This is a genomic window from Azospirillum sp. TSO35-2, assembly GCF_003116095.1.
GTDB lineage: Bacteria > Pseudomonadota > Alphaproteobacteria > Azospirillales > Azospirillaceae > Azospirillum.
On the sequence record NZ_LGRA01000021.1, the window covers coordinates 2,035,832 to 2,086,028 of the forward strand.

Here is a 50,197-nt window from a genome sequence, read left to right on the forward strand (position 1 = left end):
CACAGTCGGGTCCGGCATTGACCTATACGGCATATGGCAGACATGACGGACACGCCCGACCTGACCAACCCCGCCAGCTTCCGCTTCTGGTGGGAGGAGCGCGTGCGCTTCGCCGACCTCGACGCGCTGGGCCACGTCAACAACAACGCCATCGGCGTCTATTTCGAGCAGACGCGCGTCGCCCTGCTGCACGACGCCGGCGGCTTCCGCGACGACTCGCCCTGGACCGTGGTGGTCGCCCGCACCGTCGTCGATTACAAGGCGGAGCTGCTCTATCCCAACACCGTGCGGGTCGGCGCGCGATTGCTGCGCCTGGGCAACACCTCGCTGACGCTGGGTTGCGGCATCTTCCTGGGCGACCGCTGCATCGCCACGCAGGAGGTGGTGGCGGTCATCGTCGACAAGGCCGCCCATCGGCCGACTCCGATTCCGGAAACGTTGCGCGCCAAGCTGCTGGAGGCGTAAAGGGGGCGCGTCGCCCGCCACCTCCGCATTGGACGCCCGCCATGACGCGACCCGCCCCGCGATCCACCAAGCGCTCCGCCCCGAAACGGCGCCCGCCGGCCGAGGCCAAGGCGGCACCGCGCCTGCTCGACGTCACCATCACCGACGTCGGCGCCCGCGGCGACGGGCTTGCCCACGAAGAGGGCCTGCGCCTGTTCGTGCCCTTCACCGTCACCGGCGACCGCGTGCGTGTACGTGTTGGCGACGCGGCGGACAAGGGCGAGGGCGTACGGGCGGAACTGCTTGAGATCCTTGAGCCCGGTCCCGGCCGGGGCACCGCGCCCTGCCGCCATTTCGGGCGCTGCGGCGGTTGTACGCTTCAGCACATGACCGACGAGGCGTACGCCGCCTGGACCGTCGGGATGGTGCGGGGGGCGCTGGACCGTGTCGGGCTGGGCGACACGCCGCTGGAACCGCTGTCGCGCACGCCGCCGGCCGCCCGTCGCCGCGCCCGCTTCGCGGCGCTGAAGCGTGGCAAGCGCGTCTGGTTCGGCTTCAACGAGCGGCAGAGCCACCGGCTGGTCGATCTCGAGGAATGCCCGGTGCTGACCCCCCGCCTGTTTGCGCTGGTGGAGCCGTTGCGCCGCCTGCTGGTGGGGCTGCTGCCGGAGGGTGGCGACGCCGACGTCGTGCTGACCGACCTGGAGGGCGGCGCCGACCTGCTGCTGGTCGGCCCGCGCAGCCTCGACCGTGCCGCGCGTGAAACGCTGGTCGGTTTCGAGCCGGAGCGGGTCGCCCGCATCGCTTGGCAGGCCACCGACCGCAGCGCGCCCGAACCGGTGGCCAACCGCCGCCCGGCCCTGGTTCGTTTCGGAGACGTTCTGATCCAGCCGCCGCCCGGCGCCTTCCTGCAGGCCAGCGCGGCGGGCGAGGCGGCGCTGGTCGCCGCCGTTGGCGAGGCGGTGGGGGAGGCGGCGCGCGTCGCCGACCTGTTCGCCGGCATCGGCACCTTTTCCATTCCGCTGGCGCAACGATCGGCGGTCCATGCGGTGGAGGGTGACGAGGCGGCGGTGGCGGCGGTGGGGCGGGTGGTGCAGGGCCTGCGCCTGACGGTGGAGCGGCGCGACCTGTTCGAGAACCCGCTGACCGCCAAGGAGCTGAACCGCTACGACGCCGTCGTCTTCGACCCGCCGCGCGCCGGTGCGGCGGCCCAGGCGGCGGCGCTGGCGATGTCCAAGGTGCCGCGGGTGGTCGGCGTGTCCTGCAACCCCACCAGCTTCGCCCGCGACGCGCGGCTGCTGGTCGACGGCGGCTACCGCTTGGTGCGGCTGTGGCCGGTCGACCAGTTCCTGTGGTCCGCCCACGTCGAACTGGTCGGCCTGTTCGAACGGGAGTGATGCCGGCGAACGCTTGAACTGACCTTATCAAGCGTTCGCCGGCCGCCGCGACGGCGGCGGCGCGCTCCCATGAGCGCGGATAAGCCTGCGTGGCGTTTGAACGCAATACGGCAGGTCAATTCATTGGCCTGCCGGTATTGAATGGGGCGCTCAGTCCAACTGCAGGACGATGGCCTTGAGGTAGGCCGACTCCGGCAGGTTGGGGTGGACCGGATGGTCGGGGCCGGCGCCGGCGCTGCGCAGGATGCGGCCGGTGCGGCCGGCGTCGGTCAGGCCGCGGGCGACCTGCTCGGCGAAGGTCGGCGGGTCGACGTTGTGGCTGCACGAGCCGCAGAGCAGGAAGCCGCCGGGTGCGGTGATCTTCGCGGCTAGACGCGCCATCTTGCGGTAGGCGCGGCAGCCGACCGCCAGATCCTTCTTCGCCTTCACGAAGGCCGGCGGGTCGGCGACCACCACCTGGAAGGTCTCGCCGGCGGCGTTCAGCCGTTCCATCTCCTGGAAGGCGTCGGCGCGGCGCGCCTCGAAGCGGTCGGCGACGCCGTTGGCCTCGGCGGCGCGGGTCGCGTTCTCCAGCGCCAGCGCCGAGCGGTCGACCGCCACGACGGAGGTGGCGCCGGCCACCGCGCACTGCACGCCGAAACCGCCGTTGTAGCTGTAGAAGTCGATGGCCCGCCCGCCCGTCGCCAGCGCGGCGATGAAGGCGCGGTTGTCGCGCTGGTCGTAGAACCAGCCGGTCTTCTGGCCGTCCAGCGGGTTGGCGAAGAAGGTCACGCCGTTCTCCTCCAGCCGGATCGGGCCGTCGATCTCACCCTTGGCCAGCGCGGTTTCCTCCGACAGACCTTCCAGCGCGCGCTGGGTGCCGTCGTTGCGCAGGATGACGGCGCGCGGCGCCAGAACCTCGTCGATGGCGGCCAGGATGGCGTCGGTCCGCCGGTCCATGAACACCGAGTTGGCCTGCACCGTCACCACGTCGCCGAAGCGGTCGACGATCAGGCCGGGCAGCCCGTCGGCCTCGGCGTGGACGACGCGGTAGAAGGGGCGGTCGAACAGGCGGTCGCGCAGGGCCACCGCGCGGCGCAGCCGGGCCGTGATGAATTCGTGATCCACCACCGTCGCCGGGTCGGTCGACAGCAGCCGGGCGGCGATCAGCGTGTGCGGGTTGAAGGTGAAGATGCCCAACGGCGTGCCGCCGGCGTCGACCAGCCGCACCGGGCTGCCCGCCGGCACCGCCTTGGCGGTGGCGTCCATCTGGACTTCGTTGGAATACACCCAGGGGTGGCCGTGCAGGACGCGCCGCTGGCGGCCGGCCTGCATGTGGATCGTCGGGTATTTGACGGGTTTGGTGGCGTTGTCGCTCATGGGCCCGCATCCTAGCCGCAATTCGCCGCCGCGCAACCGGGTCTGGCCGCCGGGTCCGGCAACGGCGCTACTCCGCCTCCCGCCGTCCGTTCGGCGCCGCCGGGTCGGCGTTGTCGTTGACGACCGCCAGATCCTTGCAGAAGCGGATGGTTTCCCGCCTGTGCCCTTCGGTCTGGAAACAGTCCGGGATCGGATTGTTCGGCGAGGTGGCGGCGAGGTGGCGCTCCGGCAGGATGGTGTGGATGGCGGCGCAGCCCAGGCGGCGGGCCAGCCCGTCCATCGCGCGCAGCAGGGCCCCGGCGACGCCGACGGTGTCGAACAGGTCGAGCACGACAAAGTTGTCCACGTTCATGACACGGCCATGGCGCAGGTCCGGTTCGATCGCGTAAGAGAACAACCCGTGGAGGTACCCCTGCGCGTTCTGGATCGTCATGATCCCGGCGCGCGCCGCCGGGGCGCCGCCGTCATCCAGCACCGCTGCGGCAAATGCGCGCCATTGCTCCACCGTCAGGCCGGGAGCGATCGCACGGACCAGCGGGTAAGCCTGATCGATCTGACGCCGACCAAGGGGTTTCGCGATGAAGCTGTCGTCCATTTCCGTCCGGCCGATTGCAAGGACACTGAACGATGGCAGCCCCGGCCCACAAGGGTCGTTGACGTAGATCAATGTTGCTGCGGCCCCCCATCCACATAGTGGGGCCCATTGGAGACAGGCGCGTCCGGCGTCCTTTTCGGCGTTGCCGGATGCTACCTGTCCCGCTCCTTAACAGTACGTACCCAGTGGTGGTGCAACCCAGAAGGCGCGGCCGGTGGCCGCCCCGGGGCAAACGGGAGAGAATGTATGACATCAGCGACTCTGACTTCAGGGGCCACCCTGGGCAGCCAGCGGGTGTCGGAAGAAGTGCGTTACCATGAAGACGCCATCCGACTCTTCGTTATCGCTGCAGTGTTCTGGGGCGTGGTCGGCTTCCTGGCCGGCACCTTCATCGCCCTGGAACTCGCGTTTCCGGCGCTGAACCTCGGCCTTGAATGGACGAGTTTCGGCCGCCTGCGGCCGGTCCACACCTCGGCCGTGATCTTTGCGTTCGGCGGCAACGTCCTGCTCGCCACCTCGCTCTACTCCGTCCAGCGGACGAGCCGTCAGTTCCTCTTCGGGGGCGAAGGGCTGGCCAAGTTCATCTTCTGGAACTACAACATCTTCATCGTGCTCGCGGCGCTGAGCTACGTCCTGGGCTACACCCAGGGCAAGGAATACGCCGAGCCGGAGTGGATCCTCGACCTGTACCTGACGGTTGTCTGGGTGCTCTACGCCATCCAGTTCATCGGCACGGTGATGACGCGGCGCGAGTCGCACATCTACGTGGCGAACTGGTTCTTCATGGCGTTCATCCTGACCGTCGCCATCCTGCATCTTGGCAACAACGTCAACGTGCCCGTCTCGCTGACCGGCATGAAGTCGTACCCGTTCGTCTCGGGCGTGCAGAGCGCGATGGTGCAGTGGTGGTACGGCCACAACGCGGTCGGCTTCTTCCTGACCGCCGGCTTCCTGGGCATCATGTACTACTTCGTGCCCAAGCGCGCCGAGCGGCCGGTCTATTCCTACCGTCTGTCCATCGTGCACTTCTGGACCCTGATCTTCCTCTACATCTGGGCCGGCCCGCACCACCTGCACTACACCTCGCTGCCGGATTGGGCGCAGACGCTGGGCATGACCTTCTCGGTCATGCTGTGGATGCCGTCCTGGGGCGGCATGATCAACGGCATCATGACCCTGTCGGGCGCCTGGGATAAGCTGCGCACCGACCCGGTCCTGCGTTTCCTGGTCACCTCGGTCGCCTTCTACGGCATGTCGACCTTCGAAGGTCCGCTGATGTCGGTGAAGCCGGTCAACGCGCTGTCGCACTACACCGACTGGACGGTCGGCCACGTGCACTCCGGTGCGCTCGGCTGGGTCGCCTTCATCTCGTTCGGCGCGATCTACTTCCTGGTTCCGGTCCTGTGGAAGCGCTCGCAGCTCTACAGCCTGCGCCTGGTCAGCTACCACTTCTGGACCGCCACGATCGGCATCGTGCTCTACATCACCGCCATGTGGGTGTCGGGCATCATGCAGGGCCTGATGTGGCGCGCCTACGACAACCTGGGCTTCCTCCAGTACTCCTTCGTGGAAACCGTCGCGGCGATGCACCCGTTCTACGTCATCCGCGCGATGGGCGGCGTCCTGTTCGTCGCCGGTGCCCTGATCATGGTCTACAACCTGTGGCGCACCGCGAAGGGCGATGTCCGCATCGAGAAGCCCTACGTCACCACCCCGCACAAGGCGGCGGTCGGCGCGGCCTAAAGCCCAGGAAGGATGCGAGAAATGGCTCAGGAAAAGAAGGGCTTCAGTCACGACCTGATCGAGCGGAACACGCTTCTGCTGATCGTGCTCGTGCTGATCACCGTGTCGATCGGCGGTCTGGTGCAGATCGTCCCGCTGTTCACCATCGAGTCGACCATCGAGAAGGTGGAGGGGGTCCGTCCCTACTCCCCGCTCGAGCTGGCCGGCCAGAACATCTATTTCCGCGAAGGTTGCTACAACTGCCACAGCCAGCAGATCCGTCCGTTCCGTGACGAGGTCGAGCGCTATGGCCACTACTCGCTGGCGGCGGAGTCGATGTACGACCACCCGTTCCAGTGGGGCTCCAAGCGCACCGGTCCCGATCTGGCCCGCGTCGGCGGCAAATACTCCAACGACTGGCAGGTCGCCCATCTGGTGAACCCGCGCGCGGTCGTGCCGGAGTCGATCATGCCGACCTACGGCTGGATGAAGGACCGTCCGCTGAGCTACGGCGACATCGCCGACCATCTGAAGACGCTGCGGATCGTTGGCGTTCCGTACACGGACGAGCAGATCGCCAACGCCAAGGCCGACCTGGAAGCGCAGAAGAACCCGGAGGGCGACACCGCCGCTCTGGCCAAGCGCTACCCGAAGGCCGTGGTCGCGAACTTCACCGGCAACAAGACCGTCACCGAAATGGACGCTCTCGTGGCCTACCTGCAGGTGCTGGGCACCATGGTGGATTTCACCAAGTACCAGTCGCCGAAGCAGCTCCAGCAGTAATCGGGGGAGGAATCCATGGACTTGGATTCGATCACGGTGATGCTTCGGTCGTTCTGGACGGTGTGGTTGATGCTGCTGCTGACGGGGATCCTGGTTTACGCCATGTGGCCCGGCAACCGCCGCACCTTCGACGACGCCGCCCAGATCCCGCTCAAGGATGATGGTCAGGAGCTTTAGACCATGGCACAGAATTACAAGGACGAGCTGTCCGGCGTCGAGACCACCGGCCACGAGTGGGATGGACTGCGCGAACTGAACAACCCGCTGCCCAAGTGGTGGCTGTACCTGTTCTACGTCTGCATCGCCTGGGCGATGGTGTACTACGTGTTCTACCCGGCCTGGCCGCTGGGCAAGACCTACACGAAGGGCATCCTCGGCTATTCCCAGCGCGAGGAACTCGACGTCAGCCTGGCCAGCGCGAAGGCCGGCCAGGCCAAGTACCTGACCGCGATCGCGGCCAAGTCGGTCGACGAGATCCAGAAGGACAAGGACCTGCTGGGTTTCGCCATGGCTGGCGGCCGGTCCTACTTCAACGAGAACTGCGCGGCCTGCCACGGCGCCGGCGGCCAGGGGGCCAAGGGCTTCCCGACGCTGGCCGACGACGTGTGGCTGTGGGGCGGCACCACCGCCGACATCTACAAGACCATCCAGCACGGCATCCGGTCGGACGACGGCGACACCCGCGGGACGCCCGGCTCCGGCATGACGGCCTTCGGCAAGGACGGCATCCTCAACCGCGACCAGATCGATCAGGTGACGGACTATGTGCTGTCGCTGAACGCCAAGCCGGCCGACGCCGGCAAGGTCGCCAAGGGCAAGGCCGTCTATGACGAGAACTGCGCCGCCTGCCACGGCGACCAGGCCCAGGGTGCGTTGGCCGCCGGCATCGACGGCGTCGGCGCTCCGCCGCTGAAGCAGGCCAACTGGCTGTACGGCAACGAGAAGGCCGTGCTGGTCGAGACGGTGACCAACGGCCGCGCCGGCGTCATGCCGGCCTGGTCGAAGCGCCTCGACGACGCGACGATCAAGTCGCTGGCCGTCTACGTCCACAACCTGGGCGGCGGCAAGTAAGCCTCCCGGTCGGGCCGGCGGTGCCGGCCCGGAACGGCGGAGGAATTGCGCACGGGAAACGGTGCGCAAGGGACCTGCAAGGGCGCCGGGGAGTCCGCTCTCCGGCGCCCTTTCCTTGTCTGGAATCGGGCCTTGGCCGTCGGACGGCGCTGGCCGTTCCGTGAACTTTCTGTCATTTGATCCAGCGCAATGAGCGCTGCGGCAATCGGTCGCCATAGTGGCCGCGCCTTCTTCGCCGCAACCGCCTGCCTTCACCCCGATTCCGGCCAGGGGAACGCGACCGACCCGACGGTCGTCCCGAGCCGGCCAGCCAAAGGGCCGCCGTCGACCATGACCAGCAGCACGATCACCGGAAACCGCCCCGCAGCGCCGAACCACGCTCCCAACCGCGCCTCTGGGCGCGTCAAGGCTCCCCGCCAGAAGGGATGGTACATCCCGTGGATCTTCGTCGGCGCCTTCATGGTCGTGCTGGCGGTGAACGTGCTGATGGTTCATTTCGCCATGTCGAGCTGGACTGGGGTGGAGACCGAGAACCATTTCCTGAAGGGCATCAGCTACAACCGCGATCTGGCCGGCGCCCGCGCCCAGGCCGAACGCGGCTGGACGGTCAACACCGAGTTCACCAGCACCGAACCGCGCAAGGCGATGGTGGCGATCACCGCCCGCGACAAGGCCGGCAACATCCTGAAGGACGCCACCGTCACCGTGACGCTGATCCGCCCGACCAGCGAGGGGCATGACAAGACGCTGTCGCTGCCCTATCTGGGGGAGGGCCGCTACGCCGCCCCGGTGGAGCTGGACCTGGAAGGCCAGTGGGACCTGCGGCTGGTCATCGCCCACGCCGCCGGCGACTACCAGGACCAGAAGCGCGTCTGGGTGCAGTGAGCCGTCTTTCCGTCTTCCGGGTGATGTGACATGACCGTCTGCCTCCATTGCGGGCAAGAGCTGGGCGAGGGTGTCGGCGCGGGGGCTGCGGCCCCGGCGTCCGGCGCGTCCGCGACCACCGCCTCCGATGGGGCGGGCCCCTTCTGCTGCACCGGTTGCGCCGCCGCCTACGACCTCGTCCGCGGGCTTGGGCTGGAGCGCTATTACGAGCGCCGCAGCGTCGACCCCACCGCCCGCCCGCTGCGTCCCGACGACGCCCCGGCGGTCGATTACGAGCCGCACGCGCGCGACGAGGCCGACGGCTCGCGCTGCCTGCACCTGATGGTCGACGGCATGCAGTGCGCCGCCTGTGTCTGGCTGATCGAATCGGCGCTGAACCGCCGCGCCGGCGTGGCGCAGGCACGGATGAACATGACCACGCGCCGGCTGACCGTGCGCTGGGACCCCAAGGCGACCGACGCCAACGAGCTGGTCGGCACCGTCGCGCAGCTCGGCTATCGCGCCGTGCCCTTCGACCCCGACCGGCTGGGCGGCGCCCAGGCCAAGGGCGAGAAGGAGCTGCTGCGGGCGATGGCGGTCGCCGGCTTCGCCATGGGCAACGTCATGCTGCTGTCGGTGTCGGTGTGGGCCGGCCACAGCCAGGGCATGGGCACCGCCACCCGCGACCTGATGCACTGGGTGTCGGCGCTGATCTGCATGCCGGCCATCGCCTACGCGCTGCGTCCGTTCGCGCGCTCGGCCTTCGGCGCGCTGCGGCACGGCCGCACCAACATGGACGTGCCGATCACCATCGGCGTCCTGCTCGCCACCGGCATGAGCCTGTTCGAGACGATCCACAGCGGCGAACACGCCTATTTCGACGGCGCGGTGATGCTGCTGTTCTTCCTGCTGATCGGGCGCTACCTCGACCAGCGGGCGCGCGGCCGGGCGCGCTCGGCGGCGGAGCAGCTTCTGGGCCTGCGCGCCAACGCGGTCACCATCCTGCGCGAGGACGGCACCAGCGCCGTGGTCGCGCCGGAGCAGGTCACCCCCGGCAGCACCGTCCTGGTGGCGGCCGGCGAGCGCATCCCGATCGACGGCCGGGTGGCCGACGGCGTCTCCGACCTCGACACCGCGCTGATCACCGGCGAGACGGTGCCGGGCGCCGCACGCCCGGGCGACCAGGTCTTCGCCGGCACCCTCAACCTGACGGCGCCGCTGCGCCTGACCGTCACCGCGGTGGGCGAGGGGACGCTGCTGGCCGAGATCGTGCGATTGATGGAGGTGGCCGAACAGGGCCGCGCCAAATACGTCGCCATCGCCGACCGGGTGTCGCGGCTCTACGCCCCGGTCGTGCATCTGACCGCGCTGACCACCTTCGCCGCCTGGATGTTGCTGGGCGCGGCGGTGTGGCAGGACGCGCTGATGAACGCCATCGCCGTTCTGATCATCACCTGCCCGTGCGCGCTGGCGCTGGCGGTGCCGGTGGTGCAGGTGATCGCCAGCGGCCGGCTGATGCGCCAGGGCACCCTGCTGAAGAGCCCGACCGCGCTGGAGCGGCTGGCCGCCATCGACACGGTGGTGTTCGACAAGACCGGCACCCTGACCGAAGGGCGGCCGGTGCCGCAGCTCGACGGCATCGGCGACGAGGAGCTGGCGCTGGCGGCCTCGCTGGCCGGGGCCAGCCGCCACCCGCTGGCCCGCGCGCTGGCCGCCGCCCTGCCGGGCGTGCCGGTGGCGTCGGGCGTGCGCGAGATCGCCGGCGCCGGTCTGGCGCTCGACACCCCCGCCGGCGAGGTCCGGCTGGGCAGCCGCCGCTTCACCGGCGCGCCGCTCGAGGCGGAAGACGCCGCCGGGCCCGAGCTGTGGCTGGCCCGCCCGGGCGTGGCGCCGCTGCGGATCACCTTCCTCGACGCGCCGCGTCCGGACGCGGCGGCGGTGGTCGCGGCGCTGACGGCGCGCGGCCTGCAGGTGCGGCTGCTGTCCGGCGACCGCCGCGGCGCCGTGGCGGCGGTGGCGGAGCGGCTGGGCATCGCCGACTGGAGGGCCGAGCAGACCCCGGCGGACAAGACCGCGGCGCTGGCCGAACTGGCGGCGCAGGGCCGCACCGTGCTGATGGTCGGCGACGGGCTGAACGACGCGCCGGCGCTGGCCGCCGCCGCGGTGTCGATGTCGCCGTCGACCGCGGTCGACGTCAGCCAGACCGCCGCCGACGTGCTGTTCCAGGGTCGCCTGCTGCGCCCGATCGTCGAGGCGGTGGAGGTTGCCCGCCGCTCCGGCCGTCTGGTCCGGCAGAATTTCGGCATCGCGCTGGTCTACAACCTGTGCGCCGTGCCGCTTGCGATGGGCGGGATGCTGACGCCGCTGCTGGCCGCGCTGGCCATGTCGTCGTCGTCGCTGATCGTCATTCTGAACGCGCTGCGGCTGGCCCGCGGCGTGGTGGTGAAGGACCTGCCGCTTAAGGATTTGGCTGATGGACGAGCTTCTGTATCTGATCGCGATCGCGCTCAGCCTGGGCGGGCTGGGGCTGGCGGCCTTTCTGTGGGCGCTGAAGTCCGGCCAGTTTGACGATCTCGACGGCGCGGCGCACCGCGTGCTGTTCGACGACGACCTGCCGCCGCCGCCGCGCGCCGAGGCCCGGCCGGCGACGGGGCCGCAGCCCGCGCCGCGGCAATAGTCCCAAACGCGGTATGGGCAAAGAAAAGGTTGTATGCGTGCGAGGTTGCGATTCTCCGCGATTGCCACCAATATGGGCCCATGCAGCATGAGAGGCTGGGTTCGTCCATGCCACCTTTCGATATGGCCCGCGCTCGGGAAAAGAGCGGTTCGACGGATATGAATCCCTGCGGGGCCTGTCCCGTGCGCAGCCTGACGGTCTGCGCCGCCTTGGACCAGGAAGAGGTGCGCCGTCTCGCCGACATTCTGCAGAACGTCCGCGTCGACGCCGGCCACACCCTGTTCGCCGAGGGGGACAGCGCCGACGCGCTCTACAACGTCACCTCCGGCACGGTAAAGCTGTACAAGCTGCTGCCCGACGGCCGGCGCCAGATCACCGGCTTCCTGGTGACCGGCGATTTCCTCGGCCTGTCGGTCAACGAAAGCTACGCCTACACCGCCGAGACGGTGACCAGCGCCTCGCTCTGCCGCTTCCCGCGCAAGAAGATCGACGCGCTGCTGGAGGAATTCCCCAAGATGCAGCGGCGCCTGTTCTCGATGGCGTCGAACGAGCTGGCGGCGGCGCAGGACCAGATGCTGCTGCTGGGCCGCAAGACGGCGAAGGAGAAGATCTGCTCCTTCCTGCTGATGCTGTCGCAGCGCGCCGCCCGGCGCGGGCATAAGGAAAACCCCGTCTTCGTGCCGATGAGCCGCGCCGACATCGCCGATTACCTGGGCCTGACCACCGAAACCGTCAGCCGCACCTTCACGCAGTTGAAGACGGTCGGGGTGATCTCGTTGCAGGAAGGCAACAAGGTCCTGATCGCCGACCTCGACGCGATGTACGACCTCGCCGAAGGGGCGTGAGCGTCGTCGCGCTTTGGCGAAGTGCGGCCGTGTTCGGCAAGATCGACACGGATGTCACGGATTAAAACACGGATTTCACGGATGTTTTCCCAGCACAGTGTTGGCCTCAAGCCAAGCAAGCACTGAGCGAAGGCAATAAAAAACCGTGGAATCCGTGTCTAAATCCGTGACATCCGTGTCAATATTGCCCGACGACGCGAGTCGTCTTCAAGACTCCGTCACCCCCGCACCACCGGCCGCAGCTCGAACAGCAGCCAGACCAGCATCGACACCACCAGGATGGCGCCGGCCTGATGGGCGGCGGCAACCGGAATCCACACCACCGTCAGCAGCGTGGTGATGCCCAGCGCGATCTGCACCAGAACCATCGCGCCGGTCGCCATTGCGGCGCGGCTGGCGCGTCCGGGCAGGCGGGCGAGCAGGACGCGGGCCGACAGCGCCAGCACCACCAGACCGCTCAGCAGCGCCAGCACGCGGTGGATCAGCTGGATCGCCGCGGTGTTCTCGACCGGGTTGATCCACCAGGGGGTCAGCGTGTCGACCTCCGGCGGGATCCAGTGGCCGGCCATCAGCGGGAAGGTGTTGTAGGCGAAACCGGCGTCCGACCCGGCGACGAAGGCGCCCCAGACGATGGTGACGCCGACCAGCGCCAGCGCCCAGCGGGCGTGACGGCGCAGGGTCGCCGATTCCGGCCGCCAGCCGGCCAGCGGCAGCGGGTCGAGCAGCCCCAGCGCGGTGCGCAGCAGCAACCCGTAGATCAGGATCGCCATGCTGAGATGCAGCGCCAGCCGGTAATGGCTGACGTTGGGCTGGTCGACCAGACCACTCTTCACCATGAACCAGCCGATGCCGCCCTGCAGCCCGCCCAGCAGGAACAGGCCGGCCAGCTTCGGCCACAGGTCGGGGGCGATGCGGCCCTGGAACCAGAAACGCAGGAACGGGATCAGGAACACGACGCCGATCAGCTGGCCCCACAGCCGGTGGAACCACTCCCACCAGAAGATCGACTGGAAGCCGGCCAGATCCATGTGGCTGTTGTAAATGCGGAACTCCGGCGTGCCCTTGTAGAGGTCGAAGACGCGGTGCCACTCCGCCTCCGACAAGGGCGGCAGGATGCCGATCAACGGCTTCCATTCCACCATCGACAGGCCCGATTCGGTCAGTCGGGTGATGGCGCCGATCACCGCCATGGCCAGCACCATTGCGGCGCAGACCAGCAGCCAGAGGGCGAGCGGCCGGTTCGGGGTGACGGACGAGGGGGCGGCGAGGCTGTCGGTTGCGTAGGCGGTCAAGGCGGCATTCCGGAGCGCTGCGGTGGGATGTTCGCCAATGTGGGGCGAACATCCCGTCGCGTCAAACGCCCCGTGCCGTCCATACGGCGTCGGGGGTCAGGCGTCCACGCCTTCGGTGCCGACGCTGCCCTGCGCCTGGGCGGTCTGGCCCTGGAACAGCGCCGACTCGGCGGCGCGGCGGGCGACCAGCCCCGGAAGCTGCGTCTTCACCCCGTTGACGGTGGCGTAGACCCAGCGCCCGAACTGGCCGGCGGCCCCGGCATAGTCGCCGGCGTTCAGCATCTTCAACAAGGTGGAGGATTGCAGGCTGCCGGCGCCCAGATTGAACACGAAGGAGGCGAGCGCGCCGCGCTGGTCGTCGTTCAGCGCCACCGTGACGAGCGCGTCGACATGGCCGGCCGCCGCGGTCAGGTCGCTGGCCAGGAAGGCGTTGGCTTGGTCGGCGGTGATGGTCTGGCCCATCGACACCCCCGCGGTGTGGCCGTAGCCGATGGTCGGCACGCCCGCCGGGCAGAGATAGGCCTTGAGGTACAGGCCCTCGAAATGCTTCACGAGATCGACCGCCGCTTGGCAAACCGGCTTGGTGGTCATGACTGGGGACTCCCGAATGGCGCGTCGGGCGGTCTTGTCCCGCCCGCATCGGGGGCGATGGTAGGGCAAACACTCGTCATGCGGGAAGAGGCGATTGCAAACCGTCGCAATTGGTCATAACCGCCGTCGTGCGGCGACGCGCCCGGACCGGTCAGGGTGACAGGTTCTGCGCCGCGCCGAACAGGACGAACAGGGCGAACAACAGCGCGAACAGGCCGGCGATGGTGGTGAACTCCAGCAGTGCCTCGGTCAGTCGGCACACGCGCTCCTGCCGGCGTTGCCGCCTCGCAGGTTCGTGATCGGTCCAGGACTTCACCTCATGCTCGGCCATCATGGCGCCCTCCTGCGATCCGGTGATTTCGCTAAAATTTTATCTATTGCGGAGTGGCAGCGCTGTGACGGCAATCACAGGCACGCAAGCACGAGCGCCGTCAGTCACCGGGAGACCGCCGGACGTGTGACCCTTTCAAGAAATCTCGCGTTCGGCCCAGCGGGGCCGTGGCAGAGAAGATCAATGAAAATCAGTGGCTTGCTCATCGGGTCGCTCAACTGCCCTCGACATTCGCGACAAATTCCGGAACGAGCCCCTTGAATCCAAAATCGCCTTCCATTAGCTGTCTGGCACTCACCGGGGGTGAGTGCTAACAGCCGCCGCCCCTGGAAAATCATCTGTCAGAACCAAGCCTTTCCAAGGAGGCCTCGCCATGAAGTTCCGTCCGCTGCACGACCGCGTCGTCGTCAAGCGTCTGGAGTCCGACACCAAGACCAAGGGCGGGATCATCATCCCCGACACCGCGAAGGAAAAGCCGCAGGAAGGCGAGATCATCGCCGTCGGTCCGGGCGCTCGCGACGAGTCGGGCAAGATCGTTGCGCTGGACGTCAAGGCCGGTGATCGCATCCTGTTCGGCAAGTGGTCGGGGACCGAAGTGAAGATCGAAGGCCAGGATTTCCTGATCATGAAGGAATCCGACATCATGGGCATCATCGAGGCCTAAGTCCTCGGCTCATACATCCTTCGACATTTCGACATTCAGAGGAATCGAGACATGGCTGCCAAAGAAGTTAAGTTCGGCCCCTCCGCGCGCGAAAAGCTGCTGCGTGGCGTCGACATTCTGGCCGATGCGGTTAAGGTCACGCTGGGTCCGAAGGGCCGCAACGTCGTGATCGAGAAGTCCTTCGGCGCCCCGCGCATCACCAAGGACGGTGTGACGGTCGCCAAGGAAATCGAACTGGCCGACAAGTTCGAGAACATGGGCGCCCAGATGGTCCGCGAGGTCGCCTCGAAGACCAACGACCTGGCCGGCGACGGCACCACCACCGCCACCGTCCTGGCCCAGGCGATCGTCCGCGAAGGCGTGACCAAGGTCGCCGCCGGCCTGAACCCGATGGACCTGAAGCGCGGCATCGACCTCGCCGTCGAGACCGTCGTCACCGACATCAAGGCCCGCGCCAAGAAGGTCACGACCAACGACGAGATCGCCCAGGTCGGCACCATCTCCGCCAACGGCGAAGCCGAGATCGGCAAGATGATCGCCCAGGCGATGGAGCGCGTTGGCAACGAGGGCGTCATCACGGTGGAAGAGGCCAAGAGCCTGGACACCGAGCTGGACGTCGTCGAGGGCATGCAGTTCGACCGCGGCTACCTGTCGCCGTACTTCATCACCAACGCCGACAAGATGATCGCGGATCTCGAGAATCCGTACATCCTGCTGCACGAGAAGAAGCTGTCGGGCCTGCAGCCGCTGCTGCCGGTTCTGGAAGCCGTCGTTCAGTCGTCGCGTCCGCTGCTGATCGTCGCCGAGGACATCGAGGGCGAGGCGCTGGCCACCCTGGTCGTCAACAAGCTGCGTGGCGGCCTGAAGATCGCCGCCGTGAAGGCCCCGGGCTTCGGTGATCGTCGCAAGGCGATGCTGGAAGACATGGCCATCCTCACCGGCGGTCAGGTCATCTCGGAAGACCTCGGCATCAAGCTCGAGAACGTCACCGTCGACATGCTGGGCACCGCCAAGAAGGTCGTGATCTCCAAGGAGACCACCACGATCGTCGACGGCGCCGGCGACAAGGCCGACATCGAGGCCCGTTGCGGCCAGATCCGCGCCCAGGCCGACGAGACCACCTCGGACTACGACCGCGAGAAGCTCCAGGAGCGTCTGGCGAAGCTGGCCGGCGGTGTTGCCGTCATCCGCGTCGGCGGTGCGACCGAGGTCGAGGTGAAGGAGCGCAAGGATCGCGTTGACGACGCGATGCACGCCACCCGCGCCGCGGTCGAGGAAGGTGTGGTCGCCGGCGGCGGCACCGCCCTGCTGTACGCCACCAAGGCGCTCGACAAGCTGGTCCCGGTCAACGACGAGCAGCGCGTCGGCATCGACATCATCCGCCGCGCCCTCCAGGCGCCGGTCCGTCAGATCGCCTACAACGCGGGCACCGACGGCTCGATCGTGGTCGGCAAGCTGCTCGACCAGAACGACACCAACTTCGGCTACGACGCCCAGAAGGGTGAGTTCACCGATCTGGTCACCGCCGGCATCATCGACCCGGTGAAGGTGGTTCGCACCGCCCTGCAGGACGCGGCCTCGATCGCCGGCCTGCTGATCACCACCGAGGCGATGATCGCCGAGAAGCCGGAGAAGAAGGCTGCTCCGGGCGGCATGCCGGGTGGCATGGGCGGCATGGACGACATGGGCTTCTAATCAGCCCGGTCATCGATCCGTTCTTTGGTTCGGAAAGGGGCGCCTCCGCAAGGGGGCGCCTTTTTTCGTCGGGAGCGCCTGTTCGGACGGCGCTGCGCCGCCACGCGGCTGTCGCCAACCCTTTACGCCGCCGAAATGTCAAGCCGAACTCCGCCTTGCTTTGGGGCGGGCGCCTCCCAATAATCCGCCCTCCCGCCGAGGCCCCCGACCGGGGCCGCCGGCCGCATTCTCCAGTATTTTGAACGAGGGCCTGTTCCATGCGCTCCTTCGAGGGCCAGCATTCCGACAACGTCGCCATCAAGCGCAGCCGCGAGGAGAAGCAGCGTCAGCTGGTTCAGCTCAAGGAGCAGCTGGCGACGCTGAAAGCCCACGCGGCCCCCGCCATCCGTGAAGCGCTGGTCAAGCGCATCACCGAACTCGACGCCGAACTGCGCCAGCCCGCCAAGCCGCCCCGCGAGGGCCGTGACGGCCGCGACGGCGGCCGCGAGGATGGTCCCCGCCACCAGCGCCGCGAATCCCGGCCCAGCGTCTTCCGCGCCGAGGATGGCGCCGCCGAGCGTGCGTCCAGCGCCGCCAGCGCGGCGTCGGCCGTGTTCGCCTCGCCGCGCCGGCGCAGCTGAGGACGCACGCGCCATGGCCGCCGACCGCGTCGCCTCCGCCAAAGGACACCGCCTCGCCGATCAGGCCTGGCTGTTGATGACGTTGCCGCCCCTGTTCTGGGCCGGCAACGCGGTTTTGGGGCGCGCGGTCGCCGGATCGGTGCCGCCGATCGGGCTGGCCTTCTGGCGCTGGTGCCTGGGCATGCTGATCGTGCTGCCCTTCGCCTGGCCGCACCTGCGCCACGACCTGACGCCGCTGCTGGTGCGCTGGAAGAGCGTGCTGCTGCTCGGAACCCTCGGCATCGGCGTCTACAACACCTTCCAGTACATCGCGCTGAACACGACGACCGCGCTGAACTGCGTGATGCTGCAGTCGTCGATGCCGGTGATGATCGTCCTGATGAGCGTCATCCTGTTCCGCGACCGGGTCGGGGCGATGCAGGGGCTGGGCATCGCCGTGTCGCTGGTCGGGGCGGCGACGCTGATCTCCCACGGCGATCCGCAGACCCTGCTGGGGCTGGAACTGAACGCCGGCGACGTCTGGATGCTGTCGGCGGTGGTGGTCTACGCCGCCTACACCACGCTGCTGCGCCGCAGGCCGGCGATCCACGGGCTGAGCTTCGTCGTCGTCACCTTCGCCATCGGCGCGGTGGAACTGCTGCCCTTCTATCTGTGGGAAACCGCCGCCGGCCATCCGGTCCAGGCCAGCGCGATCACCGCCCTGGCGGTCGGTTACACCGTGCTGTTCCCGTCGATCGCCGCCTACCTGTGCTTCAACCGGGCGGTGGAACTGCTCGGCCCCAACACCGCCGGGCTCGCCATCCATCTGGTGCCGGTCTTCGGCAGCCTGCTGGCCATCCTGTTCCTGGGCGAGCAGCCGCACCTGTACCACGGCTTCGGCATCGCCCTGATCGCCGCCGGCATCGTGCTGGCCACCCGCCGGCGGACCTGACCGCCGGACGCGGGCTGCCCGGTGGGTGCGGACACAAAATGTCCATAGCTCTGTATTTTAATGTCCCATGCTTGGAATGAAAAGAAGGAACGGCCATGTCTTTCGTTGACAGGCCACCACTCGGGTAATGGTTCAGCTTGGGCGTGGCAGGTATTCCCGATTTTATAGAATTACTTGGCAAAAGCCCCCGGGTAGTTTTGAAGGGATCCAAGGGATAGCGCATAAATTGGGTTTCTGTGTTGGGTGTTCGCGCGGATATTATCCCCGATATCCCTTTAGACACACCCGCTATCCCTCGCGCTTAAAGAAGTCCATAAGGGAAGACCGCTAAAATGGGTGTCATGGCGGCGGTTCGTTCCCGAACGGACCAGCCGCCATACCGAGCCCGGCGCTGTTCGCCGGTCCGCTGTGTGGTGGAGGTCCCCCAGATGCCCATGCAAACCGCCTGTCTCGTTCACGTCGTCGACGGTGATCTTCTGTCTCGCAGCACGCTGGCGCGGGCATTGGGCGCGGTCGGCATCGCCTGCCGGGTCCACAGCTCGGGCGCCGACGCGCTCGCCGTGCTCGGTTCGGGGTCCTCCTGCATCGTCCTGCGCAGCGACCTGCCGGACATGACCGCCGGCGAGTTCATCGCCGAAGCCGCGCTGCACGGGCACGACCTGCCGGTGCTGGTCATCACCGACCACGGCGACGTCGACGCCGCGGTGGCCGCGATGAAGGCCGGCGCCGCCGACTGCATCGCCCACCCCTTCGCCATCCCCGCCTTCCTGGACCGCCTGCGCGCCTGCATGTCGTCCGGCAGCCCTTTTGCTGAACAGCGCGACCGTGGTCGCGACGCCGTCCGCCGCCTCGCCCTGCTGAGCCGCCGCGAGTCGGAGGTGCTGGAACTGATCGTCGAGGGCAAGCAGAGCAAGACCATCGCCTGGGAACTGGGCATCAGCATCAAGACGGTGGAAGTCCACCGCGCCCGCATCATGGAAAAGACCGGCTGCCGCTCGATCGTCGGGCTTGGCCGCCTGTGGGAAGCGGCGGAGATGCTGCGCGCCCGCGACCTGCCGCGGACGGTGGCGATGCCGGTCGCGATGCCGCTGCCGGTGCGCCACCCGGCCCTGCTGGAAGCCGTCGCCACCTGAGCCCATCCCGCCCCGGGGCTGTGCTTCGCGCGCCGCCGCCCCCGGATTACGGCCGGGGCCGGGATGTTGTCATGCGAGATCACTCGCCGAAAAAGTGAATGAACACCAGTGCTTTGGCTGGGTTTGGACGGTCGGAGATTGTACAGTCGCCCGGACTGGCAACCAGCGCGCTGACAGGAGCGGTCCGATGTTTCCCGACCATGGTCACCGTCGCATTGCCGTGGCATCGGATTCGGACATCGCCACGGCGCGGCGGATCGCGGCGGAGCGGGCCGGCGGCGTGCTGGGGGTGGCCGAGACCGCGCGGCTGGACGAGCTGGTCGCCGCGCTTGGCGGGCACGCGATGAACCAGCCGGGTGGCGGGACGCTGCTGATCGGCCGGGTGCGCGGCGGCGCCGGTGTCGAATGCCTTGCCTACGACCGCAGCCCGGCCACCGGTTCCACGCCGGCCGACGACGCTCTTCCGCTTGCCCTGTCGGCGGCACGGGGGCTGGCCGACCGCTTCCTCATCCACGCCACGCCGGGCATCGGCACCGCCTTGCTCGCCCGCGTCCTGCGGCCGGGTGCTTCGGACCTGCCGCCGGAGGGTGCGGTGGCGCAGGTCGGGGCGGTGATGGTCGCGCGGGATGATGGCGCGGCTCCGGATGATCCGGCGTCGGCCCGGATCGACAGCTGGTTCGTGCGCTGCGACGCTGCCCGTGGACCGGAAGGGCCCTGTGGGATCGCGCTGCTGATCGACGGCGATGTCGGGAACGAGGACAACAGCGGGATCGATGGCGGCGACGCCGAAGGCATCCTGCCGCCGTCGGCGGTGACCCCGGCGGTGATCCGGCAGGTGGAGGCGGTGGTCGCGGCGACGGTGCCGGGCCTGCCGGCGCCGATGGTGGTGAACGCCATCCGGCGCGATCTGCTCGGACGGCCCGAACTGGGCCTTGCCCCCGATCGGGAGGTTGCCGGTCTCGGCCGCAGCGCCATCGCCGTGCTGCGCTTCGACGGGGCGGCGGTGGACTACACCGCGCTCGGCACCGTCGCCGGCGCCGTGGTGCGCCGGCAGGAGATCCTGTCGCTCGGCGCCCGCTGGGCGATGGTCGGCTTCAACCCGCTGGCGCCGGCGGCGGTGCATCTGCTGTGGGGCCCCGGCGACCATGTGGTCCTCTACAGCGGCGGCTGTTCACGCCTGCCGGCCCTGTTCATCAACCGTGGCTTGCGCGATCTCGACCCGACGCTGGCCGCGCTGGTCCTGTTGCGCGACGGTGTGGTCCGCGACGACGACCACACCATCCTGGTGCTGCGCAACCGGTCGAACCCCGCGGCCTGATCGGCGGGCTCAACCCGCCGGGGGAGCGCGCCTTAGCGCCAGCCGCGCCCGCCATGGTGATGGTCGTGATGGCCGTGCCAGCCGCGGTCGCCGTGCCAGCCGCCATCGCCCCGCCACGGCCGGCGGTAGTAGTAGCCGTAGCCATAGCCGGGCTGCACCACCACCGGCGGTGCGGCGTAGACGGTCGGCGGCGGCACCACCACGGACTCGCCGTAGGCCGGGTAGTAGGGATCGTAGGCGACGCAGCCCGACACCGCGATGCCGGTCGCGGCCAGGAGCAGGGCGGTCAGGATCGCGTTGCGGGGAGTGCTCATGGCCTTGGTCCTTGTCGGCGGTCGGCGGGCGACGGAAATGGTCATCGGTATGAACAGCGCCGCCCGGCCGGCTATTCCATACCCCTTTGGCGTCACCTCGCGCGCCCGCTCATCCATCGCGTTTCACCATGGGTGAAACAAGAACTATGAATTTCCGAAATCCGGTGGACGCCTCCATCCTGGGAACCGAAGCACCTCCCACCGCGAAGGCGACCTCATCATGAAAGCCATCGGATACCGCCAGTCCCTGCCGATCACCGACGCCGCATCGCTGATCGACGTCGAGATCGACCGCCCCAACCCGACCGGCCGCGACCTGCTGGTCCGGGTCGAGGCGGTGTCGGTCAACCCGGTCGACGTGAAGCTGCGCCGGAACGCCGCCCCGGCCGACGGCGCGTTGCGCGTGCTGGGCTTCGACGCCGCCGGCGTGGTCGAGGCGGTCGGGCCGGACGTCACCCTGTTCCGCCCCGGCGACGCCGTCTTCTACGCCGGCTCCATCGACCGGCCGGGCACCAACGCCGAGTTCCATCTGGTCGACGAGCGCATCGTCGGCCCGCGCCCGGCCAGCCTGAGCGTCGCCGAGGCCGCCGCCCTGCCGCTGACCGCCATCACCGCGTGGGAGATGCTGTTCCACCGGCTCGGCCTGCCGCGCGTTGGCGGGGAAGGCGATGGCGGGCAGGACCGGTCGCTGCTGATCGTCGGCGGGGCCGGCGGCGTCGGTTCCATCGCCATCCAGCTGGCGCGCCGGCTGACCAAGGTCCGCGTGCTGGCCACCGCCTCGCGGCCGGAAACCGCCGACTGGGTGCGCGAGCTGGGCGCCCACGATGTCATCGACCACAGCCGCCCGATGGCGGAGCAGGTGACGGCGCTGGGGCTGTCCGGCGTCGATTTCATCTTCTCCACCAACGCGACCGACCGCCATTTCCCGGATTTGGTCACGCTGGTGGCGCCGCAGGGCCGCATTGGCCTGATCGACGACCCGGAGCCGATCGACGTCCGCCTGCTGAAGCGCAAGAGCGTCTCGCTGCATTGGGAGCTGATGTTCACCCGTCCGCTGTTCCAGACCGCCGACATGATCGCCCAGCACGAGCTGCTGGCGGAGGTGTCGCGGCTGGTCGATTCCGGCACGCTGCGGACAACGCTGACCGAGACGCTGGGCCGCATCGACGCCGCGACCCTGCGCCAAGCCCACGCGCTGATCGAGACGGGCAAGGCACGGGGCAAGATCGTGCTGGAAGGCTTCTGAGTCTTTCCGAACGTTCCGCCCAACGGTCGGAACGTTCTTATCCCTCAGGCGCCGGGCGGTCCGCGTCCGCGGACCTTGGCTTCGCGGGCATGTGCCCGCGCGGCCGCCGTCGCGGCCCCCCAACGGCACCGGTCATTGACCGGTGCCGTTGGCATCAGGCCGCGTCCCGGCTCGCCAGCGCCAGGGGCGGGCGGGCCGGGCGCATCGCCGCCAAGCTGTCCAGGATGAAGCCCACCAGTGGTTCGGCGAGGCGGCGGTTGCGCGTCGTTTCGCCGAAGATCGCCATCTCCACGGTGCCCAACTCCGGCAAGCCGTCCTCCGGCCCCAGCCGCCGGGCGCCGTCGGGCACCGAGGATTCGCTCAGCACCGCCACGCCCAGCCCGGCGCGCACGGCGGCCTGCACCCCCATCACGCTGGCGCTGGTGTAGACCACCCGCCAGGGCCGCCCGGCCTCGCCCAGCGCCGCCAGACCGCGGTTGCGGAAGACGCAGGGCGCCGGCAGCGCGCAGAAGGGCAGCGGGCCGTCGGTGGGGATCTCCAGCGTCGGCGCGGCGACCCAGCGCAACGGTTCGGTCCAGATTGCCCGCCCCCGCGTCTCCCCGGCGTCGCGGCGGGAAATGACGAGGTCGAGGTCCCCCGCCTCCAGCCCGTCGACCAATTCGGCGCACAGCCCGACCCGCACGTCGATGTGCAGGCGCGGGTGCAGCTTGGCGAAGCGGCCCAGCACCTGGGGCAGATGGTCGGACAGGAAATACTCGGCAACGCCCAGCCGCAACTCGCCCTCCGCCGCCGGCTCGGTGAAGCGGCGCACCGTCTCGTCGTTCAGATCCAGCATGCGGCGGGCGTAGCCCAACAGCAGTTCCCCGTCATGGGTCAGCGCCAGCGAGCGGCTGGTCCGCTCGAACACCCGGCGACCCAGCGTCTCCTCCAGCTTCTTGATCTTGACGCTGACGGCCGACTGGGTGCGGCCCAGCCGGTCGGCCGCCGCGGTGAAGCCGCCGGCGTCGGCGACGGTGACGAAGGCGCGCAGCGCGTCGATGTCGAGGTCGGGGAGAGCCATGGCCATTCATTCGAAGTGATCATTGGTTCTGCCGATCCTATCGCTCTTGATCATGGATGGCGAGCGGCGCGAACGGAGAAGCGGCGGCTTGGCCGGTTGAAGCGGGGCGGTGCCGTTCTCATTGTCAACGCTCCGGGCGGCGCTCGCACTTCGCGCCGCCCGGATGCCGGATGACTTTTTTGCGGAGACACGCCCGATGACCCGTTCCCTCGCGCCGGCCGCGGCCCTGGCCACCGCCCTGGCCGCCGCGGCCCTTCTCGCCGGCTGCCAGATGCCGGGGTTCGAGCCGCCGCGCCAGACCGCCTCGCTGCCGCCGCCGGCCGCCCCCAAGCCGCCACCCGCGGCCCGTGGCATCTGGATTGTCGGCAGCCCCGCCTTGCGCGGGCCGATCGACCAGGCCGCGGCCAAGTACGATGGCGGTCCCGATATCCGGCCGCGGCTGGACCCGCATGGCACCGCCGCCGGCTTCCGCGCTTTCTGCGCCGGGGTGGGGCTCGATCATCCCGACATGGTCGCCGCCGACCGGCCGATCTCCGCCGCGGAATACCAGCGCTGCCGCGACAAGGGCGTCACCCTGACCGAATACGCCTTCGGCCCGAAGCGCTTCGTCTACGTCAAGGACTCGCACATGATGGCCGTCCCCGGCGTCAGCGATTTCGTCGCCAGCTGGGGCCAGACCGGCAAGCCGGTCAGCGCGCCAACGACGGGGAGTTGACAGGAAGAACGCTGTTGCCGTCGACACCGGAAGGGCCGCAAGCAGGGCGGCCCTTTTTGCTGCCGGCGCGTCCCGCTTCCGCCGCCTGTTCAACGTGATGGACAAAAATCCATTATAATGGATTCATGGTGAGGCTCGTATCACCCCTGCGTATCACGAGGCCAACCATGATGATCGTCCACACCCGTTCCGCCGTTGACGAGGATCTTCCCGCTATCCTCGCGATTCTCAACGATGCCATCCTCAACACCACCGCGGTCTGGAGCCTGACGCCCGCGACGCTGGAGCAGCGCCGGGCCTGGATGGCGGAGCGTCGGGCACAGGACATGCCCGTCCTGGTGGCGGAGGTCGAGGGCAAGATGCTCGGTTTTGCCTCCTACGGACCATTCCGGCCGTGGGAAGGCTACAAGCACAGCGTCGAAAACTCGATCTATGTCGATCCCGGCAGCCGGGGGCAGGGGATCGGGCGCGCCCTGCTCGCCGCGTTGCTGGACGACGCCAAAGGCCGCGGCATGCGTGTGATGGTGGCGGGAATCGAGGCGGAGAACACCGCTTCCATCCGGCTGCACGCCGCCTTCGGCTTCGCAGAGGCCGGACGCCTGCGGCAGGTCGGCCGCAAGTTCGACCGCTGGCTCGACCTGCTGTTCATGCAGCGGATGCTGGCGGACTGATTCCTCACCCCGTCGCGAACAGGCCGCCCTGGTCCGGGCTGTCGGTCGGGTCGTCGGTGTAGGGGTCCGCGTTCGGGTCGCCCAGCGCGGTTTCCCAGCCCAGCGCCGGCAGGCTGATGGCGCGGGTGTTGCCCAGGCCGCCGCGGCTGGCGATGAAGCCGCGCTGTTCCATGTAGGTCAGCAGCCGGCGGCCGCGGCCCTTCGACCGGCTGCCGCAGGCGCGTGCCACATCGGCGTCGGACGGGCAGGGGGCGTGGTCGAGCGCGGCGCGGGCCAGCAGCAGGAAGACCGGCTGGATGTCCTCCGCCAGCGTCGCGGCGACGCCGGTCGCGCGTTCCCAGGCGGGGTCGTCGCCGCTGCCGGCCCCGGCGCGGGCGGCGGCCAGCTTGCGGCGGAAGGCGGGCAGGGCCAGACGGTCGCCGTCCACCCCGCGCCCGCGGCAGCGCACCAGGAAATCCTGGTACAGCACCGCCAGCGAGCGGTAGGGCGCCTCCGGATCGGCCAGCACCTCGGCCAGCACGGCCTCGTACTGCGCCTCGCGCTCGGCGGCCTGTTCGGCGGTTTCCTCCGGCTCCAGCGGCAGCAGCGCCGGCGGCTCGGCGGCAATGTCGTCCACCGGCGGCGGCGCGGACGCGCGGCCGCGGGCGAGCTGCGCCATCAGGTCGGCGCTGGCCGAGGTCGACGGGCGGCGCACGTAGCGCGGCGGCTCCGGGCCGGTGGTGGTGAAGATCAGGTCGCGCGCGTCCTCCACCGGGGTGGTGGGCGGCGGCATCAGCGTCGGGCTGCCGGTGCGGCCCTGGGTCTCCACCGCGCCGATGCGCAGCGGCAGCGGCCGGCGCGACAGGGCGGGGCCGAGCGCGATGAAATGCCCGCGCTCCAGGTCGCGGAACATCTCGGCCTGCCGGCGCTCCATGCCCAGCAGGTCGGCGGCGCGCGCCATGTCGATGTCGAGGAAGGTGCGGCCCATCAGGAAGTTGGAGGCTTCCGCCGCGACGTTCTTGGCCAGCTTCGCCAGACGCTGGGTGGCGATCACCCCGGCCAGCCCGCGCTTGCGCCCGCGGCACATCAGGTTGGTCATGGCGCCGAGCGACACCTTGCGGGCTTCGTCCGACACCTCCCCGGCGGCCGACGGGGCGAACAGCTGCGCCTCGTCCACCACCACCAGCATCGGGTACCAGAAATCGCGGTCGGCATCGAACAGCCCGCCCAGGAAGGCGGCGGCGTGGCGCATCTGCATCTCGGCGTCCAGCCCTTCCAGGTTCAGGACGACGGAGACGCGGTGCTGGCGCACCCGGGCGGCCACCGACTGGAGCGCCGCCTCGCTGTGCGCGTCGGCCTCGACCACGACATGGCCGAAGCGTTCGGCCAGGGTGACGAAATCGCCCTCCGGGTCGATCACCGCCTGCTGAACCCATTGGGCGCTCTGCTCGATCAGGCGGCGCAGCAGGTGCGACTTGCCCGAGCCGGAGTTGCCCTGCACCAGGAGGCGGGTCGCCAGCAGCTCCTCCAGGTCGAGCGTCGCGGCGGTGCCCGCGTTCGTCGCCCCCATGTCGATGCCGACCTTCATGCCGCTCGCCTCCCGCTCCGCCCCGCACCACCCCGACGATCCCCCGGATCGCTCCGGGTCGGGGGCCTTCCTATAGCGCAGGCGGGCTTGGCGATACGAGGGTTCGATTCGGGACCCGGCTGCGCGGCGCCGACCGCGAGCGCGCGGGGGGATTGAGCGGTGGGGCGGCCGATGACCGTTCCGGTGGTGGGTGGGGTCTTGCGGGACGGGGGCGTTTGACCATATCCTTGGGGGACGAGAGGGCGCGGCTGGCACCGCGCCCTCCTGTCCGGTCCTCGTTACCGCAGCAGGTCCAGGATTGCCTGGATCAGTTGCAGCAGGAGGACCAGGAGTTTGAGTGTCTTTTCCACTCAAGCCTCCACGGTTGGTGGGACGCGGGCGGTGGCCCTTCCGCCGCCCGGTTCCCACCATCGCATGCATAGCGATGCGGGAACCGACCGGCAACGCGCATTCCACCGCACCGTGTGACCGCCATCCTTGGATCAACTCCTGTTTTCGCGACCGCTGGATGCCTGCGGCTTGCGCGTGTGCGGCATGGGCGCCGATCCGCGACGACGTGGCGGAGCGGTCACGAAACCGCAAAGAAGCTTTGATACAAGCGAACGCTGATCAACCGGGTTCGGCGCTTGGCGGGCTTCCGATGACTGTGCTGACGACGAGGATGGCCGGGACCATCGCCGGACCGGCGGGGGCCGACCGGTCGAGGCCATGCGGCGACGGCTGGCCATCGGCGGTCGCGGCGCTCCGCGTCGCGTTCCAGCCCATCGTCCAGATGCGGACCGGCCGCTGCCATGGTTTCGAGGCGCTGCTGCAGGGGTTCGAGCGCACCGGCTTCGCCGACGCCGCGGCGCTGCTCGACGCCGCCGAGGCTGCGGGGGCGCTGGCGACGGTGGAAAGCGCGCTGCACGCCAAGGCGGTCGCCGCCTACCGGGCGCTGCCCGGCTGGGGCGAGGCGACGCTGTTCCTGAGGCTCGACGCCCGGCTGGTCGGCCGGCCCGACCAGCCCTGGCTCGCTCGCGATCCCGCCGCGTCACGCCGGGCCGGGGTGGTGCTGGAACTGTCGGGGCGCCACCCGATGGGCGAGGGGGTGGCGCTGGACGCCGCCATCGACCGCTGCCGGCAGAGCGGCGTCGGCATCGCGCTCGACGATTTCGGCGCTGGCCACGCCAGCCTGCGCACCCTGTACGAGGCGCGGCCGGATTATGTGAAGATCGGCCGCTTCTTCATCGCCGGCATCGATGGCGACGCGCGCAAGCGGGCGCTGGTGGCGGCGCTGGCCGGCCACGCCCACGCGCTCGGCATCCAGATCGTCGCCGACGGGGTGGAGACGGCGACCGAGTTCTACACCTGCCGCGACCTGGGCTGCGACTTCGCGCAGGGCGCGCTGATCGCCGGGCCCGATGCCGGCCTGACGGCGCTGCCCAACCGCTGCGCCGCCGTCGAGGACCTCAACCGCCGCGATCGCCGCCAGCCGGGCGAGGCCCACCGCCGCCTGTCGGAGGTGATCGAGCGGCTGCCGGTCCTGCGCGTCGACTCGCGCAAGACCGAGCTGCTGGACTATTTCAAGGGTGACGGCAGCGCCAGCATCGCCCCGATCGTCGACGAGCAGGACCGCCCGCTGGGCCTGATCCGCGAGCGCGACCTGAAGCGCTTCGTCTATTCGCGTTTCGGCGGCGAGTTGCTGCGCAACCGCGGCCTGGGCGACCGGCTGGACGATCTGGTCATCCGCTCGCCGGTCTGCGACATCTCCACCCCGCTGGACCGGGTGATCGAAGCCTTCTCCACCGAGTCGGCCAACGACGGCATCGTCATCGTGGAGGGCGGTGCCTACGCCGGCGTGCTGTCGAGCGCGGCGCTGCTGCGGCTGGTGCACGAGCGCAACCTCGCCATGGCGACCGACCAGAACCCGCTGACCCGGCTGCCCGGCAACGCCGCCATCGTCCGCCACATCGACCAGGCGCTGGCCGACACCGGGCGCGGCCATGTGCTGGCCTACCTCGACTTCGACAACTTCAAGCCCTTCAACGATACGTTCGGCTTCCGCCAGGGCGACCGCGCCATCCTGATGTTCAGCGAGCGGCTGAAGGCGTGGACGGCCGGCACCGGCGGCGGCGCCGACGGCTTCGCCGGGCACATCGGCGGCGACGACTTCTTCCTGGCGGTCAGCGGCGGCGCGGAGGGCGAGGCGCTGGCCCGGCTGGCCGAACTGCTGGCGCAGTTCCGCTCCGACGCCGAGAGCCTCTACGACGCCGACACGCGGGTGGCCGGCGGCTTCCTCGCCAAGGACCGCTACGGGGCGGAGCGCCGCTTTCCCCTGCTGGCGGCCAGCGGCGTCGCCGTGGTCATCCCGCCTGGCGGCCACGGGCTGACCCCCGACGCCATCAACGCCGCCATCGCCGACCACAAGGCCGCGGCCAAGAGCGCCGACGACAAGCTGTGCGTGGTGCGGCCGGCCTGAAGGCGGGAGTGCCTGCGCTCCTATATCATTGGCGTTGGCTCCGGCAATGACGTAGCATCATGCTCCATGGCCGAGCCTTTCGATCCCGTCAAGAACCAGATCAACCGCCGCAAGCACGGCCTGGATTTGTCGTTCGGGGCGGAGGTCCTTCGCGACCGGAATCTGATCGAAGCGGTCGATCTGTCGATGGAGTACGGCGAAGAGCGCTTCAACGCGCTCGGCATGGTCAATGGCAGGATCTATGCCGTCACCTACACCGAACGCGCTGATGGGGTGCGGTTCATTTCCGTGCGGGAGGCCGACAAACGCGAGGCGGCTCACTATTTCAAGGCCAACCCCTGAGCAATGGCCAAACCTTCGACTCATGGTGATCCAGATGAACGACCGTGAAACCTTCAGCAACGAGCAACTCGCCTCGATGCGGCATCCGCCGCTGGCGAAGCGGGTTCGCCGTTCGACCGGTCTTTCGCAGGAGGCGTTCGCCGAGCGTTTCGGGATTCCGTTGCGCACACTCCAAGAGTGGGAGCAGGGGCGACGGGAGCCGGATGCCGCCGTCGCGTCCTACCTGCGTGTCATCGAAAAGCAGCCCGACATGGTCGCCGACGTGCTGGCGGCCGAGTGAGTGCATGACGGCGGACAACGGGAGCTTCGTGCACTGTCAGGCATAATCCCGGAAGCTCTCCGCCGCGGCACGGTCGTAGCCCTGGCTGGCGCGCAGGAGCTGGAGGGTGTAGGGCTGCCGCGCGGCGCCGTGGCGCAGGTCGTCCACCGTCATCTCCTCGACCAGCCGGCCGCGGTTCATCACCGCCAGCCGGTCGCACAGGTTGGCGACGACGGCGAGGTTGTGGGTGACCAGCACCATGGTCAGCCCGTGCTCGGCCCGCAGCCGGCGCAGCAGGTTCAGGATCTCCGCCTGCACCGAGACGTCGAGCGCCGAGGTCGGCTCGTCCAGCAGCAGCACCCGCGGCTCCAGCACCAGGGCGCGGGCGATGGCGACGCGCTGGCGCTGGCCGCCGGAGAGCTGGTGCGGGTAGCGGAAGCGGAAGGACGGGCCGAGCCCGACGTCGCGGAGCACCCGGTCGATGCGGGTGTCGGCGTCGCGCAGGCCATGGATGGCGATCGGCTCGGCCAGGATGCGGTCGACGGTGTGGCGCGGGTGCAGCGAGCCGTAGGGGTCCTGGAACACCATCTGGCACAGCTTGAAGAAGCCCTTGGGCCGGCGGGCGGTCTGGTCCGTCCCGGCGACGGCGATGCGGCCGGTCCACTCGTCGTTCAGGCCGCTGACCGCGCGCAGCACGGTGGACTTGCCCGAGCCCGATTCGCCGACGAGGCCGAAGCTTTCGCCCTCCGCCACCGACAGCGAGACACCGTCCACCGCCAGCACCCGGTCGCTGCCCTGGCCGAAGGCGACCCGCAGGTCCTGGATGTCGATCATCGCCGTGTTGGCCATCGCGCTCATCCCTCCACCCCGCCCCCGGCTCCATCGGTCAGCCACGCCGGGTCGCGGGTCAGCACCGGCAGGTCGCCCTGCGGGACATCCAGCCGCGGCAGGCTGTCGAGCAGGCCGCGGGTGTAGGGATGGCGGGCGGCGTGCAGCTCCGACGCGCGGCAGCTCTCCACCACCCGGCCGGCGTACATGATCAGGATGCGGTCGCAGAAGGAGGCGACGAGGTTCAGGTCGTGGCTGACGAAGACCATCCCCATGCCGCGCTGGCTGCACAAATCGTCGAGGATCGCCAGCACCTGCATCTGCACCGTGACGTCGAGGGCGGAGGTCGGCTCGTCGGCGATCAGCAGGGCGGGGTCGGGGATCAGCATCATCGCGATCATGATGCGCTGGCCCATGCCGCCCGACACCTCGTGCGGGTAGCGGTCGTAGACCCGCTCCGGGTCGCGGATGCGCACCGCCTCCAGCATCTCCAGCGCGCGGCGCTTCGCCTCGGCGGCGCCGGCGCGGCTGTGGACGCGGTAGGCCTCGGCGATCTGGTGGCCGACCGTCATCACCGGGTTCAGCGAGTATTTCGGGTCCTGCATCACCATGGCGATGCCGCTGCCGCGGATGGCGCGCATCCGCCGCGGCGAGGCGGTCAGCAGATCCTCGCCGCGGAAGGCCAGCCGGTCGGCGGTGACCCGGCCCGGCGGCGGGACGAGGCGCAGGATCGACCGGCCGGTCATCGACTTGCCCGATCCCGACTCGCCGACGATGCCCAGCTTCTCCCGGCCCAGCGTGAAGGAGACGCCGCGCACCGCCTCGGTCACGCCGTTGCGGGTGGGGAAGGACACGCGGAGGTTCGCCACCTCCAGCAGGGGAGCGTTGTCGTCGGCCATCGCCTCAATCCCCCTTCGGGTCCAGCACGTCGCGCAGGCCGTCGCCCAGCAGGTTGAAGCCCAGGCTGACGATGAAGATGGCGAGGCCCGGCATGGCGGCGACCCACCATTGCTCCAGCACATACTGCCGGCCGCTGGCGATCATCGCCCCCCATTCCGGCAGCGGCGGCTGGGCGCCCAGCCCGAGGAAGCCCAGGCCGGCGGCGGTCAGGATCACGCCGGCCATGTCCAGCGTCGTCCGCACGATCAGCGAGGCGACGCACAGCGGCATGATGTGGCCCAGGATGATGCGCAGGCTGGACGCGCCCTGCAGCCGGGCGGCGCTGATGAAGTCGGCGCGGCGCACCGTCAGCGTCTCGGCCCGGGCGATGCGGGCGTAGGGCGGCCAGGAGGTGATGGCGATGGCGATCACCGCGTTCTCGATGCCGGGGCCGAGCGCCGCGACGAAGGCCAGCGCCAGGATCAGCTTGGGGAAGGCCAGCGCGATGTCGGTGATGCGCATCAGCACGGTGTCGACCCAGCCGCCGAGATAGCCGGCGACCGTGCCGATCACCAGCCCGGCCAGCGGCGCCGTCGCCGCCACCAGCGCGACGATCATCAGCGTCAGCCGCGCCCCGAAGATCAGGCGGGACAGGATGTCGCGCCCGAAGGCGTCGGTGCCCAGCCAGTGGGCGGCGCTCGGCGGCTGCAGCCGGTTGCCCAGATCCTGGGCGTAGGGATGATAGGGCGCCAGCAGCGGGGCGAGCGCCGCGACGACGACCAGCGCCACCACGATCAGCAGCCCGGCGACCGCCAGCCGGTTGCGGCGGAAACCGGTCCAGCCGGCCCAGGCGCGCCCCAGCCGGGCTTGCGCCCGCGACCGCGGCGTGTCGGTGGTCAGCCAGCCGCGCCAACCGAGGGGGGGAGAATCAGCGCGTGCGCTCATCGGGGGGATCTCATCGCGCTCGGGGATCCAGCAGGCGGTAGAGCAGGTCGGACAGCAGGTTCAGCGCGATGAAGACCGCGCCGACCACCAGCGTCCCGCCCAGCACCGCGTTCATGTCGGCGCTGAGCAGCGAATTGGTGATGTAGAGCCCCAGCCCGGGCCAGGCGAACACCGTCTCGGTCAGCACCGACCCTTCCAGCAGCCCGGCGTAGGACAGGGCGATGACGGTGATCAGCGGCACCGCGATGTTGCCCAGCGCGTGGCGCCAGACGACGCGGGCCTCCGACAGGCCCTTGACCCGGGCGGTGGTGATGTATTCCTGGCGCAGCTGGTCCAGCATGAAGCCGCGCGTCATCCGCGCGATGTAGGCGACGCTGTAGAGGCCGAGGATCGCCGACGGCAGGATGAGGTGGTGCAGCGTGTTCCAGAACACGTCGGGTTCGCCGGCCAGCAGCGCGTCGATCGAGGCGACGCCGGTCACCGGCTCCACCAGCCCTTCGTAGAAGACGTCGAAGCGCCCCGGCCCCGGCACCCAGTCCAGCCGGGCGTAGAACAGCAGCAGCGCCATCAGCCCCAGCCAGAAGATCGGCACCGAATGGCCGATCAGCCCGAGCAGGCGGATGGCGTGGTCGGGCCAGCCGCCGCGGTGGGTGGCGGCGAACACCCCGGCCGGCACGCCCAGCACCGCGCCGATGATCACGGCGACCGTCGCCAGTTCCAGCGTCGCCGGGAAGACGCGCAGCACATCCTCCAGCACCGGGCGGGAGGTCAGCACCGACACGCCGAGGTCGCCGTGCAAAACGTCGCCGACATAGCGGGCGAACTGCTGCCACAGCGGCAGGTCGAGGCCGAGCGCCCGGCGCATCTGCTCGTAGCTCTCCGCGCTGGCGCGGTCGCCGAGCGCGGACAGCACCGGGTCGATCGGCACGACGCGCCCGATCAGGAAGGTGACCAGCAGCAGGCCCAGCAGGGTGACGGCGACCGTGACGATCAGCCCGAGGCCGCGTTTCAGCGTGCGCAAGACGGCTCCCTCATGGTTTGGCCCTGAAGGGAATCACAGTCCGCGCTTTGTGCAAAGCCCGTCAAGGGCATAGCCGCGCAATCACCGTCACCGCCGGGTGGACGGGAACTTTTCCGCTGCCGCGTTGTTCATGGAGCGTTCTCATTTTCAGGGGCACGGTTCAATGACGACGAAACACGACAGCCACCGCCACGGCGACGACCGGCATCACGAAAACCCGAAGACCGGCGAGGACACGTCCAACCGCGACAAGGATCCGGACGATTGGACCACCGGCGACGAGCCGATGACCGGCGCCCAGGCCTCCTACCTGAAGACCCTGAGCGAGGAGGCCGGCGAAACCGTCGACGGCGACCTCACCAAGGCCGAGGCGTCCAAGCGCATCGACGCGCTCCAGGAGAAGACCGGCCGCGGCAAGTGATGGCATGGAGGCCGGCGCGGCACTCCGGAGGGAGTGCCGCGGGGCGGGTTACCAGGTGCCGGCCGGGCTGGGGTCGCCGTGGGCGCCGGCGGCCGGCTCGTGGTGGGCCAGCCAGCGCTCGGCCTCCAGCGCGGCCATGCAGCCCATGCCGGCGGCGGTGACCGCCTGCCGGTAGATCTTGTCCTTGACGTCGCCGGCCGCGAAGACGCCGGCGACGTCGGTCGCCGTCGAATCGGGGGCGGTGACGATGTAGCCCGACTCGTCCATCGCGACCTTGCCCTTGAACACCGACGTCGCCGGCTCGTGGCCGATGGCGACGAACACGCCGGCGACCGGGATCACCCGCTCCTCGCCCGACTTGGTGTTCTTGATCCGCACGCCGGTGACGCCGCGCGGGTTGCCCAGGCTGCCGTCACCCTCGCCGACGATCTCCTCGACCGTGCTGTCCCACACCACCTCGATCTTCGGGTGGCGGAACAGACGGTCCTGCATGATGCGTTCGGCGCGGAAGCTGTCGCGGCGGTGGATGACCGTCACCTTGGTGGCGTGGTTGGTCAGGTACAGCGCCTCCTCCACCGCGGAGTTGCCGCCGCCGATCACCGCGACCTCCTTGCCGCGGAAGAAGAAGCCGTCGCAGGTGGCGCAGGCCGACACGCCGAAGCCGCGGTAGATCTCCTCGGTCGAGATGCCGAGCCAGCGCGCCTGGGCGCCGGTGGCGATGATGACGGCGTCGGCGGTGTAGGTGTCGCCGCTGTCGCCCTTGCAGACGAAGGGACGCCGGCTGAAATCGACCTCGGTGATCAGGTCGAACACCATCTTGGTGCCGACATGCTCGGCCTGTTTCTGCATCTGCTCCATCAGCCACGGACCCTGGATCGGGTCGGCGAAGCCGGGGAAGTTCTCCACATCGGTGGTGATCATCAACTGGCCGCCGGGCTGCATGCCCTGGACCATCAGCGGTTCCAGGTTGGCGCGCGCCGCGTAGATGGCGGCGGTGTAGCCGGCCGGGCCGGCGCCGATGATGAGGACCTTGGTGTGATGCGTGCTGGGCATGGCGTGATCCCGGTGTGTCTCGGCGAGGGAGGTCGCGATTGGAATGGTTCTAGAAACCGAACATATGGTCGAGGCTGAAGGCGCTGTCACCCGCAAGGCAGCCATGGTAGCCGAACAGGCGGCAGGTGGTGTCGCGGATCAGCACATAGGCGTGCTCGCCCGCCGCCATTCGTTCCGCTTCCGAAAACATCTCGTGATAGCGCCAGAACCGTGAGCCGCCGCAGGGGATCGCCAGCCGCTTGCGCGCCAGTTCGACGCCATCGCGGCGCATCAGGATCAGGCTGGTGTCCGAGGTGGCATGCCAGGGCGTCGAGGCTGGGTAGACCAGATGGCAGAGCGTGTCCCACGGGTCGGTGCCCAGCCGCAGGAACAGCCGGGTCGACAGGCCGGGCGGGCGGCCGTGGTAGCTCTGCGGCTCGTCGCGGTAGACCATCGCCATGTTGAACAGGTGGCTGCCGAAGCTGGTCTCCGCCACATGGCCGTTGTTCACGTCCTCGTAACGAACCAGCGCGTGCAGCCAGCCGTCGGCAATCGTTCCGGCTTCGAAATCATAGACCAGCTCGACATGGCCCCAGCCATCGACCATCGTCTTGCCGGCGGCTTTGTCGGCGACCAGCCCGCTGACGTCCAGCGCGACGCTGTCGGACCGCTTGAGGTTGCCGAAGCGGTGTTCGGCCAGCGCGACGCCGTTGCGGTCGTAGACCACCGCCTTCACCGGCAGCTCGGTCTGCGCCGTGCTCATCGGCGTCGGCAGCAGGGTGGTGCGCCAGCGGCCCATCGGCAGCAGCGGCGCCGGCAGGATGTGGCCCTTGCCGATGGCGTGCCCGGTCAGGACCGGCAGCTTGGGGTCCGGCTTCAGGTCGGTGCGCTCGACGTTGGCGTGGGCCATGCGGCGACGGCCACCGGCGGCGGCGATCTCGTAGCGCGGGCGGACGAAATGCTTGCCGGCCTGCACCTCGAACTGCGCCGGCCAGCGCGCTTCCGGGAACAGGCTGGCGATGTCGAGTTCGACGGTGGCGAAGGCCGGGATGGACTGGTCGAGCGTGCGGACCTCGTCCGAGCCCATCAGGTTCAGCCCGACCGCGCCGGCGGGGATCGGCGTCGGGTGGCTGTTCTGGATCCACAACGACACCCGCTCGCCCTCGCGCGGGGCGGGCAGTCCGGCGTAGCGGTCGGCCGGCCAGGCGTTGGCGTCGTGGGTGCAGGACAGCACCGTCTGGTCGTCGCCGTAGGTGTCGAGCGCGTATTTCACCACGTCGTGCCCAGCGGCGCCGATGACGTGCAGGAACAGCGAGCCGCAGAAGGGGCCGAGCCCCATCCGCGCGCGGATCTGGCGGCTGTCGATCACCACCGTGCCGTCGATCGGCGGCATCGGCTCGGTCCAGTCGGCGATCGGCCGGCCCTCGCGGTCGAACAGGCAGGCCCACAGCCGGGTGCCCTTGGCGCCGTAGCGCGGCCAGTAGTTGGCCGACACGACGCGGGTGTGGTGCCCGTCCTCGTCGCGGAACCAGGCGAAGTTGGTCGCCCAGTTGAACTTCGACAGGTAATGGCCGGGATCGTTCAGCATGTCTTCCGGCACGCGCATGGCGTCCAGCGAGACGACGCCGGCCTTCTCCGGGATCAGGTGGGCGATGTGGCCTTCCAAGCGCTGCGAATCGAAGGCGACGATGAAGACGGTGCGGGCGCCGCTGGCCGGCAGGTCGGTCACCGGGCGGGCGGCGTGGCCGAACACCTCCGTCCCGATCTGCTCGACATTCTGCACATAGACCCCGCAGACCGGGATCGACGACAGGTCGTAGAACTCCGCCAGCCCCGACAGCAGGCCCAGCGGGTCATAAACCGCGACCGGTCCGAAGGAGGCCAGCCGCGCGATCAGGATCGCCGCCTTGGGCGCCGCCAACGGGTGGCCCACCGCCTTGAAGAAGCTGGAGCCGCCGGTGACGTTGGAGAAGGTTTCGATCCGAAGAGGCATGGGGGCACACACGCGCGAAAGCAAAGCCAGGGCGTCGGTTATAGCCCCTTCGGTCGGGCGCGCGACAGTGATTTGTCCGGGGCCGGGCCTGCGGGCGCCGGAGGGCGTCGTCGGCCGCCGGCGAATTTCCCTCTTGTCGAAGAGTGTGTTTCGATATATCTGTTGTTTCGTTATATCGAAACTGCATCAAGAGAGGGTTTCATGCTTCGGCATATGTTCCACGCCTGCGGGCGTCGTTTTTCCCGTCCCGATTTCGACGACGAGGTTCCCGAGCAGGGCCACGGCCGTGGCCGCCACCGCGGCGGCCGCGACGGCTGGGGTGACCGCGGCGGCCCTGGCGGTCCCGGTGGCCGGGGCGGACGCGGCGAGCGCCGTGTCTTCGACCACGGCGACCTGCGCCTCGTCCTGCTGTGGCTGATCGAGGAGAAGCCTCATTCCGGCTACGATCTGATCAAGGCGATCGAAGGGCTGGTCGGCGGCGCCTACAGCCCCAGCCCCGGCGTCGTCTACCCGACGCTGACCCTGCTGGAAGAGCAGGGCCACATCCGCATGGCCTCGGCCGAGGGCAACCGGAAGCTCTACGAAATCACGCCGGAGGGGGCCGAGGCGCTGAAGGCCAGCGCGGCGACCATCGCGGCGATCCGCGAGCGCATCGCCCACGCCCACGCCCGCCAGACCCGCGGGTCGTCGCCGCAGATCGTCCGTGCGGTGGAGAACTTCAAGCTGGCGCTGCGGCTGCGGCTGTCGCAGGGCGACCTGACGCCCGACCAGACCCAGGCCATCGCCGACGCCATCGACGCCGCCGCCCGCGCCGTCGAGCGCTCGTGATTGCTTTTATCGACCAGGAAGGAGACCGGCAGCATGGCCGCATCGACCACGCGCATCGCGACGCCGAATGGGCGCCGCTACATGACCCAGCTGTGCAAGCACTGGGCCCACAAGTTCGAGGTGACCTATGACGAGAACCAGGGCGTCATCCCCTTCGCGCCCGACCGGCGCTGCCAACTGGCCGCCGATGAGGGCGGCCTGGGCATCACGGTGGAGGTGGAGGAGGCCGACCAATTGGAACGCATGCAGGGGGTGGTGATCGACCACCTGAAGCGCTTCGCCTTCCGCGAGGAGCTGGGGGAGGCGGTCTGGACGGCGGTGGGGTGAGGGCGGCCAAGGCCGGCCCCCATTCGCCGCCCCCCGTTCTTCAATAGCCCTTCGACTCGCCGCCGAAGACGCCCTTGGCCCAGGCGCCGATGCGGTGGCGCCACTGTTCGTGCCAGATGTAGACGCCGCCCTTGACCCAGTTCATCTGGATCGCCCGGCGCTGGCCTTCGAAGGGATAGTGGCCGTGCCAGGAGGTGTCGCTGCGGCGGAAGCACATCAGGGTGCCTTCCTCCGGCGGAACCTCGGCGGCGTAATCCTCCAGGTTCTGCGACCGCAGGATGCGCAGGCGGCCGCCCGTCGCCTCCCAGGGCGGGTTCATGTAGATCAGGACGGTGATGACCTTGCTGGCCGAATCCGGGTGGATCTTGCCGTCGGTCGCCCGGCACATGCCGCGGGCGGTGAACATGGTCGGGTAGCGCGACAGGTCGACGCCGAACTTCTCGGAAAAGGCCTTGCAGACCTCCGGCCCCTTCAACTCCTCGATCATCGCGTCGAAGCTCGGCCCCTGCGGGAAGACGCCGAGCGGGATGGAGCCGGGCTTGTCGACCTTCGGATAATCGCGGTGCAGCGCCTCCAGATGCTCCTTCTTCACGAAGCCGGGGACGCACAGGAAATCGTACGGATCGTGCTGCAGGGGGGTGGCGCGGAACTTGTCCAGATCAAGCATGGACATGGATGAAGACTCCAGAGGGGGCGCCGTCCGTCCGTCCGTCGGGGGGCCGGTCGGCGCCACTTAATCACGCCCGCCGATTTACGCAAGAGGCTGGTCGGGGAAACACAGCTCGTGGCGGGCCCGCCATTCCGGACCGACGTAGTTGACGATGATCGACTTGCGCACCCCGTCGATCGGGCGCTTTTCAAAGCCGTGCCACGTGTTGGTGCCGGGAATGAAGATCAGCCCCTCGTTGAAGGCGTAGGGCGCGCGGGCGACGACGGTCTTCGTCTCGTCCAACACGTCGGTGCCCCAGCCGGCGCAGTTCGGTCCCTTCGACAGGTAGATCAGCATCGTGAATTTCTTGACGCCGATGTCGGTGTGCGGCTCCAGCCAGAAGCCATCGGTGTCCTGGCAATATTCGATGCGCAAATTGGTGCCGGACAGGTCGACGTCGCAGGTCTTCTGGATCGCGTCGGTGACGCGGCGGCTCTGGAAGGCCTGGGCGACCGTCTCGCACACCGGGTAGTGCGCCCGGTTCTCCGCGCCGAAATAGGTGCGCGACGCGTTGTTGGTCTCGCGCTTGCCGTAGGTGTCGGACACCCGCGGCGCCCCCCAGGGCAGGGTGGCGATGGCGTCGGCGGCCTCGTCCGGCAGGGCCTCGGACAGGAGCCAGTGGTTGTACGGTGTGTCGAACCGCCGGCTGTGCTCCAGACAGCGCAGGAAGCGGTCGGCAACGGCGTCGGGGCCGGGCAGGGTGGCGGTGGTGGCTGGTGCAGTCATGGCCGTGGTCATGGCGGTGATGATCCGGATCGGGAAGGACCAGCCGGCGGGCGGCCCGGTTTGCTCCGCTTATGGCACGGGCCGGGCCGCAACTCCGCCGCAAACTGGTCTTACCAGGGGGGTGCGCGGATTGGTCGCGCACCGGTCCCGGCTGTTACGTCAGGCCGTGCCGTTTCCGGTGCGCCGGCAGCCGCCGCAGCACCTCGTCGGCCACCTCCCGCGTGTCGTTCAGCAGCGGGTGCTGCCACTGGTCGAGCGAGCCGTCGAAGCGGCGGGTGATGCCGTCCTGGTACAGCCCGTCGTGGAAGGCGCGGAACTTGGGCGACCCGCCGTCCAGCTCGATCACGTAGGTCGGCTTGCCGGTGGAGCAGGCCTCCGACGTCATCGACACGCTGTCGCAGGTCACCACCACCGCGTCGGCCAGACCAAGATAGCCGAAATACGGATTCTCGCCGGTGCCGTCCCACACCTCGGCCGGCAGGCCGGACAGGCGGGCGCGCAGGATCGCCTCGTTGTCGGCGCCGGTGCGGCGCGACGGCGTCACCATCAGCCCGGCGCCGTGCGTGCGCGTCAGGTTGGCCAACTGCTCGGCGACGTCGCCCATGATGGTCGGGGTCAGGCGGTAGACGCCGTTGTCGCCGCCGATCAGCACGGCGATGCGGGGGTGCGGCAGATGGGCCAGCCGCGGGGCGAAACGCTCCGCCGCCGCGGCCAGGATGGCCGGCGTCACCCGATGCAGCGCACCGCGCGTCACCAGCACGTTGTCGCCGCGCAGCTTGTCGTGGCGCGGCACCACCACCAGGTCGAAATGCCGTGGGCTGAGCGCCGGATCCTGGATCTGGACGGTGAAGGTCCGGCCACGCGACTGCTGGCGCACCGCCAGCGACACGGCGATGCTCTGCCGCCCGGTGCCGATCAGGATGTCGGGCCAGGGCGGGGCGACGGGATCGCCCTTCGGCCCGGCGGCGAAGCGGTTGCCGATGCGGAAATAGGGGGTCAGCTGGCGCCAGGGCGTGCGCAGGGCGACGCGCTTGATCACCGGCGTCAGGCCCAGCGCCTCCGCCAGGCCGATGCATTGGTTTTCCATGCCCGGCTTGCCATCGGACACCACCCAGCAGGTCAGGGATTGCATGAGCGCTCGGTTTGTTGGGGCTGCGAAGCGGGCGACGGAAAGAGGGAGATCCGGGTTGCTCGCCCTTGTAAGGGTTTCGGTCTTGGCGTAGACACCATGCCCGTGTAATATCCTTTCTTCAAATCACCCCCGGAGCGACCGAGTAAACCATGCGGCGGGTCAAACTCGACCGAATTGACCGGCGTATTCTGCGCGATCTGCAGAACGACGGTCGGATGACCAATGTGGAGCTTGCCCGGCGTGCCGGCATCTCCGCTCCGCCCTGCCTGCGCCGCGTCCGCGCGCTGGAGGAGGCGGGATTCATCCGCGGCTATCACGCCGACGTCAACCCCGATGCGCTGGGGTTCGGCGTCACCGTGTTCGCCCAGGTCGGCCTCAGCAGCCAGGCCGAAGCGGACCTAAAGAAATTCGAGGAGCTCGTCAACAGCTGGCCGCTGGTGCGTGAGTGCAACATGCTGGCCGGCGAATATGATTTCGTCCTGAAGATCGTGGCCGAGGACTGGGACGATTATCAGCGCTTCCTGACGACCAAGCTGACGGCGGCGCCCAACGTCGCCCATGTGAAGTCGGCGCTGTCGATCCGCACCTCCAAGCACACCCCCGGCGTTCCGATCGACGTCGACTCGCCCGACATCCCGGAAGGGACCGAGGACGAGGACGACGAGGAGTTCGTCGAGGACGAGACGCCCGCCCGCGCCACCCGGCGCTGAGCAGGGCCGGGCGCCCCCGGAGGTTGGGGGCGCCTCGATGGGACGATGCGGCGAGCGCCCGAGCCTCCTGCCTGAGGACAAGGGACCGCCGCAGCCCCCGACGCAACCCGATGGACCGTCCCGATGAGGGGCAGCCTGGGCCAGAGCCAACAAGACGCCTCGGAGTCGGGGTGCCGGTTGGCGCGGGTCGTCGGCCGTCCCGCCGATGTTTCGCCGGAACTTCGCCGGACCATGGCCCTGACGCCGCGTGGGGGTGCATCGCTGCGCCGAATTGGCGGCCCCATGCGAACAAAAAAGGGCAGGCGATGGTCTTCCGCGCCGCCGGGAGCTAATATTGCAACCGCGAGCGCCGCCGTGGTGGCCGGCGCCGGGTGTCGGGGACGCTCCAGAATGAAGGCTTACGCCTGCGGTCGCGCGGCTGTGTTGAGTGCGGCGCTGTGTGCCAGCGTTGTGGGAATGGGTGTCGTGGGGCTGGCCCTGCCGATCGGGACCGCCCAGGCCGCCGTCGGCGTCCATGCCGAGGAAATCGTGCGTTTTCCCTCCACCGACGGGGACCTGACCGGCGGTGCGCCGACGACGCTGACCGGGCGGTTGCTGCGCCCGGCCGGCAATGGCCCTCACCCGGCGGTTGTGTTGCTGCACGGCTGCGGCGGCCTCTACGCCCGCAGCGGCAGAGTGTCGCAGCGCCACATCTGGTGGGCGACCACGCTCCAGCAGCAGGGCTACGAGGTGCTGATGGTCGACAGCTTCGGCCCCCGCAACGTGACCGAGGTCTGCACCGTCCCGCTGAAGGAGCGCAACGTCCGCGCCGCGATGGAGCGCAAGCGCGACGCCTGGGCGGCGCTGGCCTTCCTGCGCAAGCGGCCGGAGGTGGACCATGACCGCATCGGCCTGATCGGCTGGTCGCAGGGGGCGAGCACCGTGCTGGCCGCCTTTGGGGCCGGCGACAACGGTCCGGCCGGGACGGAGGATGGCGGCTTCCGCGCCGCGGTGGCCTTCTACCCCGGCTGCAAGGCGCCGCTGAGCGAGGAGGGATGGCAGCCGGACGGTCCGCTGCTGATGCTGATCGGCGGCAAGGACGACTGGACGCCGGCGCAGCCCTGCATCGACCTGGCCGCGCGCGACGGGACGAAGGAGCGGACCGACCTCGTGGTCTATCCCGACGCCTACCATGGATTCGACGCGCCCGATGCCCCGTTGCGCAAACGTCAGGATCTGGCGACCGCTCCCAGCGGGACCGCCCATGTCGGCACCAACGAGGACGCCCGCGCCGACGCGATCCAGCGGGTGATGACGTTCTTCAAGGAAAAGCTGCGGGGATGATGCGCGCTGGGGTTTGATGCGTAGATGGTGCGGCGACTTGCGCGTCACCGCCGCCCTGTTCCGGCGCCCCGCGACTCTGGGGCGCTTTTTTTTGTTTAATGAGACGTTGTTCTGGTAGCTGAACCATTTCCCAGATTGCAAAAATCTTTTTGCGATTTGGGAGCCAAACGGCCAAACGAGGGTCGCGCGGTGACCAATTCTGGTCAACATTTGGCGCATTTCTTGGACTCTGCGACATTTTGCCGTACGGCCCCGTCCTTGCACTGACCGGATCAGAGACCGCGTGTGCGCGATGCGCCATGCCGACCAAGAAACGATCAGGAGAACAGGACCATGGCCACAGCAACGTCGATCGACTCGCTGCGCAAGCGCTTCAACACCTTCGGCCTGACGGAGGCCGATGTCGCCATCCTGCGGGCCAACGCGTCGTTCGCACGCCAGCACCTGCCGAGGCTTCTGGAGACGTGGCACGCCAAGTTCGCGGAATGGCCGGAAATCCACGCCGCGCTGATGAAGCCGGCCGTCCACGCCCGCCGTGTCGAGCATTGGGTGCGCGTCGCGTCCGGCCTGCTGGACGACGGCTTCATCGAGTCGGCCAAGAGCTTGGCGGCGGTCTTCTACGAGAACGGGGTGCCGGGCTACGCGGTCGCCATCTGCCACCACACCGTGGTGAAGGGGATCAGCGACGAGCTTGGACTGGACGCCGGCGGGTCGCGCCTGTTCGGCAAGGCCGCGGCCGACCACAAGACGGCGGTCCGCAACACCCTGAACAAGGTGGCCTGGATGGACCTGGAGCTGCTGCTGGAGACCTACGCGGAGGCCGAGCGCCAGACGCGCGGCGAGGTGCTGAACCGGCTGGCCGCCAGCTTCGAGGCAGAGGTCAAGACCATCGTCCAGGACACCAGCGCCCGGTCGCAGGAGATGCAGGGGAGCGCCGAGCGGATGGCCTCGATCGCCTCGTCGACCAGCCAGCGGTCGCTGGAGGTCGCCAGCGCCGCCGAGCAGGCGTCGGTGAACGTGCAGACGGTGGCCAGCGCCTCGGAGGAGCTGAGCGCTTCGATCAGCGAGATCAGCCGTCAGGTCGGCAATTCATCGCGGATCGCCCAGGACGCGGTGACGCAGGCCGACAGCACCAACCAGACCGTCAACGGCCTGGTCGATGCCGCCCAGCGCATCGGCGAGGTGGTGAACCTGATCAACAACATCGCCAGCCAGACCAACCTGCTGGCGCTCAACGCGACCATCGAGGCGGCGCGGGCGGGAGAGGCCGGCAAGGGCTTCGCCGTCGTCGCCAGCGAGGTGAAGAGCCTCGCCAACCAGACCGCCAAGGCGACCGAGGAGATCGCCGCGCAGATCAACGCGATGCAGGACGCCGCCCGCGGCTCCGCCGACGCCATCAAGGGCGTCGGGACGACGATCAACCGCATCAGCGACATCGTGACGTCGGTCGCGGCCGCGGTGGAGGAACAGTCGGCGGCGACGCTGGAGATCACCCGCAACGTGCAGGAGGCGGCGACCGGAACGCAGAGCGTCACCCGGATCATCACCGAGGTCACGCACGCGTCGAACGAAACCGGTTCGATCGCCCAGCACGTGCTGGACGCCTCCAGCCAGCTGCACAATCAGGCGACCGCGATGAGCCGTCAGGTGGACGGTTTCCTGACGCGCATCCGCGCGGCCTGAACGGGCGGGGTTCGGCGCGGCCCCTCGCAGGGCCGCCCGACCGGCCGCCCGAACTTGGCGGCCATGCCCGGAAACGGTGTATTCAGGGGAATTGGTGCCGTGATGACCGCCGCTTCACCCCCTTCCGGCTTGGTCGATCGGACCGCCGGAATGGGGGGAACGCGGGGTTCAGACCTGTCTGGACCTCAACGGAACTCGACCGACACGATCTCGTACAGCTTGGAACCGCCGGGGGTCGACACCTCGACGCTGTCGCCGACCGACTTGTTGATCAGCGCGCGGGCCAGCGGCGCCTGGATCGACAGCAACCGCAGTTTGATATCGCTCTCGTCCTGACCGACGATCTGGTAGGTCGTCTCCTCGTCCGTGTCCTGGTCGGCCAGGGTCACGGTCGCGCCGAACTTGACGGTGTCGCCCGACAGCTTCGCCGGGTCGATCACCTCCGCCCGGCTGATCTTGTCCTCAAGCTCCAGAACGCGGCCTTCGATGAAGCTCTGGCGCTCGCGCGCCGCGTGGTATTCGGCGTTTTCCGAAAGGTCGCCGTGTTCGCGGGCTTCCGCGATGGCTTTGATGACCGCCGGGCGCTCGGTGATCTTAAGATGCTTCAATTCCTCCTGGAGGCGGTTGAAGCCCGCCGCTGTCATCGGAACTTTTTCCATGTTCGGTCCATCACCGCTTGCAGTCGTTCGACCCGTCCAAAGCGACATCAAGGACGAAGACGGCGCGGAGGATGTCCGCCGCGCCGTCGTCCGTCCTTAATACGATCCGCTAAGGTACGACTGCAATGGAGCGACTTCAAGGCTGCCGTTCCGAAGTGCGGCAATCGCTTCCACTGCTGCGCGGGCACCCGCAACCGTGGTGTAATACGGAATGTTGTAGGTCAGCGCGGTGCGCCGCAGGCTGAAGCTGTCGGCCAGCGCCAGCGCCCCTTCGGTGGTGTTGATGACCAGATGCACGTCGCCGTTGATCATCGCGTCGACAATGTGCGGCTGGCCTTCCGCCACCTTGTTGATCGCTTCGGCCGGGACGCCGGCGTCGCGCAGCACCTTGGCGGTGCCGGCGGTGGCCAGCACGCGGAAGCCCATGTCGTGCAGCTTCTGGCAGATGACGGCCAGCGCCGGCTTGTCGCGGTCCTTGACCGAGACGAAGACGCTGCCCTTGACCGGCAGGGTGACGCCGGCGCCGAGCTGCGCCTTGGCGAAGGCGAGCGCGAAGTTGTGGTCGAGGCCCATCACCTCGCCGGTCGACTTCATCTCCGGACCCAGCACGATGTCGACGCCGGGGAAGCGGGCGAACGGGAAGACCGCCTCCTTCACCGCGGTGTGCGGCGGCGTCGGGCCGGCCAGGGTGAAGGAGGACAGCTTCTCGCCGGCCATGATGCGCGCCGCGATCTTGGCGATGGCGGTGCCGGTGGCCTTGGCGACGAAGGGCACCGTGCGGCTGGCGCGCGGGTTGACCTCCAGGATGTAGACGGTGCCGTCCTTGACCGCGAACTGCACGTTCATCAGGCCGACCACCTTCAGCGCGTGGGCGAGCGCGTCGGACTGGCGGTTGATCTCGGCGATGGTGTCGGCCGGCAGCGAGTAGGGCGGCAGGGCGCAGGCGCTGTCGCCGGAATGGATGCCGGCCTCCTCGATGTGCTCCATCACGCCGGCGACATAGACGTCGGTGCCGTCGCAGACCACGTCCACGTCGACCTCGATGGCGTCCTGCAGGTAGCTGTCGATCAGCACCGGGTTCTTGCCCGACACCTGCACGGCGGTGCCCATGTAGCGCTGGAGCCCGGCCATGTCGTGGACGATCTCCATCGCCCGGCCGCCCAGCACGTAGGACGGGCGGATGACGACGGGGAAGCCGATGCGGGTGGCGACCGCCTCCGCCTCTTCCAGCGAGCGGGCGAGGCCGTTGGCCGGCTGCTTCAGGTTCAGCTCGTGCAGCAGCTTCTGGAAGCGCTCGCGGTCCTCGGCGAGGTCGATGGCGTCGGGCGAGGTGCCGAGGATCGGGATGCCGGCCTCTTCCAGGGCGGCGGCGAGCTTCAGCGGGGTCTGGCCGCCGAACTGCACGATGCAGCCCAGCACGGTGCCCCGGCGCTGCTCGACCCGCACCAGCTCGACCACGTCCTCGGCGGTCAGCGGCTCGAAATAGAGGCGGTCGGCGGTGTCGTAGTCGGTGGAGACCGTCTCCGGGTTGCAGTTGACCATGATGGTCTCGATGCCGGCCTCCTGCAGGGCGTAGACGGCATGGACGCAGCAATAGTCGAACTCGATGCCCTGGCCGATGCGGTTCGGGCCGCCGCCGAGGATGACGACCTTGCGCTTCTCGGTCGGGTCGGACTCGCACTCCGCCTCGCCCGACCCGTCGGTCTCGTAGGTCGAGTACATGTAGGGGGTGGCCGAGGCGAATTCGGCGGCGCAGGTGTCGATGCGCTTGTAGACCGGGGTGACGCCGGCCATGCGGCGGGATGCTGCGACCGCGGCCTCCGTGCTCCGGGCCAGCTCGGCCAGGCGGGCGTCGGAGAAGCCCATCTGCTTCAGCTTCAGCCAGCCGGCCTTGTCGGTCGGCAGGCCGCCGGCGCGGATCGCCTCCTCACGGTCGACGATCGCCTTGATCTGCTCCAGGAACCAGGGGTCGTACTTGGACGCGGCCTGGACCTCCTCCACGGTGAATCCGTGGCGGAAGGCCTGGGCGATCACCAGCAGGCGGTCGGGGGTCGGCTTGGCCAGCGCGCCGCGGATGGTGGCGCGGTCGGGGTTGCCGTCGGAAAGATCCGAGGGGCCGATCTTGACCTCGTTGAAGCCGGTCAGGCCGGTCTCCATCGAGCGCAGCGCCTTCTGCACCGACTCCTGGAAGGTGCGGCCGATCGACATCGCCTCGCCCACCGACTTCATCGAGGTGGTCAGCAGCGGCTCGGCGCCCTTGAACTTCTCGAAGGTGAAGCGCGGCATCTTGGTGACGACGTAGTCGATCGTCGGCTCGAAGCTGGCCGGGGTGGTGCCGGTGATGTCGTTGGTCAGCTCGTCCAGGCGATAGCCGACGGCCAGCTTGGCGGCGATCTTGGCGATCGGGAAGCCGGTGGCCTTCGACGCCAGCGCCGAGGAGCGCGACACGCGCGGGTTCATCTCGATCACGATCAGGCGACCGTTGGCCGGGTTGACCGCGAACTGGACGTTCGACCCGCCGGTGTCGACGCCGATCTCGCGCAGCACGGCGATCGAGGCGTCGCGCATGATCTGGTATTCTTTGTCGGTCAGCGTCAGCGACGGGGCGACGGTGATCGAATCGCCGGTGTGGACGCCCATTGGGTCGATGTTCTCGATGGCGCAGATGATGATGCAGTTGTCGGCGCCGTCGCGCACGACCTCCATCTCGTACTCCTTCCAGCCCAGCACCGATTCCTCGATCAGCACCTCGCCGACCGGGCTGGCGCGCAGGCCGCCGCGCACGATGTCCTCGAACTCCGCCCGGTTGTAGGCGATGCCGCCGCCGGTGCCGGCCAGCGTGAAGCTGGGGCGGATGATGGCGGGCAGGCCGACGATCTCCAGCGCCTCCATCGCCTCGGTCAGCGTCTTGACCATGCGCGACTTCGGCGATTCGAGCCCCAGCTTGTCCATCGCGTCGCGGAACAGGATGCGGTCCTCGGCCTTGGCGATGACGTCGCGCTTGGCGCCGATCATCTCCACGCCCAGCCGCTCCAGCGTGCCGTCGTCGGACAGCGCCATCGCCGTGTTCAGCGCGGTCTGGCCGCCCATCGTCGGCAGCAGGGCGTCGGGACGCTCCTTCTCCAGGATCTTGGCGACGACGGCCGGGGTGATCGGCTCGATGTAGGTGGCGTCGGCCAGACCGGGGTCGGTCATGATGGTGGCCGGGTTGGAGTTGACGAGGATGACCCGGTAGCCTTCCTCGCGCAGGGCCTTGCACGCCTGGACGCCGGAATAGTCGAACTCGCAAGCCTGTCCGATGACGATCGGACCCGCGCCGATGATGCAGATGGATTTGATGTCGGTGCGTTTGGGCATGGGTCCGCTTCTCTGAAGTGTGGTCAGCCGAAAACCCCCCGGCGCCGGAGGACCGGAGACGGAGAGCGGGGATGGGCATGTCGTGCAAGGCCCCCTTATAGGGGGTTCCGGGCCGGGGGGGAAGGGGTGGCATGGATGTCACCCTCGCATGACAGGATCCCGGGTCCGTCACTGCCGCGCTTGAACGGGATCGGAAAGGGCGCCATCAATTCCCATTCTCCCTTTTTGGGCCCCCCTTTGGAGATACGCCCCGATGAGCCACGCCTTCGCCAAGGACAGCCGCGCGTGCGCCGCCTGCGTCTCGTGGGGTGGCGAGCGCATGCTGTCGGAGGACAACACCCTGGTCCATGTCGCCCGCCACGGGGTGGAGGGCGAGTGCCGCACCGCCAGCAGCCAGGACTACCGCAAGATCACCAAGGGCTATCACACCTGTTCGGCCTGGGCGCCGCTGCCGATGCTGAAGAAGCATGGCGGCCGGATCGGCCATCCGGCAACGTCCCAGCCGCACACGCCGGTGACCGCGGCCGCCTCCCGTCCCGTCCCGGTGGCCGCCGCCTTCGCCGCTGCGCCGGTCGCGACTCCGGTGGTCGACGCGCCGCCGCCGCCCTGCCGCGCCGACGTCATCGACGTGGAGCAGACGCCGCAGGTCCGCGCCCTCTACACCCACTGGCTGCGGCTGAAGCGCAAGCGCCGCATGCCGCTGGCCGTCGAGATCGACACCGCCCAGGTGCGCGAGAGCGTACCGCGCATGGCCCTGATGACGCCGACCGCCGACGGCGCCGACTTCGTCTACGCCTCCTGCGGCCGCGCGTTGCAGCGGCGGCTGGCGGAGCGACCGACCACCCGGCGGGTCAGCGAGTGCCACCCGGAACAGGCGGCGCGGCGCTGGCTGACCGACCTGCGCGCCTGCCTGGACAGCGGTGAGCCGCGCTGCCTGCTGGTGCGCGACGACCCGATGCTGCCGGGGGCGAAGTTCGTGGAACTGCTGCTGCCGCTGGCCGATGTCGAGGGCGGCCCGGCCACCCGCGTGCTGGCCTACCGTCACGTCCCGGGCGGCTGAGGGGGCTGTCATGGGCGACGGCGACGGAAAGCCGAAGGGCGGGCCGCAGAAGGTCGCGCCGGGGCGGGAGCCAGGGGCGGAGATCGTCGGCGTCTGGCCGGCGGCGGTGTGGATCCTCGTCGGCACCGGCCATTACCTGAACGATCCCGACCAGTTCGCCGGCTGGAAGGGGGCGTTGTATTTCGTGCTGGGCACCGGGCTGGTGGCGCTGGTCGGCGGCGTCGCCGGCCTGTCGGCGCGGCGCACCGTCGCCGGCATCCAGGACCGCCTGCTGAAGGAGGTCCGCCACCGCCGCGACCTCGCCACCTGGGCGGTGTCGCTCGGCCTGTGGGGCCTGCTCGGCCTGGGCGAGGCGGTGCTGGTGACGCTGCTGGCGCTGTCGACGGTGGCGATGCTGGGGTGATGTAGGTACGTAACTACGTTCGGCTTGTGTCGTGCGTCGGCGGCCTGTACCTTTTCCCTTGAGGCCATCGGCACCGATGCATGAGCGCCAATGCCCGGAGGGAGCGAAGCCATGGGACGCATGATTTCCAGCCGGGAGTTCAACCAGAATCCGAGCGAGGCCAAGCGGGCCGCCGAGGAAGGGCCGGTGATCGTCACGGATCGCGGAGAACCGGCCTTCGTGCTGTTGCGCTACGACACCTACCGCCGCCTGTCGGGCGTGGGTGGTGGCTCGCTTCTCGATCTGCTGCGGCAGGACGGGGATGAGGCGGATTTCGACTTCGAACCGCCAACGCTGCCGGACGTCGCCCAGCCGGCGGACCTGGACTGATGTATCTGCTGGATACCAACGTCCTATCGGAATTGCGGCGGCCGGCGCGGGCCAACCCCGGCTTGGCGGCTTGGGCGGCGACGGTCCTGCCGGCCGAGCTGTTCCTCTCGGCCATCACCCTGTTCGAGATCGAGCTTGGTGCCGGCTTGGTGGCGCGCCGGGATCCCGCCAAGGGCGCTGTGTTGCGCGGCTGGATCGACGGTCACATCATGGCTGCGTTCCGTGGGCGTATCCTGCCGGTCGATGGGGATGTGGCCCAGCGTTGCGCCACGTTGCACGTTCCGGTTCCGCGGCCCCTGCGCGACAGCATGATTGCGGCGACCGCGTTGACCCATCGCCTGACCGTCGTAACGCGGAACACACGCGATTTCGAGCCCGCCGGGGTTCCGCTGCTCAACCCCTGGACCGTCGCCTGACGCGCGTCCCGTAAAACGCAAACAGCCCCGCTCCGGTCGGAAGCGGGGCTGTTGCAGCAACTCATCCTTACTTGGCGCTGGTCTTCATCGTCCAGCCCGGTTCCACGCCGTGCATGTCGGGCAGGCGGTGGGCGATGCCCTTGTGGCAGTCGATGCAGGTGTTCTGGCCGGTGAACAGGTAGGTCTCGTGCATGTTCGCCGCGCGCGGATTCTGCTTGGTGATGTCCATCGAATCGGCACTGTGGCAGTTGCGGCATTCCAGCGAGTTGTTGCTCTTCAACCGGGCCCATTCGTGCTCGGCCAGCTCGCGGCGCTTGTCGAGGAACTTCTCGCGGGTGTCGATGGTGCCGAAGATCTTGCCCCAGACCTCCTTCGACGCCTGCATCTTGCGGGCGATCTTGTCGGTCCACTG

Annotated in this window: 52 protein-coding genes; 32 read left to right on the top strand and 20 right to left on the bottom strand. The window is 69.0% G+C overall.

Features of this window, described 5'->3' with window-relative positions; translation table 11 throughout:
* The first annotated feature begins 42 nt into the window (after positions 1-42).
* Both TSO352_RS25285 and TSO352_RS25290 read left to right on the top strand, forming a co-directional pair.
* Positions 43-465, top strand: coding sequence for a thioesterase family protein (locus TSO352_RS25285; RefSeq protein WP_109109888.1), 423 nt, complete (start codon positions 43-45; stop codon positions 463-465).
* A 41-nt stretch (positions 466-506) separates the two neighbouring features.
* On the top strand, positions 507-1,841 hold the full coding sequence (locus TSO352_RS25290; RefSeq protein WP_109109889.1) for a methyltransferase: 1,335 nt from the start codon (positions 507-509) through the stop codon (positions 1,839-1,841).
* A gap of 150 nt (positions 1,842-1,991) precedes the next feature.
* Here TSO352_RS25290 and TSO352_RS25295 read toward each other — a convergent pair whose 3' ends face one another.
* Positions 1,992-3,200 (bottom strand): class I SAM-dependent rRNA methyltransferase, encoded by a 1,209-nt coding sequence (locus tag TSO352_RS25295; RefSeq protein WP_109109890.1) that lies wholly within the window; start codon positions 3,198-3,200, stop codon positions 1,992-1,994.
* A 67-nt stretch (positions 3,201-3,267) separates the two neighbouring features.
* Positions 3,268-3,867 carry a hypothetical protein gene (locus TSO352_RS25300; protein ID WP_247872425.1) on the bottom strand — a complete coding sequence of 200 codons (600 nt, stop codon included), beginning with the start codon at positions 3,865-3,867 and terminating at the stop codon, positions 3,268-3,270.
* A gap of 174 nt (positions 3,868-4,041) precedes the next feature.
* Here TSO352_RS25300 and ccoN point away from each other — a divergent pair, with 174 nt between their 5' ends.
* The 8 genes from ccoN to TSO352_RS25340 all read left to right on the top strand — a co-directional run bounded on the left by ccoN (position 4,042) and on the right by TSO352_RS25340 (position 11,757).
* Entirely contained in the window at positions 4,042-5,538 is a 1,497-nt protein-coding gene (ccoN, locus tag TSO352_RS25305; RefSeq protein ID WP_109109892.1) for a cytochrome-c oxidase, cbb3-type subunit I, read from the top strand.
* Between the two features lie 21 nt (positions 5,539-5,559).
* On the top strand, positions 5,560-6,300 hold the full coding sequence (ccoO, locus tag TSO352_RS25310) for a cytochrome-c oxidase, cbb3-type subunit II (protein WP_109109893.1): 741 nt from the start codon (positions 5,560-5,562) through the stop codon (positions 6,298-6,300).
* Between the two features lie 15 nt (positions 6,301-6,315).
* A complete protein-coding gene (locus TSO352_RS25315; RefSeq protein ID WP_012972963.1) occupies positions 6,316-6,477 on the top strand; it encodes a cbb3-type cytochrome c oxidase subunit 3 in 162 nt (53 codons plus the stop codon).
* Between the two features lie 3 nt (positions 6,478-6,480).
* The gene (gene ccoP / locus TSO352_RS25320) at positions 6,481-7,371 is read left to right on the top strand and encodes a cytochrome-c oxidase, cbb3-type subunit III (protein ID WP_109109894.1); all 891 of its coding nucleotides are present in this window, start codon (positions 6,481-6,483) and stop codon (positions 7,369-7,371) included.
* Between the two features lie 330 nt (positions 7,372-7,701).
* On the top strand, positions 7,702-8,256 hold the full coding sequence (locus TSO352_RS25325) for a FixH family protein (RefSeq protein ID WP_109109895.1): 555 nt from the start codon (positions 7,702-7,704) through the stop codon (positions 8,254-8,256).
* A gap of 30 nt (positions 8,257-8,286) precedes the next feature.
* A complete protein-coding gene (locus TSO352_RS25330; protein WP_109109896.1) occupies positions 8,287-10,803 on the top strand; it encodes a heavy metal translocating P-type ATPase metal-binding domain-containing protein in 2,517 nt (838 codons plus the stop codon).
* Positions 10,709-10,912 carry a cbb3-type cytochrome oxidase assembly protein CcoS gene (ccoS, locus tag TSO352_RS25335; RefSeq protein WP_109109897.1) on the top strand — a complete coding sequence of 68 codons (204 nt, stop codon included), beginning with the start codon at positions 10,709-10,711 and terminating at the stop codon, positions 10,910-10,912. Before TSO352_RS25330 ends, ccoS begins: the two co-directional genes overlap by 95 nt.
* A 182-nt stretch (positions 10,913-11,094) precedes the next feature.
* Positions 11,095-11,757, top strand: coding sequence for a cyclic nucleotide-binding domain-containing protein (locus TSO352_RS25340; RefSeq protein WP_247872426.1), 663 nt, complete (start codon positions 11,095-11,097; stop codon positions 11,755-11,757).
* A 218-nt stretch (positions 11,758-11,975) separates the two neighbouring features.
* Here the strand turns inward: TSO352_RS25340 and TSO352_RS25345 are convergent, their stop codons facing one another.
* From TSO352_RS25345 to TSO352_RS25355, 3 genes are all read right to left on the bottom strand, one after another.
* Positions 11,976-13,049 carry a COX15/CtaA family protein gene (locus TSO352_RS25345; protein ID WP_109109899.1) on the bottom strand — a complete coding sequence of 358 codons (1,074 nt, stop codon included), beginning with the start codon at positions 13,047-13,049 and terminating at the stop codon, positions 11,976-11,978.
* A 96-nt stretch (positions 13,050-13,145) separates the two neighbouring features.
* A complete protein-coding gene (locus tag TSO352_RS25350) occupies positions 13,146-13,640 on the bottom strand; it encodes a lysozyme (RefSeq protein ID WP_109109900.1) in 495 nt (164 codons plus the stop codon).
* A gap of 151 nt (positions 13,641-13,791) precedes the next feature.
* A complete protein-coding gene (locus TSO352_RS25355) occupies positions 13,792-13,974 on the bottom strand; it encodes a hypothetical protein (protein WP_109109901.1) in 183 nt (60 codons plus the stop codon).
* A 370-nt stretch (positions 13,975-14,344) separates the two neighbouring features.
* Here TSO352_RS25355 and groES point away from each other — a divergent pair, with 370 nt between their 5' ends.
* The 6 genes from groES (at position 14,345) to TSO352_RS25385 (ending at position 20,332) form a co-directional block, all read left to right on the top strand.
* Positions 14,345-14,635, top strand: a complete 291-nt coding sequence (gene groES, locus TSO352_RS25360) for a co-chaperone GroES (protein ID WP_109109902.1) — start codon at positions 14,345-14,347, stop codon at positions 14,633-14,635.
* 51 nt (positions 14,636-14,686) lie between these two features.
* A complete protein-coding gene (gene groL / locus TSO352_RS25365; protein WP_109109903.1) occupies positions 14,687-16,330 on the top strand; it encodes a chaperonin GroEL in 1,644 nt (547 codons plus the stop codon).
* Between the two features lie 257 nt (positions 16,331-16,587).
* A complete protein-coding gene (locus TSO352_RS25370; RefSeq protein ID WP_109109904.1) occupies positions 16,588-16,950 on the top strand; it encodes a hypothetical protein in 363 nt (120 codons plus the stop codon).
* Positions 16,951-16,963: 13 nt separating this feature from the next.
* Entirely contained in the window at positions 16,964-17,881 is a 918-nt protein-coding gene (locus TSO352_RS25375; RefSeq protein ID WP_109109905.1) for an EamA family transporter, read from the top strand.
* Between the two features lie 428 nt (positions 17,882-18,309).
* Positions 18,310-19,014: a LuxR C-terminal-related transcriptional regulator gene (locus TSO352_RS25380; protein WP_109109906.1), complete on the top strand. Its 705-nt coding sequence runs from the start codon at positions 18,310-18,312 to the stop codon at positions 19,012-19,014.
* A 220-nt stretch (positions 19,015-19,234) separates the two neighbouring features.
* Entirely contained in the window at positions 19,235-20,332 is a 1,098-nt protein-coding gene (locus TSO352_RS25385; protein ID WP_247872427.1) for a hypothetical protein, read from the top strand.
* A 32-nt stretch (positions 20,333-20,364) separates the two neighbouring features.
* Here TSO352_RS25385 and TSO352_RS25390 read toward each other — a convergent pair whose 3' ends face one another.
* Positions 20,365-20,646 (bottom strand): hypothetical protein, encoded by a 282-nt coding sequence (locus tag TSO352_RS25390; protein ID WP_109109908.1) that lies wholly within the window; start codon positions 20,644-20,646, stop codon positions 20,365-20,367.
* Between the two features lie 220 nt (positions 20,647-20,866).
* Between TSO352_RS25390 and TSO352_RS25395 the strand changes: the two genes are divergently transcribed.
* Complete coding sequence (locus TSO352_RS25395) at positions 20,867-21,892, top strand: zinc-binding alcohol dehydrogenase family protein (RefSeq protein ID WP_109109909.1); 1,026 nt, start codon at positions 20,867-20,869, stop codon at positions 21,890-21,892.
* 154 nt (positions 21,893-22,046) lie between these two features.
* Here the strand turns inward: TSO352_RS25395 and TSO352_RS25400 are convergent, their stop codons facing one another.
* On the bottom strand, positions 22,047-22,952 hold the full coding sequence (locus TSO352_RS25400; RefSeq protein WP_109110871.1) for a LysR substrate-binding domain-containing protein: 906 nt from the start codon (positions 22,950-22,952) through the stop codon (positions 22,047-22,049).
* 196 nt (positions 22,953-23,148) lie between these two features.
* Here TSO352_RS25400 and TSO352_RS25405 point away from each other — a divergent pair, with 196 nt between their 5' ends.
* Positions 23,149-23,667, top strand: a complete 519-nt coding sequence (locus tag TSO352_RS25405) for a hypothetical protein (RefSeq protein ID WP_109109910.1) — start codon at positions 23,149-23,151, stop codon at positions 23,665-23,667.
* A gap of 170 nt (positions 23,668-23,837) precedes the next feature.
* Positions 23,838-24,338, top strand: coding sequence for a GNAT family N-acetyltransferase (locus TSO352_RS25410; RefSeq protein WP_109110872.1), 501 nt, complete (start codon positions 23,838-23,840; stop codon positions 24,336-24,338).
* A 4-nt stretch (positions 24,339-24,342) separates the two neighbouring features.
* Here TSO352_RS25410 and TSO352_RS25415 read toward each other — a convergent pair whose 3' ends face one another.
* Entirely contained in the window at positions 24,343-25,905 is a 1,563-nt protein-coding gene (locus TSO352_RS25415; RefSeq protein ID WP_109109911.1) for an ATP-binding protein, read from the bottom strand.
* Positions 25,906-26,545: 640 nt separating this feature from the next.
* Here TSO352_RS25415 and TSO352_RS25420 point away from each other — a divergent pair.
* The 3 genes from TSO352_RS25420 (at position 26,546) to TSO352_RS25430 (ending at position 28,985) form a co-directional block, all read left to right on the top strand.
* On the top strand, positions 26,546-28,363 hold the full coding sequence (locus tag TSO352_RS25420) for a GGDEF domain-containing protein (protein WP_109109912.1): 1,818 nt from the start codon (positions 26,546-26,548) through the stop codon (positions 28,361-28,363).
* Between the two features lie 66 nt (positions 28,364-28,429).
* Positions 28,430-28,705, top strand: a complete 276-nt coding sequence (locus TSO352_RS25425; protein ID WP_109109913.1) for a BrnT family toxin — start codon at positions 28,430-28,432, stop codon at positions 28,703-28,705.
* A gap of 34 nt (positions 28,706-28,739) precedes the next feature.
* Positions 28,740-28,985 carry a helix-turn-helix domain-containing protein gene (locus TSO352_RS25430; protein ID WP_247872428.1) on the top strand — a complete coding sequence of 82 codons (246 nt, stop codon included), beginning with the start codon at positions 28,740-28,742 and terminating at the stop codon, positions 28,983-28,985.
* A gap of 36 nt (positions 28,986-29,021) precedes the next feature.
* Here the strand turns inward: TSO352_RS25430 and TSO352_RS25435 are convergent, their stop codons facing one another.
* The 4 genes from TSO352_RS25435 to TSO352_RS25450 are packed head-to-tail and all read right to left on the bottom strand — an operon-like array spanning position 29,022 to position 32,637.
* Positions 29,022-29,813, bottom strand: coding sequence for an ABC transporter ATP-binding protein (locus TSO352_RS25435; RefSeq protein ID WP_247872529.1), 792 nt, complete (start codon positions 29,811-29,813; stop codon positions 29,022-29,024).
* A gap of 5 nt (positions 29,814-29,818) precedes the next feature.
* The gene (locus tag TSO352_RS25440) at positions 29,819-30,691 is read right to left on the bottom strand and encodes an ABC transporter ATP-binding protein (RefSeq protein ID WP_109109915.1); all 873 of its coding nucleotides are present in this window, start codon (positions 30,689-30,691) and stop codon (positions 29,819-29,821) included.
* A gap of 4 nt (positions 30,692-30,695) precedes the next feature.
* Positions 30,696-31,616 (bottom strand): nickel transporter permease, encoded by a 921-nt coding sequence (nikC, locus tag TSO352_RS25445; protein ID WP_109109916.1) that lies wholly within the window; start codon positions 31,614-31,616, stop codon positions 30,696-30,698.
* Positions 31,617-31,626: 10 nt separating this feature from the next.
* Positions 31,627-32,637: an ABC transporter permease gene (locus tag TSO352_RS25450; RefSeq protein WP_109109917.1), complete on the bottom strand. Its 1,011-nt coding sequence runs from the start codon at positions 32,635-32,637 to the stop codon at positions 31,627-31,629.
* Positions 32,638-32,800: 163 nt separating this feature from the next.
* On the opposite strand from TSO352_RS25450, the gene TSO352_RS25455 reads away from it, so the two are divergent.
* Positions 32,801-33,058 (top strand): DUF3072 domain-containing protein, encoded by a 258-nt coding sequence (locus TSO352_RS25455; RefSeq protein ID WP_109109918.1) that lies wholly within the window; start codon positions 32,801-32,803, stop codon positions 33,056-33,058.
* A gap of 48 nt (positions 33,059-33,106) precedes the next feature.
* On the opposite strand, the gene trxB is transcribed toward TSO352_RS25455, so the two are convergent.
* Positions 33,107-34,111 carry a thioredoxin-disulfide reductase gene (gene trxB / locus TSO352_RS25460; RefSeq protein WP_109109919.1) on the bottom strand — a complete coding sequence of 335 codons (1,005 nt, stop codon included), beginning with the start codon at positions 34,109-34,111 and terminating at the stop codon, positions 33,107-33,109.
* A gap of 49 nt (positions 34,112-34,160) precedes the next feature.
* Positions 34,161-36,083: a hypothetical protein gene (locus tag TSO352_RS25465; RefSeq protein WP_109109920.1), complete on the bottom strand. Its 1,923-nt coding sequence runs from the start codon at positions 36,081-36,083 to the stop codon at positions 34,161-34,163.
* 201 nt (positions 36,084-36,284) lie between these two features.
* Between TSO352_RS25465 and TSO352_RS25470 the strand changes: the two genes are divergently transcribed.
* Both TSO352_RS25470 and TSO352_RS25475 read left to right on the top strand, forming a co-directional pair.
* A complete protein-coding gene (locus TSO352_RS25470; protein ID WP_109109921.1) occupies positions 36,285-36,911 on the top strand; it encodes a PadR family transcriptional regulator in 627 nt (208 codons plus the stop codon).
* 33 nt (positions 36,912-36,944) lie between these two features.
* On the top strand, positions 36,945-37,238 hold the full coding sequence (locus tag TSO352_RS25475) for a DUF2218 domain-containing protein (RefSeq protein WP_109109922.1): 294 nt from the start codon (positions 36,945-36,947) through the stop codon (positions 37,236-37,238).
* Positions 37,239-37,278: 40 nt separating this feature from the next.
* Here TSO352_RS25475 and TSO352_RS25480 read toward each other — a convergent pair whose 3' ends face one another.
* The 3 genes from TSO352_RS25480 to TSO352_RS25490 form a co-directional block, all read right to left on the bottom strand.
* Entirely contained in the window at positions 37,279-37,911 is a 633-nt protein-coding gene (locus TSO352_RS25480) for a 2OG-Fe(II) oxygenase (RefSeq protein ID WP_109109923.1), read from the bottom strand.
* A gap of 78 nt (positions 37,912-37,989) precedes the next feature.
* Entirely contained in the window at positions 37,990-38,673 is a 684-nt protein-coding gene (locus tag TSO352_RS25485; RefSeq protein WP_348770666.1) for a 2OG-Fe(II) oxygenase, read from the bottom strand.
* Between the two features lie 154 nt (positions 38,674-38,827).
* Positions 38,828-39,805, bottom strand: coding sequence for a mitochondrial fission ELM1 family protein (locus tag TSO352_RS25490; RefSeq protein WP_109109924.1), 978 nt, complete (start codon positions 39,803-39,805; stop codon positions 38,828-38,830).
* A 149-nt stretch (positions 39,806-39,954) separates the two neighbouring features.
* Between TSO352_RS25490 and TSO352_RS25495 the strand changes: the two genes are divergently transcribed.
* The 3 genes from TSO352_RS25495 (at position 39,955) to TSO352_RS25505 (ending at position 43,521) form a co-directional block, all read left to right on the top strand.
* Positions 39,955-40,515 (top strand): Lrp/AsnC family transcriptional regulator, encoded by a 561-nt coding sequence (locus TSO352_RS25495; protein ID WP_109109925.1) that lies wholly within the window; start codon positions 39,955-39,957, stop codon positions 40,513-40,515.
* A 456-nt stretch (positions 40,516-40,971) separates the two neighbouring features.
* Entirely contained in the window at positions 40,972-41,838 is an 867-nt protein-coding gene (locus TSO352_RS25500; RefSeq protein ID WP_247872429.1) for a dienelactone hydrolase family protein, read from the top strand.
* A 333-nt stretch (positions 41,839-42,171) separates the two neighbouring features.
* Positions 42,172-43,521: a globin-coupled sensor protein gene (locus TSO352_RS25505; protein WP_109109927.1), complete on the top strand. Its 1,350-nt coding sequence runs from the start codon at positions 42,172-42,174 to the stop codon at positions 43,519-43,521.
* A gap of 185 nt (positions 43,522-43,706) precedes the next feature.
* Here TSO352_RS25505 and greA read toward each other — a convergent pair whose 3' ends face one another.
* Together greA and carB are read right to left on the bottom strand one after the other, a co-directional pair.
* Positions 43,707-44,180 carry a transcription elongation factor GreA gene (gene greA, locus TSO352_RS25510; RefSeq protein WP_109109928.1) on the bottom strand — a complete coding sequence of 158 codons (474 nt, stop codon included), beginning with the start codon at positions 44,178-44,180 and terminating at the stop codon, positions 43,707-43,709.
* 96 nt (positions 44,181-44,276) lie between these two features.
* A complete protein-coding gene (gene carB, locus TSO352_RS25515) occupies positions 44,277-47,537 on the bottom strand; it encodes a carbamoyl-phosphate synthase large subunit (RefSeq protein WP_109109929.1) in 3,261 nt (1,086 codons plus the stop codon).
* Between the two features lie 253 nt (positions 47,538-47,790).
* Between carB and TSO352_RS25520 the strand changes: the two genes are divergently transcribed.
* The 4 genes from TSO352_RS25520 (at position 47,791) to TSO352_RS25535 (ending at position 49,785) form a co-directional block, all read left to right on the top strand.
* Positions 47,791-48,597, top strand: coding sequence for a hypothetical protein (locus TSO352_RS25520; RefSeq protein ID WP_109109930.1), 807 nt, complete (start codon positions 47,791-47,793; stop codon positions 48,595-48,597).
* Positions 48,598-48,607: 10 nt separating this feature from the next.
* Entirely contained in the window at positions 48,608-49,000 is a 393-nt protein-coding gene (locus TSO352_RS25525; protein WP_109109931.1) for a hypothetical protein, read from the top strand.
* A 111-nt stretch (positions 49,001-49,111) separates the two neighbouring features.
* Positions 49,112-49,369, top strand: a complete 258-nt coding sequence (locus tag TSO352_RS25530; RefSeq protein WP_109109932.1) for a type II toxin-antitoxin system Phd/YefM family antitoxin — start codon at positions 49,112-49,114, stop codon at positions 49,367-49,369.
* Positions 49,369-49,785: a type II toxin-antitoxin system VapC family toxin gene (locus TSO352_RS25535; protein ID WP_109109933.1), complete on the top strand. Its 417-nt coding sequence runs from the start codon at positions 49,369-49,371 to the stop codon at positions 49,783-49,785. Before TSO352_RS25530 ends, TSO352_RS25535 begins: the two co-directional genes overlap by 1 nt.
* A 67-nt stretch (positions 49,786-49,852) precedes the next feature.
* On the opposite strand, the gene TSO352_RS25540 is transcribed toward TSO352_RS25535, so the two are convergent.
* On the bottom strand, positions 49,853-50,197 hold a 345-nt coding region (locus TSO352_RS25540; protein WP_199231723.1), incomplete at its 5' end, for a NapC/NirT family cytochrome c.

Excerpts from the sequence above, each read along its gene's own strand:
- TSO352_RS25520 (WP_109109930.1), top strand. The coding sequence starts at position 47,791 with ATGAGCCACGCCTTCGCCAAGGACAGCCGCGCGTGCGCCGCCTGCGTC.
- TSO352_RS25415 (WP_109109911.1), bottom strand. The coding sequence starts at position 25,905 with ATGAAGGTCGGCATCGACATGGGGGCGACGAACGCGGGCACCGCCGCG.
- TSO352_RS25525 (WP_109109931.1), top strand. The coding sequence starts at position 48,608 with ATGGGCGACGGCGACGGAAAGCCGAAGGGCGGGCCGCAGAAGGTCGCG.
- TSO352_RS25390 (WP_109109908.1), bottom strand. The coding sequence starts at position 20,646 with ATGAGCACTCCCCGCAACGCGATCCTGACCGCCCTGCTCCTGGCCGCG.
- TSO352_RS25470 (WP_109109921.1), top strand. The coding sequence starts at position 36,285 with ATGCTTCGGCATATGTTCCACGCCTGCGGGCGTCGTTTTTCCCGTCCC.
- TSO352_RS25400 (WP_109110871.1), bottom strand. The coding sequence starts at position 22,952 with ATGGCTCTCCCCGACCTCGACATCGACGCGCTGCGCGCCTTCGTCACC.
- TSO352_RS25500 (WP_247872429.1), top strand. The coding sequence starts at position 40,972 with ATGGGTGTCGTGGGGCTGGCCCTGCCGATCGGGACCGCCCAGGCCGCC.
- TSO352_RS25330 (WP_109109896.1), top strand. The coding sequence starts at position 8,287 with ATGACCGTCTGCCTCCATTGCGGGCAAGAGCTGGGCGAGGGTGTCGGC.
- TSO352_RS25410 (WP_109110872.1), top strand. The coding sequence starts at position 23,838 with ATGATCGTCCACACCCGTTCCGCCGTTGACGAGGATCTTCCCGCTATC.
- ccoS (WP_109109897.1), top strand. The coding sequence starts at position 10,709 with ATGGACGAGCTTCTGTATCTGATCGCGATCGCGCTCAGCCTGGGCGGG.
- TSO352_RS25315 (WP_012972963.1), top strand. The coding sequence starts at position 6,316 with ATGGACTTGGATTCGATCACGGTGATGCTTCGGTCGTTCTGGACGGTG.
- TSO352_RS25395 (WP_109109909.1), top strand. The coding sequence starts at position 20,867 with ATGAAAGCCATCGGATACCGCCAGTCCCTGCCGATCACCGACGCCGCA.
- TSO352_RS25355 (WP_109109901.1), bottom strand. The coding sequence starts at position 13,974 with ATGATGGCCGAGCATGAGGTGAAGTCCTGGACCGATCACGAACCTGCG.
- TSO352_RS25350 (WP_109109900.1), bottom strand. The coding sequence starts at position 13,640 with ATGACCACCAAGCCGGTTTGCCAAGCGGCGGTCGATCTCGTGAAGCAT.
- TSO352_RS25530 (WP_109109932.1), top strand. The coding sequence starts at position 49,112 with ATGGGACGCATGATTTCCAGCCGGGAGTTCAACCAGAATCCGAGCGAG.
- nikC (WP_109109916.1), bottom strand. The coding sequence starts at position 31,616 with ATGAGCGCACGCGCTGATTCTCCCCCCCTCGGTTGGCGCGGCTGGCTG.
- groL (WP_109109903.1), top strand. The coding sequence starts at position 14,687 with ATGGCTGCCAAAGAAGTTAAGTTCGGCCCCTCCGCGCGCGAAAAGCTG.
- TSO352_RS25490 (WP_109109924.1), bottom strand. The coding sequence starts at position 39,805 with ATGCAATCCCTGACCTGCTGGGTGGTGTCCGATGGCAAGCCGGGCATG.
- TSO352_RS25475 (WP_109109922.1), top strand. The coding sequence starts at position 36,945 with ATGGCCGCATCGACCACGCGCATCGCGACGCCGAATGGGCGCCGCTAC.
- TSO352_RS25465 (WP_109109920.1), bottom strand. The coding sequence starts at position 36,083 with ATGCCTCTTCGGATCGAAACCTTCTCCAACGTCACCGGCGGCTCCAGC.
- carB (WP_109109929.1), bottom strand. The coding sequence starts at position 47,537 with ATGCCCAAACGCACCGACATCAAATCCATCTGCATCATCGGCGCGGGT.
- TSO352_RS25380 (WP_109109906.1), top strand. The coding sequence starts at position 18,310 with ATGCCCATGCAAACCGCCTGTCTCGTTCACGTCGTCGACGGTGATCTT.
- TSO352_RS25485 (WP_348770666.1), bottom strand. The coding sequence starts at position 38,673 with ATGACTGCACCAGCCACCACCGCCACCCTGCCCGGCCCCGACGCCGTT.
- TSO352_RS25325 (WP_109109895.1), top strand. The coding sequence starts at position 7,702 with ATGACCAGCAGCACGATCACCGGAAACCGCCCCGCAGCGCCGAACCAC.
- TSO352_RS25480 (WP_109109923.1), bottom strand. The coding sequence starts at position 37,911 with ATGTCCATGCTTGATCTGGACAAGTTCCGCGCCACCCCCCTGCAGCAC.
- TSO352_RS25290 (WP_109109889.1), top strand. The coding sequence starts at position 507 with ATGACGCGACCCGCCCCGCGATCCACCAAGCGCTCCGCCCCGAAACGG.
- TSO352_RS25535 (WP_109109933.1), top strand. The coding sequence starts at position 49,369 with ATGTATCTGCTGGATACCAACGTCCTATCGGAATTGCGGCGGCCGGCG.
- TSO352_RS25295 (WP_109109890.1), bottom strand. The coding sequence starts at position 3,200 with ATGAGCGACAACGCCACCAAACCCGTCAAATACCCGACGATCCACATG.
- TSO352_RS25495 (WP_109109925.1), top strand. The coding sequence starts at position 39,955 with ATGCGGCGGGTCAAACTCGACCGAATTGACCGGCGTATTCTGCGCGAT.
- trxB (WP_109109919.1), bottom strand. The coding sequence starts at position 34,111 with ATGCCCAGCACGCATCACACCAAGGTCCTCATCATCGGCGCCGGCCCG.
- TSO352_RS25430 (WP_247872428.1), top strand. The coding sequence starts at position 28,740 with ATGAACGACCGTGAAACCTTCAGCAACGAGCAACTCGCCTCGATGCGG.
- TSO352_RS25425 (WP_109109913.1), top strand. The coding sequence starts at position 28,430 with ATGGCCGAGCCTTTCGATCCCGTCAAGAACCAGATCAACCGCCGCAAG.
- TSO352_RS25455 (WP_109109918.1), top strand. The coding sequence starts at position 32,801 with ATGACGACGAAACACGACAGCCACCGCCACGGCGACGACCGGCATCAC.
- greA (WP_109109928.1), bottom strand. The coding sequence starts at position 44,180 with ATGGAAAAAGTTCCGATGACAGCGGCGGGCTTCAACCGCCTCCAGGAG.
- TSO352_RS25505 (WP_109109927.1), top strand. The coding sequence starts at position 42,172 with ATGGCCACAGCAACGTCGATCGACTCGCTGCGCAAGCGCTTCAACACC.
- TSO352_RS25370 (WP_109109904.1), top strand. The coding sequence starts at position 16,588 with ATGCGCTCCTTCGAGGGCCAGCATTCCGACAACGTCGCCATCAAGCGC.
- ccoO (WP_109109893.1), top strand. The coding sequence starts at position 5,560 with ATGGCTCAGGAAAAGAAGGGCTTCAGTCACGACCTGATCGAGCGGAAC.
- groES (WP_109109902.1), top strand. The coding sequence starts at position 14,345 with ATGAAGTTCCGTCCGCTGCACGACCGCGTCGTCGTCAAGCGTCTGGAG.
- TSO352_RS25405 (WP_109109910.1), top strand. The coding sequence starts at position 23,149 with ATGACCCGTTCCCTCGCGCCGGCCGCGGCCCTGGCCACCGCCCTGGCC.
- ccoP (WP_109109894.1), top strand. The coding sequence starts at position 6,481 with ATGGCACAGAATTACAAGGACGAGCTGTCCGGCGTCGAGACCACCGGC.
- TSO352_RS25375 (WP_109109905.1), top strand. The coding sequence starts at position 16,964 with ATGGCCGCCGACCGCGTCGCCTCCGCCAAAGGACACCGCCTCGCCGAT.
- TSO352_RS25285 (WP_109109888.1), top strand. The coding sequence starts at position 43 with ATGACGGACACGCCCGACCTGACCAACCCCGCCAGCTTCCGCTTCTGG.
- TSO352_RS25420 (WP_109109912.1), top strand. The coding sequence starts at position 26,546 with ATGACTGTGCTGACGACGAGGATGGCCGGGACCATCGCCGGACCGGCG.
- ccoN (WP_109109892.1), top strand. The coding sequence starts at position 4,042 with ATGACATCAGCGACTCTGACTTCAGGGGCCACCCTGGGCAGCCAGCGG.
- TSO352_RS25440 (WP_109109915.1), bottom strand. The coding sequence starts at position 30,691 with ATGGCCGACGACAACGCTCCCCTGCTGGAGGTGGCGAACCTCCGCGTG.
- TSO352_RS25435 (WP_247872529.1), bottom strand. The coding sequence starts at position 29,813 with ATGGCCAACACGGCGATGATCGACATCCAGGACCTGCGGGTCGCCTTC.